The following is a 54,582-nucleotide window of genomic DNA, read 5'->3' as shown; positions in this document are numbered from 1 at the left end:
ATCGTGCGCGGTGTGCTCGACCTCGACCGCAGCTACGTCGCCGTGCAGGGCCCACCTGGCACGGGCAAGACGTACACCGGATCGCAGGTCATCGCCCGGCTCGTGCGCGAGCACGGGTTCACCGTCGGCGTCGTCGCGCAATCGCACGCCATCGTCGACAACCTGCTCGAACGCGTGGTCGCCGACGGGGTGCCGGCCGCCCAGGTGGCCAAGGCGCCGAAGAGCGGCGATGACAGCGCGCGGTCGTACACCGCTCTTCGCAAGGACGGCATGGCCGCCTTCCTCGCGGAGCACGCCGAGGAGGGCGCGGTCGTCGGCGGAACGGCGTGGGACTTCAGCAACACGCGGCGCGTCGACCGGCAGGGGCTCGACCTGCTGGTGATCGACGAGGCCGGTCAGTTCTCGCTCGCCTCCACCATCGCCGTCGCCGCCGGCGCCCAGCGGCTGCTGCTGCTCGGCGACCCGCAGCAGCTGCCGCAGGTCAGCCAGGGCACGCACCCGGAGCCGGTGGACACGTCCGCGCTCGGCTGGGTGATGGCGGGTGCGGCGGTGATCGATCCCGCCCACGGGTACTTCCTCGACCGGTCGTGGCGCATGCATCCGGCCGTCGCCGCCCCCGTCTCCGTGCTGTCGTATGCCGGGCGGCTGTCCTCCGAACCCTGCACCGAAGAGCGGATCGTCGAGGGTGTCGAACCGGGACTGCACGTGATCCCGATCAGGCACCGCGGCAACGCCACGCAGTCCGCGGAGGAGTCGGCCGAGGTCCTGCGCATCGTGCGTGAACTTGTCGGCCGCCCCTATCGCGACGGCGACGCCGCCCCGCGACCGCTCAGCCCCGACGACATCATCGTGGTCGCCCCGTACAACGCGCAGAAGCAGCTCATCCACGACGAGCTCACCGCTGCCGGTCTCGGGGGTGTCGCCGTCGGCACGGTCGACAACTTCCAGGGCAGGGAGGCCGTCGTGTCGATCACATCGCTCGCGGCGTCCAGCGGGAGAGACGCGCCCCGCGGCCCGGAGTTCCTGCTGCTGCAGAACCGATTGAACGTGGCGATCTCCCGGGCGAAGAGCATCGCCTATCTGATCCACTCTCCGGCGCTGCTCGACGACCTGCCGTGGACTCCCGAGGGGGTCGCCAGGCTCAGCGCGTTCGCACGTCTGGTCGGCGCCGATCGCGAGTGAGGGCGGGCGTCGACCGCGGATGCTAAGTTGCTAGCATGCATTCACTCGAGGACATCCTTCGAGCGTCGGCGGCCTGGGTGTGGGTGCCGCGCGGCGCAGAGCACGAGAAGACCGAACTGCAACTGGTCCGCCACCCGGCGCGCTTCGGCGGCGGCGTGCGGGCGTCGCAGGTCGAGTCCGTCCGGGATGCGGCCGCCGTGCTCGACCTTGCGATCGAGCGCACGCGCGCATGGGGCGAGACACAGCTGACGTTCTGGACCAATGCGTCCGACCGCCCCGACCTCGAGGACGAGCTTCGCCGTCACGGGGCCGAGCACGTCGACACGGTCGCCGTGCTCGCGCGCGCCGTCGGCGGTCTCCCCGTCGATGTTCCGAATGACGTCACTGCCGAGGTCGTGCGCACGCTTGCCCAGGTCCGTGAGGTCGACGCCGTCAACGTGCCGGTCTGGGACCAGCAGCCGCTCGATGCCGACGGTCTTCGCGAAGAACTCGAAGAGGTCACCGCCGCTCTGGTCTCGGGTGAGGGCGTGCGCGTGCTGACGCGCGTCGACGGTGCAGCGGTGAGCACCGGTGGCTGCACGGTCGTCGACGGTTTCGTGCGGCTGTGGGGTGCCGCCACGCTGCCGCACGCTCGCGGACGTGGCGCTTATCGTGCCGTGCTGGCCGAGCGGCTGCGCGTCGGCGCCGAGCTGGGGGCGACGACGGCACTCGTGAAGGGCCGGCTGTCGACCTCAGCGCCGATCCTGGCCCGAGCAGGCTTCGCGCATCTGGGTGACGAGCGCGGTTACGTGCTCACCGTCTGACACGCCGGTGCCGATCGGGCATCCGAAGCTTCAGACCGTGCCGTACAGGCGGTCACCGGCGTCACCCAGACCAGGAACGATGTAGCCCTTTTCGTTCAGCCGCTCGTCGAGAGCGCCGAGCACGAGCGTGACATCACGGTCGCCGACGAGCTTCTCGATCGCCGCGACACCCTCGGGCGTGCCCAGCAGGCAGATCGCCGTCACATCCTTGGCGCCGCGATCGAACAGGAACTGGATCGCCGCGCCGAGCGAACCGCCGGTGGCGAGCATCGGGTCGATCGCGAAGCACTGGCGGTCGCTGAGGTCGTCGGGAAGGCGCTCGGCGTAGGTGGTCGGTTCGAAGGTCTCCTCATCGCGCACCATGCCCAGAAAGCCCACTTCGGCGGTGGGCAGCAGCTTCACCATGCCCTCGAGCATGCCGAGCCCGGCGCGCAGGATCGGCACGACGATCGGCCGCGGTTCCGAGATCTTCACGCCCATGGTCGTCGTGACCGGCGTCCGGATCTCCACAGGCGTCACCTTCACACTGCGGGTCGCCTCGTAGGCGAGCAGGGTCACCAGTTCCTCGGTGAGCTGACGGAACACCGGCGACGGCGTGCTCTCATCGCGCAGCACCGTGAGCTTGTGGGTGATGAGAGGGTGGTCGGCCACATGAACGCGCATGGATACAGGCTACTTGGCTGCGGCCTCCGCTTGCGCGCGGGCCTCGCGGCGGGCACGCCACAGGGCGTTGGTCCGCTTCGCGTTCACGGAGGTGATGACGGCGACGAGAAGGGCGGGCAGAGTGACCATCATGATGACGAACGGTGCGGGATTCTCCATGCCCTCGACGCTACCCAGCCGGCACCCGCGCGGCATCCGCCGACCGCCGGATCTCCGATCTCCGCCCCAGGGGGGACGCGAGCCGATGAGAGGTCGGGCCACTAGGCTCGACCGACGGGAGGACCACCGATGAAGACGGCAGACGACCGGGGGATGAGCCGCGCACTGGCGCTCGCCGCCGAAGCCGAGGCGGCAGGCGACGTGCCGGTGGGTGCCGTCGTGCTCGACGCGGCCGGGCGCATCGTCGGGGAAGGGCGGAACCTGCGCGAGCAGACGCATGATCCCACCGGGCACGCCGAGATCGTGGCCCTGCGCGAGGCGGCGACATCACTCGCCTCGTGGAACCTCGAAGGCCACACCCTGGTGGTCACGCTCGAGCCGTGCGTGATGTGCGCGGGCGCGATCCTGCAGGCCCGGATCGGCAGGGTGGTGTTCGGCAGCTGGGACGACAAGGCCGGGGCGGCAGGGTCGATGTACGACGTGCTGCGCGACCGCCGTCTTCCGTACCGTGCGGAGGTCGTCGGCGGGGTGCAGGCGGATGCCGCCGCAGCACTGCTGCGCGACTTCTTCGAAGCCCGGCGCTGAGCGCCGCCGTCGGTCGAAGCCCGGCGCTGAGCGCCGCCGTCGCCACCAGCCGGGGCGCTGCGCGCCGCCGCGGTCACCGACCGAGACGCACGCGGATACCGGTGGATGCGGTCAGTCGGCCGACTTCAGCACGAAGACGTCGGTCGGCGGAGCCGGGTCGATGCCGGGGCGATAGACGTCCGGCTCGATGTAGATCGAGGCGGCCGCCGGCACGGCGGCTCGGATGCGGGTCCTGATCACATCGATCTGATCGGCTGCGGCGCGCACCGTGATGTCGTCCACGAGCGCCACCTTGGCGGCGATCAGCAGGTCGTCGGCGTCGACCTGGAGCGTGCGCAGCTGGATGATCTTCTGCACGCCGTCGCAGCCGAGGATGGCGTCGACGATCAGCCCGTAATCGTCTTCTGACGCTGAAGGTGTCTGCTTGCTGTCACCCGATCCGCTCATGCCCGCGAGTCTAGTCCGGCCCGCGCTCGGGACAGACGGCGACGCCCGGATGCCGAGCGACTTCCTAGGATGGATTCATGGCCGACCCGATCGCTTCCGCTCCGACCACCACGACGCTGCCCGCACTGGCCTTCCTGGGGGCCGGCTCCATGGGAGGCGCGATCCTGCAGGGCGTCGTCGCCTCCGGCATCCCGCACGGCGGAATCGTCGCGACGAATCGCTCGCGCGAGAAGGCGCAGACGCTCGCAGGGCTCGAGGGCGTGCGCAGCATCGCCCTCGCCGACAGCCCGGACGGCAACACGGACGCCGCCGCATCGGCGCGCATCGTGCTCGTCGGCGTGAAGCCGGCGATGGTGCCGGACCTGCTGCACGAGATCGCCCCTGCCCTGCGCGATGACGCGATCGTCGTCAGCCTGGCCGCCGGTGTCACCCTCGCGACCTTCGCCGACGCGCTGGGGGAGGGAGTCAGCACGATCCGCTCCATGCCGAACACCCCCGCGACGGTGGGCAAGGCCGTCACCGGCATCGCGGCCGGGCCTGCCGCATCCGCCGAGGATGTCGCGCTCGTGCGCGCGCTGTTCGACACGGTGGGTGCCGTGATCGAGCTGCCCGAGTCGCAGATCGACCCGTTGTCGGCGGTCTCCGGTTCCGGGCCCGCCTACGTGTTCCTGCTCATCGAGGAGCTCACCAAGGCCGCTGTGGGGATGGGTTTCTCGGAGGCCGACGCCCGGCTGATGGCCGAGCAGACCTTCATCGGGGCGTCCGCGCTGCTCGCCGCCTCCGGTGAGCACCCGGCAGAGCTGCGCCGTCGCGTGACGAGCCCCAAGGGCACCACCGAGCGTGCCGTGGCCGTGCTGCAGGAGGCGCGGCTGGACGACGTGTTCGCGCGGGCCACCGCCGCGGCGCTCGCCCGCGCGAAGGAGCTCGCGGCAGGCGCGTGACGCCGATCCGCGGATCGACAGAACCTCGCAGACTCTCGCCGATCCGGATGCGGAGTACGGTGAATCTGCGACGTCGCGCCGCGGACGACGTCAGCGGTCCAGGCCCGCGAAGCGCTCGATGTCGCTGTTCGTGCCCGACACGATGATCAGGTCGTGATTGGTCACGATGGTCGTCGCCTCGGCGTAGCGGAACGGCTTGCCGGGGCTCTTCACACCCACCACTGTGACGTTGTACTTGGTGCGCACGCCCGACTCGTTCAACCGGATGCCGCGGATGAACTTCGGCGGGTACATCTTGGCCAGCACGAAGTCGTCGTCGAAGCGGATGAAGTCGAGCATCCGCCCGCTGACGAGGTGCGCCACCCGCTCGCCGGCCTCGCGCTCGGGGTAGATGACGTGGTTGGCGCCGACGCGGGCGAGGATCTTGCCGTGCGACTGCGACACCGCCTTGGCCCAGATCTGCGGCACCTTCAGGTCGACGAGATTGGCGGTGATCAGCACGGATGCCTCGATGAGCGACCCGACGGCGACGACCGCGACCTGGAAGTCCTGAGCGCCGATCTGCCTCAGCGCGTCGATGTTGCGGGCATCCGCCTGCACCGTGTGCGTGACCCGTTCGGACCATTTCTGCACGAGGCCGAGGTCCTCATCGATCGCGAGCACTTCCCGATCGAGGCGGTCGAGCTCGCCCGCGCAGGCCGCGCCGAAGCGTCCGAGTCCGATGACGAGCACCGGGGCATCGCCCCGCACCATCTCAACCAACGATCGGCCTTTCCACGGGCAGCGAGTACAGCTGCGAACGGGATGTCGCGGCGACCGCCGCGGCGAGAGTCACTGTACCAACGCGCCCCATGAAGATGGTGGCTGCGAGCACGTATGAGGCGGAGTCGGGAAGCTCGGCGGTCAGACCCGACGTGAGCCCGACGGTGCCGAATGCGGAGATCACGTCGAACAGCACATCGATGATGTCCGCCTTCGTGATCTGCGCGATGATCACCGTCGACACCGCCACGATGGTCGCGCCCCACGCCACGACGGAGAGTGCGACGCGCTGCACATCCGAGGGGATGCGGCGCCCGAAGGCCTCGACGGACTGGCGCCCCTTCGCCTCCGACCAGACCGCGATGGCGAGCACGGCGAGGGTCGTCACCTTGATGCCGCCGGCGGTGGAGGCGGAACCGCCCCCGACGAACATGAGCATGCAGGCGACGAGCATCGACGAACCGTTCAGGTCGGCCATGTCGATCACGTTGAAGCCGCCCGAACGGGTCATCGCCGAGAGGAAAAGCGCATTCATCGTCGTCTCGCCGGCGTCCATGGAGCCGAACGTGACGGGATTGTCGAACTCGAGCAGGAGGAAGACCCCGGCGCCGGCCACGAACAGCAGAGCCGTCGTGATCAGCGTGAGTTTGGAGTGCAGCGACCAGCGCTTCACGTGCCAGACGTGCTTGGCGAGCGTGTAGATGACGGGGAAGCCGATGCTGCCCAGGAACACGCTGATCATCAGGATGGTCAGCACGAGGTAGTCATCGGCGAACACCGTCACACCGCCGGCATTCGGCGTGAATCCGGTGTTCGTGAACGACATCGCGGCGTAGTACGGGGCCTCCCACAGAGCGGCGAACGGGTCGATGCCGGTCCAGATGAGCGCGGGGTACAGCAGCACGGCGACCACGCCCTCGATCACCAGCGTCGACAGCGCGACGGTGGTCAGCAGCTGGCCGACCTCACCCAGCCGCACCGTCTGGCTCTCATTGACAGGGCCGCCGTGGGCGCGCATCGGGTTGGTGTCGCCCGCGGCGAGCAGCTTGGCCCGCAGGCCCAGCCGCTTGGAGATGACCAGGCCCATCAGCGAGGCGAGGGTCAGCACGCCCATACCGCCGATGTTCACGCCGATGAAGATCAGCACGTTGCCGAACGGCGACCAGTGGCTGCTCATGTCGACCGTGGAGAGTCCGGTGACGCAGATGGTCGACATCGCGGTGAACAGCGCGTCGCTGAGGGGAGTGACCGTGCCCGAAGCGGAGGAGATCGGCAGCGAGAGCAGCGCCGTGAACAGCAGGATCAGCGCGGCGAAGATGACGATCACGAAGCGCGACGGCGACGATGTCACCACGTGCCGGACGGAGTGCCCCAGCCGCTCCAGCCCGCGACCGGGAGAGGATGCCGACATCATGCCCGACATCGTCCTCCCTCAGGTCGCGGCCGACGACGTTCGCCGAACCTCCGTCATGGTACTCCGCTCGCGCGCCGACTACCCTGATGGCATGACGGACATCTTCGACGTGATCGCGGACGGCACGAGGCGGGACATCCTGCAGCTGCTGTTGAGCCGCTCGACGGAGAGTGCTGCGGGCACGAGCGTGACCGAGATCGTCAGCGAGCTCGGCATCAGCCAGCCGACGGTGTCGAAGCATCTCAAGGTCCTGCGCGACGCCGACCTGGTGACCGTGCGCGAAGACGGTCAGCGGCGCTTCTACAGCCTGTCGGTCACTCCGCTGGAGACGATCGACGACTGGCTGGTGCCGTTCCTGATCGACGCCTACGGCGATCAGGCGCCCGATATCGACATCCCGTTCGCGCCGCTGCCCGACGGAGCCGCGCACGCGGCCGAGGTGGTCGGCCGCGCCGCGGCATCCGCCAAGCACGCAGTGGCGAATGCGTTCAAACGGCGCTGAGCGTCAGCGCCTGCCCGCCTTGCGCCGGAACAGCCAGGCGCCCCACGCCACGGCGACCCCGAGGATCAGCACGCACCAGATGATGGCCCACACCGGCTGCGATCCGATCGGCGTGCCCATCAGCAGCGCGCGGATGGTCTCGACGATGGGAGTGATGGGCTGGTGCTCCGCGACCGGCTGCAGCCAGCCCGGCATGCTCGCGACCGGCACGAACGCGCTGGAGAGGTACGGCAGGAACAGCAGGACGAAGCCGTAGCCGTTCGCGCCCTCCGGCGATCCGGCGGCGAGCCCGATCGCGGCGAACAGATACGTGATCGCCAGGATGTACAGCGCGATGAGCGCGGCCATCAGTACCCATTCGCCGAACGTCGCCGTCGGCCGGAAGCCGACGAGCACGCCGACGCCGATCACGATCGCGGTGGCGACGAGATTGCGGATGAGGCTCGCCACGACGTGCCCGGTCAGCACGGCGCCCGCACGCAGCGGCATGGTGCGGAAGCGGTCGATGATGCCGGTGCGCATGTCGTTGGCGACGTAGACGGCGGTGGAGGCCGCGCCGAAGCCGGCGCAGGTGAGGATGATGCCGGGCACCACGTAGTCGACGTAAGCGCCGGACGGGTCGATCGCCCCGCCGAAGACCCAGGTGAACATGAGCATGAGCATCACGGGCAGCATGATCGCCATGAGCAGCGACTCGCCGTCGCGGATCGAATGCCGCATGCTGCGGCCGATGAAGACGAGCTCTGCCGTGGCGCCGCGCAGGCGCGGACGAGGGGAGGGGGTGGAGAGCGCCGTCGGCACGGCGGTCATGGTGGTCATGCGGACTCCTTCGTGGATGCGGCGCCGACGAGATCGTCGGTGTGCCGGCGGTCGGATGCGGTGAGCGCGAGGAAGACATCGTCGAGCGTGGGGCGGTGCAGTGTGACCGTTCCCTCGGCGCCCCGCTCGTCGAGCTGGTCGAGAGCGCGGCGCAGGCCGGAGACGGTGCCGTCGGTCGGGATGCGCTGCAGCAGCGCCCCCCGCTGGTCGTGCAACTGCACGGTGTCGCCGCCGACGTGGGACTTCAGCTCCGAGGCGGAGCCCATCGCGGCGATGCGGCCGTCGTGCAGCACGGCGATGCGATCGGCCAGCTGGTCGGCCTCCTCGAGGTACTGCGTGGTGAGGAAGACCGTCGTACCGGCATCCGCGATCGACCGGATGAGCTCCCACAGATCGCGGCGGCTGCGGGTGTCGAGGCCGGTCGTGGGTTCGTCGAGGTACAGCACCTCGGGTGTGACGACGAAGCTGAGCGCCAGATCGAGTCGCCGGCGCATCCCCCCGGAGTACGTGCGGACGATGCGCGACGCGGCGTCGGTGAGAGCGAATCGCTCGATGAGCTCGGATGCACGGTGCCGGGCAGCGCGGGGGCTGAGCCCGGAGAGCCGCGCGAACATGACCACGTTCTCGGTGGCGGTCAAGGCGTCGTCGACGGCGGCTGATTGGCCGGTGAGGCTGATCCGCTGCTGTACCTGGACGGGGTGAGTGCGCACGTCGAAGCCGGCCACGATCACCGTGCCGGCGTCGGCGCGCGTGAGCGTGGTGAGGATGTTGATGATCGTGGTCTTTCCCGCCCCGTTCGGGCCGAGCAGCGCGAACACCTCGCCGCGGGCGACACTGAGATCCACTCCGTCGATCACGGTGCGATCACCGAAGCGCTTGCGAAGGCCCCTGACGTCGATGGCGACTGCGGTCATGAGCGTGACTCCTTTCTGTGAAGGTCATAAACTGTGTACGTACGAAACTGCTGTGTATGACCATAACACACTGTTTAAGTAATAAACAGAAGTAGGATGGGCGCCATGGCTGACGAGGAACTTCCCGAGCTCCCCAGGGGCATCGCGCTGGCGTGGGGCGTCGCCGCGAATCCACAGCGCGGGCCGAAGCGCGAGATGAGCGTGGAGCGGATCGTCGACACCGCCGTCGAGCTCGCCGACGCGGAAGGGATCGGCGCGGTCTCGATGGCCGCTGTCGCGGCCAGGCTCGGCTTCACGCCGATGTCGCTGTACCGCTACGTCAGCGCGAAGGACGACCTTCTGCTGCTCATGCAGGAGCAGGCGACCGGTGTGCCGCCGGAGGAGCACCGCGAGCACGAGGGCTGGCGTGCCAGGCTTCGCGCGCTCTTCGAGGCGCAGGTGCTCATCTACCTGCGGCATCCGTGGATCCTGTCGCTGCCCATCACGGGGTCGCCGATCACGCCGAACAGCTCGGCGTGGATCGATGCCGGCCTCGAGGCGCTCGCCGCGACGCCGCTCAGCGAGACCGAGCGTCTGGCAGTCGCGCTCGCGATGACCGGGCATGCCCGTTGGTACGGGATGGTGCTGGCCGGCTACGACGAGCAGGCGCGAACGAACGACCTGACGGCGGACGAGGTGTCGGCTCGCGAGGCGGCCCTGTTCGACCGCGTGATCACGGCCGCGGAGTTCCCGCACCTGCGCGCGGCGGTCGACGCGGGGGTCTTCACCGCCCCGGACGACCCGTTCCGCTTCGCGATGGAGCGCCTGCTGGACGGCGTCGGCATGTACATCGAGGCGGTGGCGCAGGGCGCCGCGCACGCGACGGCGCAGGACTGGGTGTCCCTCGACCCGGCGGAGCTGACCGGAGACAAGAAGTACCGCGAGGCGCAGAAGGGCGTGCGAGAGGCGGAGAAGGCCCTGCGCGACGCGCGCAAGATCGAGCGGCAGGCGCGCAGAGACGCCCTGGAGCGGGCGGCGCGCGGCCGCCGCGATTCCTGACCGGTCGAACGGACGGCATTCGGCCGAGATCGCTCGCCGAAGTCACAGCACTCACACACGTCACAGCGGTTTACAGGCGTCGCACGTACCCCATAGAGTGTGCATCAGCAGAAAGGGGTACGGGGGATGCCCGATGTCCAAGATGTTCGATTCCTGACGGTGGCAGAGGTGGCCGAGCTGATGCGCGTGTCCAAGATGACCGTGTATCGACTCGTGCACTCCGGGGATCTGCCCGCCATCCGCTTCGGGCGCAGCTATCGCGTGCCCGAGTCCGCCGTGACCCAGGCGCTGCAGCGTCCGATCGCCGACGCCGGCTGACGCCGGCACCGCGGCCCGCTGGTCCGGGGACGCTCCGCGGGTTTGCTAGAATCATCCGAGGCATTTTCCGTGCCCGTACCCGGGTGTCCGATCGCGTGGCATCCAGCCCCTGACTTAGTGAGGTTTCCGTGGGTTCTGTCATCAAGAAGCGCCGCAAGCGCATGGCGAAGAAGAAGCACCGCAAGCTGCTTCGCAAGACTCGCCACCAGCGCCGCAACAAGAAGTAAGCGGCACGACACCGAGCGCCTGTCTCCGGACGGGCGCTTTGTGTCTGCGCGCGCCGAGAAAGCCGAGGAGGACATCATGAAGTCGATCACCGTCGAGCAGCTCGCCGGACGCTCCGGTGTGCCGCTCATCGACGTGCGCGAGCGCGACGAATTCGCGGCCGGACACGTGCCCGGCGCCGTCAACCTGCCGCTGTCCGAACTCGGCGACCGGCTGGGCGAGCTGCCCGCCGAGGCCTTCGACGTGATCTGCCAGGTCGGCGGTCGTTCCGCGCGCGCCGTGCAGGCGCTCGAGGCCCGCGGCTACGACGCCACGAACGTCGAAGGGGGCACGGGCGAGTGGGTCTCCCAGGGCCGCCCGGTGGCGCAGTGACCACCAGGCTCACCCTGATCGGCAAGCCCGACTGTCATCTCTGCGACGTGGCGTCCGAGGTGGTGGATGCGGTCATCGCCGAGCTTCCGGATGCGGCGGCCGAGAGCATCGAGGTCGTCGAGAAGTCCATCGCCGACGATCCCGCGCTGTACGCACTCTGGTGGGAGAAGATCCCGGTCGTGCTGATCGACGGAGAGCTTCACGCGCACTGGCGCGTCTCACCCGAGCGCCTGCGATCCGCCCTCGAGAAGGCGACCCGATGAGCATCCGTCACGTGGTGATGTGGAAGATGAACGGAGCGGATGCCGCCGAGCGCTCCGCTCAGGCCGATGAGGTCGCCGCCCGGCTGAACGCCCTCGACGGTGTGGTGCCCACACTCCGCTCGATCTCCGTCGGCGCCGAAGCCGTTTATCCCGGCGCGAACTGGGATGCCGTGCTCGTCGCCGAGTTCGACTCCGTCGCCGACCTCGAGGCCTACCAGGTGCACCCCGCGCACGAAGAGGTGGTGGCGTACGTGCGCTCGGTCGCCGCCGCTCGCGCCGCGGTCGACGTCGAGTTCTGACCCCGCGACTTGCAACCCAACCGTGACCCTGCAAGGGCCGGCGGTTCGTCGCATCCTGCCGCGTCGTGTCAAGATGATCTCCAACCCGTACCCGGCCGAAAGCCTCGTCCCACAGGAGTGACCATGAACAGCCGTCGTCCTCTTCTCTTCGGCGCCGCGATCGCGGCGACCGCCGTCCTCGCACTCACCGGATGCGCCAGTGGGGGCAACGATGCAGGTGGCGACGGCGGACAGGGCGGTGGCGACGCCGGACCCGACTACGGGCTGGTCACCGACGGTACGCTGACCATCTGCTCCGAGGTCCCCTACGTTCCCTTCGAGATGGAGGGAGGCGACAACGGCACCGGGTACACCGGATTCGACATCGAGCTGACCTTCGCGATCGCCGAGAAGCTCGGCCTCAAGCTCGCGGTGCAGGACGTCAGCTTCGACGGCCTGCAGTCCGGCACCACACTGATCGCGGGCACCTGCGACATGGGCGCCTCGGCCATGACGATCACCGAGGAGCGCAAGGCGAACATCGACTTCTCCGACCCGTACTACGACTCGCTGCAGTCGCTGCTGACCAGCGTCGACTCGGGCATCACGAGCATCGACGACCTCGCAGGCAAGAACGTCGGCGTGCAGCAGGGCACCACGGGCGAGAGCTATGCCACGGAGAACGCCGAAGGGGCGACGCTCGTGCAGTACCCCGGGGATGCGGAGCTGTGGCCGGCGCTGCAGGCCGGGCAGATCGACGCGATCCTTCAGGATCAGCCGGTCAACATCGAGCACGAGAAGGCCGACGAGAACTACAAGATCGTCGAGGAGTACGACACCGAGGAGTCCTATGGATTCGCCTTCGCCAAGGGTGAGAAGCAGGAGCTGCGTGAGGCCGTGAACAAGGCGCTCCAGGAACTGCGCGACAGCGGCGACTACGACACCATCTACGACACCTACTTCGCGGCGAAGTAAGGGTCGGAAGAAGACCGGGAGTCCGTGCCGATGGCATTGAAGCGGAGGACCAGGAGCAGGCTGTACCGGTACTCGATGTACGGGGCGTTCCTCGTGCTGGTGGTGCTGGTCGCGCTGCTGACGGACTGGGCGAAGATCGGAAAGCAGTTCTTCAACCTCGAGGTCGCGGCGAAGCTCTTCCCGGACATCATCCTCGTCGCGTTGCGGAACACGGTTCTCTTCACCCTGATCGCCTTCGCCGGCGGTCTGCTGCTCGGGATCGTGTTCGCGCTGATGAAGCTGTCGATCATCGCGCCGTTCCGCTGGTTCGCGACCGTGTGGATCGAGCTGTTCCGCGGTCTGCCGGCCCTGCTGACGATCTTCGCGATGGCCTTCATCCTGCCGATCGCGTTCGGCATCAAGCCGCCGGGAGGTCCGGTCGGCGCGGGGCTCATCGGACTCATCCTCGTCGCCTCCGCGTACATGGCGGAGGTGATCCGCTCCGGCATCCAGGCGGTGCCCAAGGGGCAGACCGAGGCATCGCGGTCGCTGGGCATGTCGCCGATGAAGACGATGTTCTGGATCGTGCTGCCGCAGGGCTTCCGCATCGTCATCCCCCCGCTGACCAACGAGTTCGTGCTGCTGCTGAAGGACACCTCGCTGCTCTTCATCGCGGGCACCTTCATCTGGTCGAAGGAGCTCACCAGCTTCGCGCGAGACGCCAACACGCTCTATGCGAACGCGACGCCGCTGATCATGGCGGCCCTGTTGTACCTGATCGTGACGATCCCGCTCACGCGCTTCACCGCGTGGCTGGAGCGACGGATGGCGAGGGAACGATGACCACCGAGATGATCGACGTGCACGCCCCGGCCATTGACGTGCAGGGGCTGGTCAAGAGCTTCGGCGACAACGAGGTGCTCAAGGGCATCGATCTCACGGTCTCGGCGGGAGAGGTGGTCTGCATCATCGGCCCGTCGGGCTCGGGGAAGTCGACGCTGCTGCGTTCGGTGAACCTCCTCGAGGAGCCCACCGGAGGGCGCATCCTCATCGAGGGCATCGACATCACCGATGAGGAGACCGACATCGACCGAGTGCGCCAGCGCATCGGCATGGTGTTCCAGAGCTTCAACCTGTTCCCGCACATGACGGCGCTGGGCAACCTCACCATCGCGCAGCGGCGGGTCAAGAAGCGCTCGCAGGACGAGGCGGAACGGGTCGCGCGCGAGATGCTCGACCGCGTGGGTCTGTCGGAGAAGGCGGACGCCTACCCGAGTCACCTGTCGGGCGGTCAGCAGCAGCGCGTGGCGATCGCACGCGCGCTGTGCATGAACCCCGACATGATGCTCTTCGACGAGCCGACCTCGGCGCTCGACCCCGAGCTCGTGGGCGAGGTGCTGCAGGTGATGCGTGAGCTGGCCGATGAGGGCATGACCATGCTCGTCGTCACGCACGAGATGGGCTTCGCCCGTGAGGTCGGGTCGCGCCTGATCTTCATGGACGGCGGGCACATCCTCGAACAGGGCGACCCGCGCGAGGTGCTCGCGAGCCCGCAGCATCCGCGCACGCAGGACTTCCTCTCGCGCGTGCTCTGATCACGGCCCCAGCCCTCGCCTGCGCCCACCCCGCCGATCGTGCGGGATGATGGAGACGATGGACATCGGAGCGATCGTCGGGCTGGAGCAGCTCACCTGGGGCACGCTCGTCCTCATCGTCGTCGCCGCCTTCGGCGCGGGCTGGATCGACGCGGTCGTCGGCGGCGGAGGACTGCTGCAACTGCCCGCCCTGCTCCTCATCCCGGGCATCGCGCCCGTGCAGGCACTGGCCACCAACAAGCTGGCGTCGGTGTTCGGCACGGCGACCAGCAGCGTCACGTACTACCGCCGCGCGAAGCCGGATCTTCGCACCGCCCTGCCGATGGCGCTCGTCGCACTCGCGGGCTCCTTCGCGGGCGCCGCCGTGGCGACACTGCTGCCCGCCGCCGTCTTCAAGCCGATCATCGTCATCGCGCTGATCGCCGTCGCGTTCTTCACCGTGTTCCGGCCGGCGATGGGAGCGGTGACGAGACTGCGGTTCGACGGACGCCGGCATCACATCGCCGCCGGATCGGCGGGCCTGATCATCGGGTTCTACGACGGTCTGATCGGACCCGGCACCGGCACCTTCCTGGTGATCACCCTGGTGGCGCTGCTGGGCTACGACTTCCTGCAGTCCAGCGCCAAGGCGAAGATCGTGAACTTCGCCACGAACGCCGGTGCGCTGCTGCTGTTCATCCCGCACGGTTCCGTGCTCTGGCTGCTGGGCGGCATCCTCGCCGTCGCCAACGTCGCCGGCAGCTACCTGGGCTCGCGCATGGCGATCTCCCGCGGCGCGGCGTTCATCCGCGTGGTGTTCCTCGTCGTCGTGGTCGTGCTCATCGGCAAGCTCGGCGTCGACGTGTGGAACGAGAACATCGTCCCCGCGCTGGCCGGCTGACATCACCGAGAACGTCCGCGTAGCATCCGGAGCGTCGAGGCCCCGCCGACCGTCGAGGCCCCCTCTGAGCTGCGCCCACCAGAGGGGCGCGGATGCTCACAGGGGGCCTCGGCGAGGGGATATCAGACTTCGACGACCTCGGGCTCGGCGTCGACGCCGGCCTCGGCGCGCTGCGCCGGGGTGATCGGCGCGGGCGCCTCGGTGAGCGGGTCGAAGCCACCGCCGGACTTCGGGAACGCGATCACCTCTCGGATCGACTCCGTCTTGGTCAGATGCTGCATGACGCGGTCCATGCCGAGCGCGATCCCGCCGTGCGGGGGAGCGCCGAACCTGAACGCGTCCAGCAGGAAGCCGAACTTCTCGTCCGCATCCTCATCGGTGATGCCCATCACGTTGAACACGCGCTTCTGCACCTCTTCGCGGTGGATGCGGATCGAACCGCCACCCAGCTCGGAGCCGTTGCAGACGATGTCGTACGCGTACGCGAGGGCGGATGCCGGGTCGGTGTCGAAGGTGTCCTCGAACTCGGGCTTCGGACCGGTGAAGGCGTGGTGCACGGCGGTCCAGGCGCCGGCGCCGACGGCCACGTCGCCCGACGCCACGGCATCGGATGCGGGTTCGAACATCGGGGCGTCGACGACCCAGGTGAACGCGAACACGTTCGGGTCGAGCAGGTCCAGGCGGCGGCCGATTTCGACGCGCGCGGCACCGAGCAGTGCCCGGCTGGCCTTGGTCTCGCCGGCGGCGAAGAAGGCGCAGTCGCCGGGCTTCGCACCCACGAGCTCGGCGAGGCCCGCCTGCTCCGCCTCGGACAGGTTCTTCGCAACGGGACCGCCCAGCGTGCCGTCCTCGTTGAAGAGCACGTACGCGAGGCCCCGTGCGCCGCGCTGCTTCGCCCAGTCCTGCCAGGCGTCCAGCGTCTTGCGCGGCTGCGAAGCGCCGCCGGGCATGAGCACCGCACCCACGTACTCCGACTGGAACACCCGGAACGGGGTGTCCGTGAAGTAGTCGGTCGCCTCGACGAGTTCCAGACCGAAGCGCAGATCCGGCTTGTCGGAGCCGTACTTGGCCATCGCGTCGGCGTAGGTCATCCGGGGCAGCGGAGTCTGCACCTCCACGTCGATCGTCTTCCACATCGCGACGACGAGCGACTCCATCATCTCGATGACGTCCTCCTGGTCGACGAAGCTCATCTCGATGTCGAGCTGCGTGAACTCCGGCTGACGGTCGGCACGGAAGTCCTCGTCGCGGTAGCAGCGCGCGATCTGGAAGTACTTCTCCACGCCGCCGACCATGAGCAGCTGCTTGAACAGCTGCGGCGACTGCGGCAGCGCGTACCAGCTGCCGGGGTGCAGGCGCGCCGGCACCAGGAAGTCGCGGGCGCCCTCGGGCGTCGACCGCGTCAGCGTCGGGGTCTCGACCTCGACGAAGTCACGGCGGTGCAGCTCGTCGCGGATCGCCTTGTACACGTCGGAGCGCAGGCGCATCGCCGCCGCGGGCGCGGGACGGCGCAGGTCGAGGTAGCGATGCTTCAGGCGCACCTCCTCGCCGATCGGGTCGCTCTCGGCCAGTCCGCTGGAGACCTGAAAGGGCAGCGGCGCCGACTCGTTCAGCACCACGACATCGGCCGCGATCAGCTCGATCTCGCCGGTCGGCAGGTTCGGGTTCTCGTTGCCGGCGGGGCGGCGTGAGACCTCACCGGTCACCTGCAGCACGAACTCGCTGCGCAGCGGATGGGCCACCTCTTCGTCGCGGATGACGACCTGGGCGATGCCCGACGCATCGCGAAGATCGATGAACGCGACGCCTCCGTGATCGCGGCGACGATCGACCCAGCCCGAGAGGGTGACGGTCTGACCGATGTGCTCGGCTCGCAGCGAGCCTGCCGTGTGTGTGCGAAGCACGGAGGATTCCTTCTGATCGGGAAACGGTGAACTCAGCCAGTCTACGGGCCGGGCTCGCACGCCGATCCGGGCGGGGACGGCCCGGTCGTCGCGCAACCGGGCCGTCGTATCGATGCGGATGCCGCCGGGCGGGCACGCGGCGCTCGATAGACTCGCTCGCATGCCCGCATCCCGCCTGCATCTCGTGCGCCATGGTGAAGTGCACAACCCGCATCGGGTGCTCTACGGTCGGCTGCCCGACTACCACCTCAGCGACGCCGGCCGAGAGATGGCGGCGGCCGCGGCACGGCACGTGCTCGCCCTCGACCGCCCGGTGACGGAGCTGCGCTGCTCGCCGCTGGAGCGCACGCAGGAGTCCGCGGAGCCGTTCACCGAGCTGTTCGGCCTCACCGCGATGCTCGACGAGCGCATCATCGAGCCGACCAACGTCTTCGAGGGCACCCGGATGCGGCGCGCACTGCGCGACCCGCGCAACTGGCGCCACCTGCGCCGCCCGTCACTGCCGAGCTGGGGCGAGCCGTACGTCTCGGTGGCGGAGCGCATGCGGTCTGCCATGGACGAGCGCTGGGACGCCGCGGATGACGGCGACATCGTCTTCGTCTCGCACCAGTCGCCGATCTGGATCACCCACCTGTCGGTCGCGGGTCTCCCGCTGCGGCACGATCCGCGCACCCGCCGCTGCTCGCTGTCGAGCGTGACGTCGTTCGAGCGCGCCGGTGACGTGTGGCGCGAGGTGGACTACGCCGAACCGGCCTCCGTGGGAATCGACCTCGGAGCGGTCTGAGCGGACTCAGCGCGACAGCTCCTGCACGACGGTCGCCGCAGCGACCATGCCGGCCGCGGCCGCGACGGCGACCGACGCCATGACGCCGGGCATGCTTGCGCGGTGCGCGAGGTCGCCCGCTGCCCAGACGCCCGACAGTGAGGTGCGCCCGAAGTCGTCGATCTCGATCGCGCCGCTGGGAAGCATGGCCAGCCCGAGCTGCTCGGCGAACGGCGCACGCTGACGGGCCGTTCCCGATGCGACGAACAGCCCGGCGACATCCACCGGCAACCCCGCGTCGACCCGGACGCCGTCGTCGGCGGCCGCCACTGAGGCGACGGGCGCGGAATGCATGTCCGCGCCGAGCGCCTCGAGCGTGGCGCGTTCGTCATCGTTCAGACGTCCCTCGTCGAACACGGTGATGCCGCTCACGATCGGCGTCAGCAGCCGCACCACGTGTTCGGCGCGTGCGCCGTCGGCGATGAGCCCGATGCGGCGCCCGGCGAACTCGTGGCCGTCGCAGAAGGGGCAGCTGAACGCGCGCAGCCCCCAGAGGTCGGCAAGGCCGGGGACGGCCGGCAGATCGTCTGCCATCCCGGTGGCCAGCAGCAGACGGGTGGATGCCTCGACGGACCCGTCCGCGAGATGGACCTCGAAGCCGTCGGCCGAGGGCGAGACGCGCACGACGGAACCCCGGCGGTACTCGACGGTGTCGTACGCGTCGAGCTGCCTTCGCGCCAGCTCGCGGAACGCCGACGGCGCCGTGCCGTCGTTGGCGATCACGTTGTGCATGTGCTGCACCGGGCCGTTGCGGTACTCGCCGGAGTCGATGAGGAGTGCACGGCGGTGCATCCGGCCGATGGTCAGGGCGGCCTGCAGTCCTGCGGGGCCGGCACCGATGATGATGAGGTCGGGCATTCTGTCCTCCTGGAGGCGTCGGGCTTGCGTTTCGCATCAGTCTGTGACTTCATGTCAACATGAAGTCAAGCCCTTCGAATCGCTGGTCCGTCGGAGACGTTGCGAGCCGCTTCGCGCTTGCCACCAACGTGCTGCGGCACTGGGAGTCCGTGGGACTGCTGTCACCGCAGCGCGACGCCGCTGGACGTCGCCGCTACGGGGAGGACGACGTGGTCAGGGTTGCGGTGATCCTGCGCAGCAAGGCATCGGGAATGAGCCTCGATCAGATCGCGCATCTGCTCGAGCGCGACATGGCCGGCCGGCACGAGGTGTTGCAGGCGCACCTCGACGATCTCGACCGGCGCATGGCGGAGATGCAGCACTCGAAGGCGATGACCGAGCACGCCCTGCGATGCTCCGCGCACGACATCTCGACCTGCCCGCGCTTCCGCGCCGAGGTGATCGACGTGCTCGACGGATTCCCCGCACCCGGCACCGAGCACTCGCACGGGCTCGCGCCGGCGCACGGGCTCGCGCCGGCGCACGGGCTCGCGCCGGCGAACGCGCTCCGCATGAACTGAGATGAGCCGAGGGAGAGGGCGCGCCCCGTCCGGCTCACCCATAGGAACCCGTGCATACACTGACATCGTGCCTCTCGCGTCGACGACTCGGTCTGTCCGCAGCGGGCGCCCTTCCCGCAGCAGCCGTTCCCGGCGCGTCGCCGGAGCAGCGCTCGCCGCGATGCTCGCCGTCGGTCTGAGCGCGTGCGCTCCCGATCCGGCGACCGAGGCGTTCCTGAACGGCGATGAGAAGGCCTACACGGCCGACGACTTCCGGGTCGTGGAGATCCCTGCGGCAAAGCGCGGTGAGCCCGTCGCCTTCGGCGGTGTCACCGAGAACGGCGAGCAGTTCTCCAGCGACGAGCTCAGCGGTCAGGTCGCGGTGGTCAACTTCTGGTACGCCGGCTGCGGGCCGTGCCGGGCCGAGGCGAAGGATCTCGAGGCGGTCTGGCAGAAGCATCAGCCCGATGACGTGCAGTTCATCGGCGTGAACATCTACGACCAGGCCGACACCGCCAAGGCGTTCGCCGACACGTACGGCATCACCTACCCGAGCCTCATGGACGCCGACACCGGCGAGGCGAAACTGGCCTTCGCCAAGGTCACCCCGATCCAGGCCCCGCCCACGACGCTCGTGCTCGACAAGCAGGGTCGCGTCGCGGCGCGCATCATCGGCCCGATCGACGGCACGTCGATCCTGTCGACCCTCATCCAGACCGCACTCGCGGAGAAGGCGTGAACCCCGAGGCGGTCATCGGCGCCGGGGCCCTGTGGGCCGCGATCCCGCTGGCCATGCTCGCGGGTCTGGTGTCGTTCCTCTCGCCGTGCATCCTGCCCCTCGTTCCCGGATACCTCGGATTCATCGGCGGAGCGGCGGGCGTGAATTCGTCGGCAGGTGCGGGCTCAGGGGCAGCAGCAGGGTCCGCGTTCGGCGCGACCGCCACGCGGGTCGCGACGAAGCGGCGGTTGCTGCTCGGCGTGCTGCTGTTCATCGCGGGCTTCACGGTGGTCTTCGTCGGCATCACCGCCCTCAGCGGCACGGTCGGCGTGTTCGTGCTGCAGTGGTCCGAGCTGATCACCCGCATCCTCGGGCTGGTCATCATCGCGATGGGCTTCGTCTTCCTCGGATTCTTCGGCTTCGCGCAGCGTGAGATGCGCCTGAACGTGAACTCCACCACCGGGCTGATCGGCGCCCCGCTGCTGGGCGTCGCGCTCGGTCTGGGCTGGGCGCCGTGCATGGGCCCCACGCTCACCGCGATCGTCGCGTTGTCGTTCAATGCGGGAGCTCCCGGCCGGGCGGCGCTGCTCGGTGTGGCGTACTCGCTGGGCCTCGGCATCCCCTTCCTGCTGGTCGCCCTCGGCTTCGGCTGGGCGACGCGGGCGGTCGGGTTCCTGCGACGCCACATCCGCGCGATCAACATCGCCGGCGGCATCCTGCTGATCGCACTCGGGGTGCTGATGGTGACCGGAATCTGGACCGAGATCATGTCGAGACTGACGGCGGTGATGAGCAGTGTCATCCTCCCGATCTGACCGGCCGACGACGCCCGAGGGCGGCTTCACGGCTGACGGCACGTCGACGGCATCCGACCCGCTGCGGCCCTCCGACCACATCGACTCGGTCGACGTGGGCGACGACGCGATCACCCAGCCCCGGCTGGGTCTCGTCGGCTGGCTGCGCTGGGGTTGGCGCCAGCTGACCTCCATGCGGGTCGCCCTGGTGCTGCTGCTGATCCTCGCGATCGCCGCCATCCCGGGTTCGATCTTCCCGCAGCGCACGGCGGATCCGAACGGCGTGGTGCAGTACAAGGCCGACAACCCCGAGCTGTTCCCGATCCTCGACAAGCTGAGCATGTTCGACGTCTACCTGTCGCCATGGTTCTCGGCCATCTACCTGCTGCTGTTCGTGTCGCTGATCGGCTGCATCATCCCGCGCATCAAGCACCACCTCAAGGCACTGCGCGCGCAGCCGCCGCGCACGCCGGCGCGGCTCGCGCGGCTCGAGGATCACCGGGAGGCGCTGCGCGAGGGATCGGATGCGGATGCCGCGCGGGCGGTCGACGTCGCCGAGAAGCAGCTCAGGGCGCTCGGCTACCGGGTGGCCCGTTACGACGGCGGCACCGGCCGCAACGCTCGCGTCTGGTCTGTCTCGGCCGAGCGCGGCTACGGGCGCGAGACCGGCAACCTGCTGTTCCACATCGCGCTGGTCGGCGTGCTCGTCGCCGTCGGCGTCGGAGGCGGCTTCGCCTACACCGGGCAGAAGGTCGTGGTCGAGGGCACGTCATTCGTCAACACGCTGCTCGACTACAACTCGATCAACCGCGGGCGCTTCGTGCCCGACGACGCCCTCCAGCCCTACGCGCTCACGCTCGACTCGTTCGACATCACCTACGAGGATTTCGGCACCCCGGGCGCGGGCCAGGCGGGCAACTTCAAGGCCAATCTCGACGTGCGCGAGGCCGACGGGTCGACGCGCAAGGGCTCGGTCGAGGTGAACCACCCGCTCAGCATCGGCGGCGACAAGGTCTATCTACTCGGCAACGGGTACGCCCCCACCATCACGGTGCGCAACGCCGAGGGCACCGTGCTGCTCAGCCAGCCGGTGGAGTTCCTGCCGCAGGACAGCAACATGAGCTCGCTCGGCGTCGTGAAGATCCCCGACGGCATGCCCGAGCAGCTGGGACTGATCGGCTTCTTCTACCCGACAGCCGTCAAGCTCGACACCGGCGCCTTCGCCTCGGCGCACGGCGCGGTCAACATCCCGCTGCTCAGCCTCGACGTGTACCAGGGCGACCTGGGCATCGACGACGGCACGCCCCGCTCGGTCTACACACTCGACACCGAGGACATGACCAAGCTGGCCGGCCGCGGCACCGACGTCGAATCGATCCAACTGCAGCCGGGTGAGACCGCCGACCTGCCGAACGGCTTGGGCACCGTGACCTTCGAGAACGAGTCGCCCGCGGGTGCCACCGACTTCACGCAGTCGGTGAAGCGGTACGTGTCGCTGCAGATCCACCACGACGACTCCGCGCCCTGGGTGCTCGCCTTCGCCCTGCTCGCCCTGACGGGCCTCGGCCTCGCCCTGTTCGTGCCCCGTCGTCGCCTGTGGGTCAAGGCCACCGCATCCGACGACGGCATCCGGCTGGAGTACGCCGGACTCGCCCGCGGCGAGGACCCGACCCTTGCCGCCGCCGTGGACGATCTCGTCCGCGGACACGAAAGACTGCTCGACGACGCCTCGCCGCGTCGCGAGTCCGCTGTGATGGGAGCCTGACATGACCTCGCTCGACGACCTGTCCATCCTGCTGCTGTGGACCGCGATCGCGATCTACGCGGGGGCGTTCGTCGTCTACGCCTTCGACCTGGCCCGCCGCTCGTCGGCGATGGAGGTGACCGCCGACGCCCGTGTTCTCGTGGCGGCCGGCTCCGCCGGAGGAGGGGATGCCGACGCATCATCCGCCTCGACGCCGCGGACGCCGGCGAAACCGCGCTTCGTGCTTGCCCGCGTCGGCACCGCGCTGACCGTGCTGGGCTGGCTGTTCCATCTCGGCGCCACCCTGACGCGCGGCATCGCCGCCGGGCGCGTGCCGTGGGCGAACCTGTACGAGTTCGCCATGATCGGCACGCTGCTGATCGTGCTGGTGTACCTGGTGGTGCTGACGCGGATCGATCTGCGCTACCTGGGCACGTTCATCACCGGACTCGTCGTGGTGCTGCTCGGCGCCGCCGCCGCGAACTTCTACGTGATCGTCACGCCGCTGGTCGACCCGCTGAAGTCGGTGTGGCTGATCATCCACGTGTTCGTCGCGTCGCTGTCGACAGCACTGCTCGCCCTGGCCTTCGCGCTGTCGGTGATGCAGCTGCTGCAGACGCGCCGGGAGCGTCGCATCGCCGAGGATGCCGCGAAGCCCGGCCCGCGGTTCCTCGCCACGCTGCCTGACGCGACCCGCCTCGAGAACCTCGCCTACCGGTTCGCCGTGGTCGGCTTCATCTTCTGGACCTTCACGCTCATCGCCGGCGCGATCTGGGCGCAGGACGCCTGGGGCCGCTACTGGGGCTTCGACGTGAAGGAGACCTGGACGTTCATCATCTGGGTGCTCTACGCCGGCTACATCCACGCTCGCGCGACCCGCGGCTGGCGCGGCACGCCCTCGGCGTGGCTGTCGATCACCGGCTTCACCGCCGTGATCTTCAACTTCGCCATCGTGAACGTCTTCTTCAAGGGCCTGCACGCGTATTCCGGGCTCAGCTGAGCGCGGCTGCGCGCCGGCCTAGCTGAGCGCGGCTGCGCTCCACGCGCACGCCGAGAGGTCAGAAAAGCGCGTCATCCGGCCTGAGAAGCAGCAGCTTTCGACTTCTCAGCGTCCGAAGGCGATGACCTCGCGGTGCTCGACGCCGTCGACGTACGTGACGAACTCGGCCTCGGCGATCGTCTCGGCCGGCGGAGCGCCGTCATCGCGGCGCGTCGCACGGGCGAGGTCTTCCCACGCGTCGGGTGCGAGCGTCTTGGCGTACACGGTCGAGAGGTGGAAGATCCAGTCGTCGAGCGGCAGCTCGCCGATGCGGCGCAGGTCGGTGCGGTCCAACGCCTCGGTCAGCGAGGCGTAGGCGTGCAGCAGTGATGGCGTGCGCCCCAGCCGGGCGATGACGATCTGCCACGGGGCGGGGAAGGAGTCGACCGCCTCGAACACGATGTCGATCGGATGCTGCGCCGCGGCCCACTCGTGTACCACGGCCCGCACCTCATCGACCCGCTGCGGCTCGTAGAGGCCTCGCAGCGTGACGTGGGCCGCGCCCGGGTAGCGCACACGGTCGCCGAGGCACTGCCGCGCGGCATCCTGCACCAGGTCGAACTCGCGCATCACCGCACCCGTCGGGCGCAGCACCAGGTACTGCTGCCCTTCGAGGTCTCGCAGCTGTCCGGGGTCGGTCATGAAGTCGCGCGGCATGCGACGACGCTACCCGGTTCGCACCCCGCGCCATTCCGTATGACACGGCATGGAAGAAGCCGGATGCCGGTCACGAGGCCAGCATGACCGGCATCCGGCTTCCTTCGCGGGCGGATGCTACGCGGCGGCGAGCACCGCCTTCGCGCTGGTCGTGCGGCGGGTGGCGACGGCGAGCGTCGCCGCGCCGAGTGACAGCACGCCCCACACGATCAGCCCGGCGACCGCCGCGCCGCTCGGCGCGATCAGGCCGCTGAGCGCGGGAGCGGTGGGCATCGCGGCGCCGAGGCCGGCGAGCCAGCCGGGAATCGTCGAGATGAGGCCGGTCGCGATGGCGACGACACCGACCAGGGCACTGATCCACCGGCCGATGCCGCCGCCGAGCACCGCCACCAAGGCCTGATTGACCGCGGCGAAAGCGACGCCCGCGAGCACCGCCAGACCGGCGAAGCCCCACCAGGTCTCGGCGTCGTAGCCGGCGACGATCTGCACGATGAGCGAGACCAGGACGCCCTGGCCCGCACCCAGGGCGGCAGCCGGCCAGAAGCCGCGCAGCACCATGCCGATCGACGAACGGCGCGAGGTGAGGGTGCTGCCGGGCACCGCCCGCAGGGCGATGAACGAGGCCAGCGCCCCGAGCCACAGCACGACCGCCGTGAGCAGCGGAATCGCCGTCGGCCCGAACATGTTCGAGCTCGCGCCCTCGGCCTTGACCGGGTCGGCGATGACCGACGCCAGCGAGGTGGACTGCTCGTCGTCGAACGAGGGCAGTGAGGTGGCAGCGGTCTCGAGCCCGTCGGCGAGGTCGCCCGTTCCGTCGGCGAGCGTGTCGAGCCCATCGGCGAGCTCACCGGCACCGTCGCCGAGAGCGGTGACGCCGTCGTCGAGCTGGGTGGCTCCGGTCGCGAGGCCTCGGGCTCCCGTGGCCGACTGCGTGACGCCGTCCGCGAGCTGGCCGAGTCCGTCGCCGAGCTGCGACGCCGCCGAGCCGGCGGTGCGCAGCTGGCTGGCGATCGCCTTCGGCGCTGCAGTGCTCAGCTGACGGAGGCCGTCCGCGGTGCCGGCAGCAGCCTGAGCGGCCGGCGCCGCGTACTGCGCTGCGGAGGCTGCCGCCTGCGCGGCCTGCGCCGACGGTTCGACGAGACCGTTCGCCGTCGCCGCCGCCTGGCCGAGCTGGGTGCAGAGATCGGGCGTGACCGCCGGGTCGCACTGCGCGTTCAGTGCGGAAAGCTGCTGCGCCAATCCGCCGACGCCCTGCTGCACGCCGGCGGTGGCCAGCTTGGCTCCGTCAGCGGCCTGCTGCACCCCGGCGGTCGCCTGCTCGGCGCCGCCCGCCGCCTCGAGCAGCGGCGCGGGAACGATTCCCTCGCGTTCGAGAGCAGCGGCCCCCGAGGTGAGTCCCTGACCGAGTCGAGTGGCGCCAGTACCGGCGTCCCCCGTTCCTGCTGCAATGGTGTCGAGGCCTCCGGCGAGCTGCCCGGCGCCGCGGGAAAGCTCTCCCGCACCGTCCGCGAGCTTGGTGGCGCCGTCGGGGATGGCAGCGGCCCCGTCGGCGGCATCCTGCGCGCCGTCGGCCAGCTGGGACGCCCCGTCGGCGGCGTCGCCGATCTGATCGCCGATCGTGGCGAAGCCGACGAGCACGTTGCCCACGGTCGCCTCGCTGAGCATGGTGCCCATGGTCGATGCCGCCACCGAGGCGATCTGCTGGGTGATGAGATCGTCCGCTACGCGCCCGTCGGGCGGCGTGGTGACGGTGATCTCGGCCTGCTGGGCGGTGGCATCGCCGTCCTGCAGCGCGGTGCCCGATGAGGTCGCGTCGGCCGAGAACGACGTCGGGATGGTGACGACGGCCTGGTACGTGCCGTCGGCCAGCCCCTCGGCGGCGTCGTCCTCGTTCGAGATGACCCAGGTGAGGTTGGAGTCGAACTCGTCGGAGCCCTCGACCAGGCCCGCGGCGAGCTGACGACCGAGCGGCGTGTACTGGTCGTCGATGGTCACGGGCTTGTCGAGGTTGACGACCGCCGCCGTCATCGCGTCCAGTCGCTCGGTGGGGTTCTGCAGCGCCGCGACGAGGATGCCGCCGATCACCGCCGGCAGCAACAGGACGCCGAGGATCGTCAGCCACGTGACGGGCCGGCGGGAGCGCGCGCGTTCGATGTGAAGGGTCATGCGTTCACCTCGGTCGTGTCGGAGGGAAGGTCGGTGTGCCGAGACCCCGCGTTGTCGTCGATACCCCGCGCTGCGGACGTCGACACGTGGGGGTCTGGGCGGTAGGTGGGGGTGTCGGCGGAGGCCGGGGGCTCGCGGAGGTCGACGACGGATGCCGCCGGCCGGCCGGTGTCGGCCAGCAGGGTGCGGGCGGATGCGGCATCCACGGCGGTGGCGAGCACCGCGACCTGTGGTGCGGCATCGCGCAGCCGGGCCGTGAGCTGGTCGCGCTCGGCGGCGGTGAGCCGGTCGACGCCGTCGAGCACGATCAGGCTGGGGCGCCCGCGCAGCGCCTCGGCCAGCTGTGCCGCGATGTCCGGCTCGGCGAGCAGGACGACGCCGACGTGCGCGCGCACCCAGGCCGCTCGTCCTGGGAGCAGGTGGCCTGCGACGCGGAGCCTCCCGGCATCCGGCTGCACTCGGCCTCCGACAACGAGCGCGAGTGCGCGGAGAGCATGCGACGGGGCGCCGGTGACGATGACGGTGCCGCCGGGCGCCAGTCGCAGGTGCGCGCCGGTGATGCCGGCGGCCTCCAGGGTCAGATCGTCGGCCGCGACCACGCTGTCATCACCCGGCCACGCGGCCAGGGCGCGTTCCCGCTCGACGGCCTCGCCCTCGATGTCGACGTGGGGCAGGATGCGCTCGAGCCAGCGCGGGATGCGCCAGGCGCGGTCGCCGAGGATGGCCATCACCGCCGGGATCAGCGTCATCCGCACCAGGAACGCATCGATCGCGATGCCGGCCGCGAGACCGAGCGCGATCGGCTTGAGCGACGAGTCGCCCTCGGGCACGAACGCCACGAACACGGCGAACATGATGAGCGCCGCGGCGGTGACGACTCGCGCGGTGCCGGAGAAGCCGGTGCGCACGGCACGGATCGCGGCCTCACGGCGCGTCGCCGGGTCGCGCCGCTCCGGGTCGTGCACGAAGTCCTCGCGCATGCGCGACACCAGGAAGACCTGGTAGTCCATGGCGAGTCCGAACAGCACGCCCATCAGCACGATCGGCATGAAGCTGATGATCGGGCCGGTGCGCGCGACGTGCAGCGCATCGGCGAACCAGCCCCACTCGAACACCGCCGCCACGACGCCGAAGGCGGCCACGATCGACAGCAGATATCCGGCGGCGGCGGTGATCGGCACCCAGATCGAACGGAACACGACGGCGAGCAGAATCAGCGACAGGCCGATGACGAACACGCCGAAGGGCAGCAGCGCGGCTCCGAGCTGGTCGGAGATGTCGATCGCGACGGCGGTGAAGCCGGTGACCTTCAGATCGATGCCGTACTCGTCGAGCCACTCGTCGTGATGCTCGCGCAGCTCGCGCACGAGATCGGAGGTGGCCGGGTCGTCGGGGGCGGTCTCGGGGATGATCTGCACGATCCCCGTGTCGGCGGTCTCATTGGGGACGGCGAGGGCGACCTCGCGCACGCCGGGCAGCTGCTCGACCTCGTCGCCGAGGTCCTGCATGAGGTTCAGCGGATCGGTGGAGGTGACGATGGTGCCGGTGAGGATGAGGGGACCGTTGAAGCCGGGCCCGAACTCCTCAGCGGTGAGGTCGTAGCTGTGCCGCGCCTCGGAGTCCTCGGGCAGCACACCCGCGTTGGGCAGAGCCAGGTTGAGGCTGAGCGCGGGCACGGCGACGATGCCGAGGCCCAGCACGATCGCGACGGTGACGAGCACGGGGCGCCGGGTGACGCCGGTGACCCACCGCACCGCGAAGCCGCGCCGGGGTGCCGCATCCGCCTTCGTGCTCTGCTTGCGCGGCTTGCCCGCCACGCGTCCCTTCATGAAGCCGAGGAACGCCGGGGTGAGCGTCACGGCGATCGCCACGGCGATCGCGACGGCCACGGAGGCGGCGATGCCCATGGTGGTGAGGAACGGGATGCCGGCGAAACCGAGCCCGATCAGTGCGATCAGCACCGTGACACCCGCGAACACCACGGCCGAGCCGGCGGTTCCCACCGAGCGCGCGGCCGACTCCTCGGGATCGACGCCCGCGCGCACCTGATCCTGGTGCCGGGCGACGATGAACAGGGCGTAGTCGATGCCGACCGCGAGACCGAGCATGAGCGCGAGCAGCGGCGTCGTCGACGACACCGTGGCGAAGGCGGTGGCGGCGAAGATGCCGGCCATCGAGATGCCGACGCCGAGGACGGCCGTGAGCAGGGGAAGGCCCGCGACGACGAAGGAGCGGAAGGTGACGATCAGCACGAGCAGCGCGACGACCAGGCCGACAGCCTCGGTGAGGGTGACGGTCGGGATCGACGTCGCGAACAGGTCGCCGCCCAGAGCGACCTGCGAACCGGAGGGCAGCGCGCCGGTCAGCGCGTCGACGACGCTCTGCAGCTCGTCCTTCGCCTCATCCGAGACATCGGTGGACTGTCCCTCGAACTGCAGCCGTGCGATCGCCGCCGTGTGCTCGTCGTTGATCATGCCGTCGATGTTCTCGTCGTACGGCGAGGTCGCGGCGAGCACGCCATCGGTGCGCGCCAGCTCGTCGACGGCATCCTCGATCTCGTCGCGGTAGGCGGCGTCGGTGATGTCGTCGCCCTCGGCCGCGACGACGATGAACTGCGCGTTCGTGCCGCTCACCTGCGGGAAGGTGCGCTCGAGCTGTTCGAGTCCCGCCTGCGACTCGGTGCCGGGGATCGAGAACGTGTTGTCCGTTCCGGAGCCCAGAACCAGGGCGCCCGTCCCGGCGATGCCGAGCACGATCAGCCAGCTGACGAGCACGCGCCAGGGGTGCCGGAACGACCAGCGTCCGAGTGACGACAGGAAAGTGGACACAGGATCCTCCGAGACGACAGACGGGAGAATGGATACAGATATGTATCCGATACACCTGTGTATCCTACGGTGAGTCGGCGACACGAAACTGTGCGCCGCGTGTGAAGGTGAGCCCATGACGATCCCCACGACGAAGCGACGCGAGAACACCCGCGCTCGCCTTCTCGACGCCGCCGCTCAGCTGTTCGCCGAGATCGGGCTCGAGGGGGCCAGCGTCGAGGCGATCTGCGAGCGAGCAGGGTTCACCCGGGGTGCGTTCTACTCCAACTTCGAGAGCAAGGATGAGCTGTTCCTGCAGCTCGCGTCGGCCGTCGCCGAGCAGCGGCTGGCGACGGTGCGCAGCCGCATCGACGACTTCGTCGCCTCGGGTGTGCTGGCCGGCGACGCCGACCCGATCGAACTCGTGCAGCGGATCATGGACTCGGGCATCGACGATCGCGTCGGGGTGCTGATGATGAGCGAGATCCGCATCCATGCGCTGCGGGATGAGAGCTTCGGCGCCGCGTACCGGGCACAGGACGAGGCGATGATCGCCAGCATCGAGGAGATCATCCAGGGCATCGTCGATTCCGGGCTGTTCACCCTGCGCATCGGGGTACCGCAGGCCGCCCAGATGCTCATGGTGCAGTGGGAGGGCTGCATGGCGCGGGCCGCGGTCTCGGGTTATGACGGCGAGCGGCTGCACCGTGCCGGCGCCGAGGCTCTGGGGCAGCTGGTCGAACTCATCATCGCGCCCGCAGGGCGCTGATCGGCGCGAGACGGCGAAAGACGTCTCAGCTCACGGATGCCGCCAGCAGCGCGTGGCAGCGCTCCAGCCGCGCCAGCCACCAGTCGCGACGCTCGGCAGGCGCGGCGAGCCGGTCGAGCGCCGCGGCATCCGGCGTCACTCGTGCCGTCGAGACCGAGCCGCCCACCGGGCGGGCATCGGCCACGTCATCGGCGAAGAGCGACGCGGTACCGAGGCCGCAGTCGTAGTCGAGCGCGGGCAGGGATGCGGCGAGCGCGGCGCCCTGCGCGAGCCCGACCGCGGTGTCGAGCGCACTCGAGACGACCGCGGGGAGTCCGGCGTCGGCGACGATCGTCAGTGCGTGACGGATGCCGCCCAGCGGCTGTGCCTTGATGACCAGCAGGTCCGCCGCCCCGGCACGGGCCACCGCCAGCGGATCGGCGGCCTTGCGCACGCTCTCGTCGGCGGCCACCGGAATGCCCATGTGCTTCACGCGCCTGCGCAGCTCGGCGAGCTCCGGCACGCTCGTGCAGGGCTGCTCGACGTACTCGAGATCGAATTCGGCGAGCGCATGCACGGCGTGCTCGGCCTCGTCGACGTTCCAGCCGCCGTTGGCGTCGATGCGGATGCGGCCCTCCGGCCCCATCGCCTCGCGCACCGCGCGCACGCGGGCCACGTCGTCGGCCAGCACCTGGCCGCGCTCGGCGACCTTGACCTTGGCGGTGCGGCATCCGTCATACCGCGCGAGCAGCGCGGGAACGTCTCGGTCGGCGATCGCCGGAACGGTGGCGTTCACCGGGATGCGATCCCGCAGCGGCGCGGGCTGCGCGCTCCAGGCGAAGTCGATCGCGGCGACCAGCCAGGTCGCGGCCTCGTCGTCGTCGTACTCGGTGAAGGGCGAGAACTCCGCCCACCCGTGCGGACCTTCGAACAGCAGCGCTTCGCGCACGTCCACACCGCGGAAGCGGGTGCGCAGCGGCAGTGCGACCACACGGGCCGTCGCGAGCAGATCGGCGAGAACGGGGGTCATGCGTCCATCATGCCCCGGTGTCGTCGCTGCCGCGGAAGAATGCAGGACGGATGCCGTTCTGAAGGATGACTCCGGCAGGATCATCCTTCAGAAGTGCGATCGTCCTTCACCGTGACGGTGTGCGCTTCTGCAGCTCGCCGAGCCGGCCCGTCGTCTCGAATCCCAGGCGGACGTTGACGGCGAGCATGTGCGTGTTGGACTCGGCGTTGTAGGTGTAGATCCGGGGCGTCTCGGGGGAGTGCCGCTGCAGCATCCGCAGGTTCTCGAGCTTCACGCGCAGGCCGAGCCGGTGGCCGCGGTCCTCACGGCGCACGAGCGTTCCCCACTGGTAGGCGTTCCCGTCGTCGCCGGACACCACGATCTGCGTGTAGGCGGCGATGCGTCCGTCGGGTGCCAGCGCGACCGTGCCGTACGACGTGCGGCCCTGTCGCGCTTGGAGCGCCTCGTCCGCCCGGTAGTCGGCGACGTCCGCCGAGGACGCCTCGATGTCGAGGTCGCCGGTGGGTGCCTCGGTGTCGAGCAGTGCATCCAGCGCCGCCCACTCGGCGACGAACTGCTGCGGAACCGCCCCGACCCAACTGCGGATCCGGTACCCGTCCGCCGGCGCCTCGGCGAGCATCGTGTCGATGAGCAACTGGTCCACGGGCAGCGTCAGCCGGTTCTGCAGGTCGCCGACCGCGAGTTCGTACCCGTGGCGGCGGGCGAACTCGCGGCCCGGCTCGCCCGCTCCGTCGGCCGGCGCCGACGCCGGCCACGCCGTCTCGGCGCGCAGGGTGCGGCGCCCGGCGGCGAGGGCTTCGGCCTCGATGTGCGCGAGAAGCGCTGATCCGACCCCGCGGCGGCGGTGTTCGACGGGTACCGTGACGCCGACCATGCCGGAGTGCCGGTTGTCCTTCAGGGGAAGGGCCAGTGAGCCCGAGCCGAGCACCGCGCCGTCGTGGGAGGCCACGTAGGCGCGCCGCTCGGTGACCGCCGAAGCCTGCTGCAGCTCGGCGCGCGCCTCCCCGCGTGACCAGATGAGGGCGTTCTCGCCCATATCGGCGCGCTTCGCCGCGGCGTAGGCGTCCCACCAGGCATCGACCGCCCGGTCATCGGAGGGGTCGACGCGGAGGATCTCGATCGGCATGCTCTCATCCTGCCCTCTGATCGGGTTTCTCCACCTCCTTGCGCGACCCGACAATGTGTCATTGACAATGGTGTGCGACACACATTATGCTGATGAACATGGACGGCACCGAGTGGGACAGCACCGAGTTCGACGGACACCTGCAGGAGCTCAGGCGCGGCACCATCGTGCTCGCCAGCCTGCAGCTGCTGCGCACCCCCGGCTACGGGTACGGCCTGCTCGAGCAGCTGGCCGCGGCAGGTTTTCCAACCGACGCCAACACGCTGTACCCCCTGCTGCGCCGGCTCGAGAAGCAGGGATACCTCGACAGCGAGTGGAACACCGACGAAGCGCGCCCGCGCAAGTTCTACCGCACCTCCGAGGCGGGCATCCGCCTCGCGACGACCTTGACCCAGGAGGTCGCAGCGATCGCCGCCGCGACCGCCGCTCTCCGTGAACAGGAGCAGTGAGATGACCGCCACGCTGACCGACCGTTACATCGCCGCGACGGTGAAGAGCCTGCCGCCGCAGCTGCAGGCCGAGGTGCGCGACGAGCTGCAGGGCTCGATCGCGGATGCCGTCGAGGCGCGCACCGACCAGGGCGAGGCGCTCGACGCCGCCGAACGGGCCGTGCTCACCGACCTCGGCGACCCCGGCGTGCTCGCCGCCGGCTATGCGGATCGTCCGCTGCACCTCATCGGCCCCCGGTACTACCTGACCTGGTGGCGACTGCTCAAGCTGCTGCTGGCGATCGTCCCCGCTGTCGCGTTCGGCGGGGTCGCGATCGGTCAGGCCGTCGCCGGCGCCGGGATCGGGCAGATCATCGCCGAGAGCATCTCGGTCGCCATGACCGTCGCCGTGCACATCGCCTTCTGGACGACGCTGGTGTTCTTCGTGCTCGAGCGCACCGGCGCCGACACCGGCGTGCGATGGAGCGTCGACCAGCTGCCCGAGGAGCCGCAGCCCGGCACCGGCCGCACCGATCTGATCGGCTCGCTCGTGATGGTCGCGTTCTTCGCGGGCGCCCTGCTCTGGGACCGCTTCCGCGGGTTCGTGCCCACCGAAAGTGAGCCGCTGTCGATCATCCACCCCGGGCTCTGGCCATGGGGGATCGGTGTGCTGTTCCTGCTGATGGCCGCCGAGGCGGCACTCGCGATCGCGGTGTACGCACGCGGCACCTGGACGACGGCGTTCGCCTGGATCAACACCGCCATCGCGGTGTCCGTGCTCAGCCTCGGCATCACCGCACTCGGACGCGGCGTGCTGTTCAACCCCGAGTTCGTCGACTTCGCTATCGACAACGGGGTCGATGCAGACGCCAGGGCCGTGCTCGTCGTGCTCACCGGCATCGTCATCGCCGGGGTGTCCGTCTGGGATGCGACCGCCGGCTGGCTCAAAGCCCGCGCGGCTCGTCGCGCCCGCTGATCAGACCGATCGCGCTAACGGGGACGGCGGTACGGTGGTGCGATGAGCACCGCGGCCGCCGTCCTCGCCGATCTGCGTGCGGCGGCGGATCCCGCCGCACATCCGAATCGGCACTACGGCGGGACAGGGGAGGTGCTCGGGGTGCGGATGGGAACGCTCTTCGACATCGCCAAGACGCACAGCCGGATGCCGCTCGACGAGGTGGAGCGGCTGCTCGACGAACCCGCGTACGAGCCGCGTCTGGCGGCGTTCTGCGTGCTCGACTTCCAGGTGCGTCGTCCGCGGGTCACGGATGCGGAGCGCGAGGAGCGCTACGAGTTGTATCTGCGACGACACGACAGCATCGACTCCTGGGACATGGTCGACCGCTCGGCGCCGCGGGTGGTCGGCGCGTTCCTGCGGAATCGCTCCCGGCAGCCGCTGTTCGAACTCGCCGCCGCATCCGATCCGCTGCGCCGGCGCACCGCGATGACCGCACCGCTGGCGTACACCCGCCCGCCGCACGCCGACGGCATCGCCGACCTGCTGCGGCTGGCCGAGTTGCTCGCAGCCGACCGCGACCCTCTCGTCGCGAGGCCCGTCGGCATCGCTCTCAAGCACGCCGGAGCAGTGGCACCCGACGACGTGCGCGACTTTCTGGAGCGGATGGGCGAGCGGCTGGCCGCATCCGTCCGGCGTGAGGCGAGGGCGAAGCTGCCGGAATAGGCTGGGTGGCGTGACCGACGACTTCGTCTCCGACCTCTTCGACGCTGCGGAGTGGACGCTCGCGCCCGGCGCCGAGTCCTACACCGACATCACCGCGCACGTCTCGCGCGACGGCGGCGTCGCGCGCATCGCCTTCGACCGGCCCGAGGTGCGCAACGCGTTCCGGCCGCACACGGTCGACGAGCTGTACCGGGCGCTCGACGTCGCACGTCAGGACCCACGGGTCGGCGCCGTGCTGCTCACCGGCAACGGCCCGAGCCCGAAGGACGGTGGCTGGGCGTTCTGCTCCGGCGGCGATCAGCGCATCCGCGGCCGCGACGGCTACAAGTACTCCGACGATGCGGCATCCGTGCAGGACCCGGCGCGCGCCGGCCGCCTGCACATCCTCGAGGTGCAGCGCCTCATCCGGTTCATGCCCAAGGTCGTCATCGCCGTCGTCCCCGGATGGGCGGCCGGCGGCGGGCACTCCCTGCACGTCGTCTGCGACCTCACGATCGCCAGCGCCGAGCACGGCCGCTTCAAGCAGACGGATGCCGACGTGGGCAGCTTCGACGCCGGATACGGGTCGGCGTACATGGCGCGCCAGACCGGTCAGAAGTTCGCTCGCGAAGTGTTCTTCCTCGCCGAGGAGTACTCGGCGCAGCGGGCGTACGAGATGGGCGCGGTCAACCGGGTCGTGCCGCACGCCGAGCTCGAGCGCGAGGCTCTGCGCATGGCGCGCACGGTGCTGACGAAGTCGCCGACCGCGATCCGGATGCTGAAGTTCGCCTTCAACGCCGTCGACGACGGCATGGTCGGCCAGCAGGTGTTCGCCGGTGAGGCGACCCGCCTGGCGTACGGCACGGACGAAGCGGTGGAGGGCCGCGACTCCTTCCTCGAGAAGCGCGCTCCCGACTGGTCGCCGTTCCCGTACCACTTCTGATCGACGCAGCGGGAAGGAGCGTCATGCGCCTGCATCCGGTCGACGGCGACGACCCGCGCGCCGTCCGCGACGCCCTGCCGGGGGCACTCGGCGGTGCCCGACCGCTCGCGCTCGGGTTCGCCCCGACGGCCGACGACGTGGTGCCGGACGGGACGGCTGTGGTCATCGCCACCTCCGGATCCAGCGGGGTGCCGAAGCGGGTCGTGCTGAGTGCGGCGGCCCTGCGCGCGAGCGCCGAGGCGACGGCTGCGCGAATCGGCGCGGGACGCTGGACGCTGGCGCTGCCGGCCGGCTACGTGGCGGGTCTGCAGGTACTCGTGCGCTCGCTCGTGGCAGGCACCGAGCCGATCCTGCTCGAGGGACGGTTCCGTGCCGACGCGTTCGTCGAGGCGACGCGGCGTGCCGGCGTCGACGACCTGTACATCTCGCTCGTGCCCGCGCAGTTCGCGACGCTGATCGATGCGGCGGACGATCCGCAGGTGCTCTCGGCGCTGCGGGCGCACCGTGCGATCCTCGTGGGTGGGCAGGCGCTCTCCGACAGCATCCGGATGCGTGCCGCCGAGCTGCGGATCCCGCTGGTGCACACCTACGGATCCAGCGAGACGAGCGGCGGCTGCGTCTACGACGGTGTCCCGCTGGACGGCGTGCGGATCGGGCAGGTCGACGACGAGCTGCGGATCAGCGGACCCATGCTCGCCGACGGCTACCTCGGCGACCCGGCGCTGACCGCGCGCGTCTTCGAGACCGACGCGCGCGGCGCGCGCTGGTATCGCACCGGCGACCGGGGGTTCATCTTCGACGGCGTCGTCGAGGTGCACGGCCGGCTCGACAACGTCATCGTGTCGGGCGGCATCAACATCTCGCTCGATCGTGTGGAGCGCATCGTGCGCACCGTGCCCGGCCTCGAGCAGGCCGTCGTGCTCGGGATGCCGGACGAGCGCTGGGGGGAGGCGTCGATCATCTTTGTCGCCAGCGGTACCGGTGACGGGGAGGACATGTTCGAGGATGCGCGCGCCCGCGTCGCCGCCGGGATCGGCCGTCACGCGCGTCCGGTGCAGCTGGAGGTCGTCCCCGAGCTGCCGATGCTGGCGTCCGGGAAACCGGATCGAGAGCTGCTGCGCCGGATGATCCACGAGGTGCCGCCTCCCGCCGGACCCTGACCGGCCGTCCCTGCTGAGATACTGGCGCGATGGCCGTCTACACCCACGGGCACCACGATTCGGTGCTCCGCTCGCACAGCACCCGCAGCGTCTCCGACTCGGCCGCCTATCTCGCCGGGCACCTCACCCCGGACATGCATCTGCTCGACGTCGGTGCCGGCCCCGGGACGATCACCGTCGACTTCGCCGCCCGCGTCGCACGGGTCACCGCGACCGAGATCGACGACGCGGCGCTGAGCCTGTCGCGTGCACTCGCCGCCGAACGCGCGGCCGAGAACGTCGACTTCTCGGTGGAAGACGTGCACGCGCTGAGCTTCGCGGATGACAGCTTCGACGTGGTGCACGCGCATCAGGTGCTGCAGCATGTCGGCGACCCGGTGCAGGCGCTGCGCGAGATGCGCCGCGTCGCGAGACCCGGCGGCATCGTCGCCGCGCGCGACGCCGATTACGCCGGATTCGTCTGGTTTCCGCTGCTGCCCGAGCTCGACGAGTGGCTGGGACTGTATCGTGCCGCGGCGCGCGCGAACGGCGGAGAGCCGGATGCCGGGCGGCGGCTGCTGTCGTGGGCGAGGGCGGCGGGCTTCACCGACATCACGGCGACGGCGTCGACGTGGTGCTATGCGACCGCTGAGGACCGCGCCTGGTGGGGCGGGATGTGGGCCGACCGCATCCTCGAATCGGCGCTCGCCGGCCAGCTCGTGCGCGACGGCTTCGCGACGCGCGAGCAGCTGCACCGCATCAGCGACGCCTGGCGCGCGTGGGCGGCGGACGGCGACGGCTGGTACCTGATCCCGCACGGCGAGATCGTCTGCCGGGTGTGAGGCCCGAGGGCTCGCGTCCCATGACCGCTCGGCGAGCGCGCGCATACATCTCTCGACGGACGCGACCGGCCCGGCTCGTCCCGTAGCGTGAGAGGGTGATCCGCCCCGTCTCCCGCCCCTGGCTCGCGCTCGACATCGTCGGCAGCCTCGTCGGGCTGCTGATCACGATGCCGCTGTCGTTCGCGTTCGCGGCCGGGCCGGTGAGCGCGTGGCTGCAACCCGAGCCGCTGGCCGACGCCGTGCTCGTGCTCGTCGGCACGGTGATGTGGGCTGCCGCGGCCATCAGCCGGCTCTCACCCGCCCTCGCCCTGATCATCGCCTGGGCTGCGGCGATCGCGCAGATGGCGTGCGGGTTCGCGCCGGTGGCCTTCGACATCGCCGTGTTCTCGGTGCTGTTCGCCACGAGCGCGTGGGGCTCGCGCCGACTGCTGTGGATCGGCGGGGCTTCGACTGCCGTCGGCGGCATCGTCGCGGGCCTGTACATCTCGGCGCTGCAGGTGGGCAGCCAGATCGGCGACCCGGCCGCTCCGGCCCCCGACGCGTTGCGCATGGTGCTGATCGCCCTGCTCATGGGCACGACCGTCGGCTTCGCGCTGATCATCGCCTGGGGTGCCGGCCTGCTGTGGCGGGTCGTGCGACGCGGCAGGGAGACCCGCGAGGCGCAGCTGCGTGCCGAGGCCGTCGCGGCCGAGGAGCAGGAGCGGGTGCGCATCGCCCGCGACATGCATGACATCGTGGCGCATTCCCTCGCGGTGGTGATCGCCCAGTCCGACGGCGCCCGCTATGCCGCGGCGGCGAAACCGGAACTCGCCCAGGAGGCGCTCGGCACGATCGCGCAGACCGCGCGCGCCGCGCTGTCCGACGTGCGGATGCTGCTCACGCAGCTGCGGCACCGGCAGGGCGACGGGCCCCAGCCCACCCTCGCCGACCTGGAGACCCTGTTCGCGCAGGTGCGTCAGGCCGGAATCGAGCCGCGCGTCACCGTCGACCCGATGCCGCCGGGGGAGCCGCCGGGCGCGATCCAGCTGGCGGTGTACCGCATCCTGCAGGAAGCGCTCACGAACGCGCTGCGGCACGGTGACGGCGACGTGGACGTCCGTCTGGCGTGGTGGCCCGACCGCGTGGACATCGACGTGCGCAACCGCATCCGCTCGCCGCAGCAGACGGGGGCGGGCAGCGGACACGGCGTGGTCGGCATGCGCGAACGCGCACAGCTGGTGGGCGGTACGCTCGAAGCGGCGCGCGGCACGGGACGAGAGGACGGCTGGTTCATCGTCAGGGCCGCCCTGCCGATCGGCTCCCCGTCTCACCCCGGCTCCGCCGGTGCTCGCTCAGGAACGGGAGATGCAGGATGATCCGCGTGGTGCTCGTCGACGACCAGGCGCTGTTCCGCGCCGGGGTGCGGATGCTCGTCGCCTCGCAGCCCGACATGGACGTCGTCGGCGAGGCGGGTGACGGTCGCGAGGCGCTCGACGTCATCGCGAAGACCCGCCCCGATGTCGTGCTGATGGACATCCGGATGCCGGTGATGGACGGGCTGACGGCGACCGCCGAAATCCTCACGCGCCCGGATGCTCCCCGCATCGTGATGCTCACCACCTTCGACCTCGACGAGTCGGCCGCCAGGGCGATCCAGCAGGGCGCGAGCGGGTTCCTGCTCAAGGACGCCGACCCGGAGTTCCTGCTCGCCGCGATCCGCACGGTGCACGCCGGATCGAGCGTCATCGCGGCATCCGCCACCCGTGAGCTGTTCGCGCACTTCACCTCCGAGACGAAGCCGGTGCCGCCGCAGTACGCCGACCTCACCGACCGCGAGCGCGAGATCTTCGCTCTCGCCGCGCGCGGGCTGTCGAACTCCGAGATCGCCGCCCGCGAATACCTCAGCGAGGCGACGGTGAAGACGCACATCAGCCGCATCCTCACCAAACTGGCCCTGCGCGACCGCGTGCAGCTGGTGGTGTTCGCGTTCGAGCACGGCCTCGCCTGAGCGGGTCATCCTCGGGGTGTACGAGGATGCATCGCCGGAGCGATGTGCGGGTGTACGAGCCCGACATAGCGTCGAAGGCATGGAGATCACGACTTCGGACCTCGGGCTCGCCGCCCGCGTCCAGCACCTCACCAAGAGCTACGGCGCGGGCGACGCCGGTGTGCGCGCCCTCGACGACGTCAGCGTCGGCATCCGGCGCGGACAGTTCACCGCGATCATGGGCCCTTCCGGCTCGGGCAAGTCCACGCTGATGCACATCATGGCGGGACTCGACGCCCCGACCGAAGGACGCGTCTGGATCGGCGACACCGAGATCACCGGCCTCGGCGACGTCGAGATGACCGTGCTGCGCCGCCGGCGCGTCGGCTTCATCTTCCAGGCGTTCAACCTCGTGCCCACCCTCGACGTGGTCGGCAACATCCTGCTGCCGTTCGAGCTCGACGGGCGCCGTCCCTCGGCGATGGAGCGGGCCCGCATCGACGGGCTCATCGACACGCTCGGGCTCGGCGCCCGCCTGCGCCATCGTCCGCACCAGCTGTCCGGAGGCCAGCAGCAGCGCGTCGCCATCGCACGCGCGCTCGCGACCGCCCCCGACCTGGTGTTCGCCGACGAGCCCACCGGCAACCTCGACTCCGCCACCGGACGCGAGGTGCTGCAGCTGCTCGCCACGGCCAGCCGCGAGCACGGTCAATCCATCGCCATGGTGACGCACGACGCGGTCGCCGCGAGCCACGCCGACCGCGTGCTGTTCCTCGGCGACGGCCGCATCACCGCCGACCACCCGCGACAGAGCGCCGAGGAGATCTCGTCGTACATGCTCGCCGCCGAGGTGGCGGCATGAGCGCCGTGCCGACGCTGACGGCGGCGCCCGCGGCGGTCGCGACCGCGGCAATCGACCGGCCTCGCAGCCCGCGGCTGGGCTGGCTGCGCGAGAGGGGCATGGGCGCCAGCATCCTGGTCTCGGCGCTCGCCGCCGCGTTCGGGGTGATCCTCGTCGAGGTGACCGTGTACATCGGCGCGGTGTTGAAGGCCGACCCGTTCATCGGCGACAGCGAGACGCTGGCGATCGTCGTCGCCATCCTGTCGGTGCTGCTCACCGGCGTCGCGATGTACGTCGCCGCCATCGTCACCGCCAACACCTTCTCGACGATCATCGCCGGGCGCACCCGGCGCATCGCGCTGCTGCGGCTGATCGGCGCTTCCGCCCGATCGCAGCGTGCCGAGGTCACCGGTCAGGGATTCGTCGTCGGCCTCATCGGCGCGCTGATCGGCCTGCTGGCGGGTCTCGGGCTGTCGGCGGCGGGGATGCTGGCCGGCGAGCGGCTGCTGGGATCCACGCCGGACACGTTCACCCTGGTGCAGCCCGCCGTCGCTCTGCCGGTCGCCGGTGTGATGCTGACGACGTGGCTGGCCGCCTGGATCGGGTCGCGGCGGGTGCTGTCCGTCACGCCGCTGCAGGCTCTGGGCGGTTCGGTCGAACGCAACCGCGATGACACCGTCTCGCGCCCAGGGCGTCACATCGGCGCGCTCGTGCTGCTCGTCGCGGGTGTCGCCCTGCTCGTGGCAGGCATCGTCCTCGGCCTGATCACGCCTCTCGGCGTCGTCGTCGCGTTCTTCGGCGGGGTGCTGTCGTTCACCGGTCTCACGACCGGCGCGGTGCTGGTCATGCCCCCGATCCTGCGGCTCGTCGGGCGCCTGTTCGGCAACGGCGCGACCGCGCGCCTGGCGGCCGAGAACGCGCTGCGGCATCCCGAGCGCTCGAGCCGCATGGCGATCGGCGTGGTGATGGGCGTGACGCTGGTGACGATGTTCGCCGTCGCTCTCGAATCGACCAAGGCGCTGATGAGCAGGCAGACGGATGAGGAGATCCTGCAGGAGTCCTTCGCCGTGCTCGACACGTTCGCGTCGGTGATGATGGTGCTCGTCGCGGTCTCGGCCGTGATCGCCGCGGTCGGCCTGGTGAACCTGCTCACGATCGGCGTCGTGCAGCGCACCCGCGAGCTGGGTCTGCTGCGCGCGATCGGCCTGACCGGGCCGCAGGTGCGTCGCATGGTGCTGCTCGAGGCCGTGCACATCACGGTCGCCGCCACCCTGACGGGCCTGGTGCTCGGCGTCGCCTACGGGTGGGCTGCGGCGCAGTCGCTGCTCGGCTCGGTGCCGGTGCTGCCCGACTTCGAACCCGCGGGCATGGTCTACCCGGCGGTGCCGTGGGCGCCCGTCGTCATCATCGTCGTCGCGACCGCGCTGCTCACCGTGATCGCGGCGGTGACCCCGACGCGTCTGGCCACCCGGGTGGCTCCCGTCGAGGCGCTCGCCGCCGACTGACGCTCCTCGGTTCCCTCCCACAGGCCCCCCGCCCCCGCGCCTGTCACACTTTTCAGCATCCGGCACACAGATCGGCGTGCCATTCGCTGAAAAGTGTGACAGTCGTGTGGGCGGGGGCGAGGAGGCGGCACCGTAGCCCGGATTAGGCTGGACGGATGCCGTCGCCCTTCGATCAGTCGTCGTATCAGGTCCGTCACGAGTGGGGAGCGGACGGGCTCGCCCGGCTCGCCCCGGCCGACATCGTGGTGGTGGTCGACACGCTGCGGTTCTCATCGACGGTGGCGGATGCTGTCGCCGCAGGCGGCACCGTGGCGATCGACGACGCGCGGGACTGGTCACTCAACGGCGCCGCCGTCGCGAGCGCGGCGGCCGCCACCGGCAGCAGCGTGCTGCTCGGCGGCATCCGGAACGCGGCGGCGACAGCGCGCGCCGTGATGACGCTCCAGGAGCGCCGCGCTGCACGGACCTCGGTGACCGTGCTCGCCGCCGGGGAGCTCACCCCGGAGGGGCGACTGCGTTTCGCGGTCGAGGACCAGCTCGGCGCCGGCGCGGTGATCGCCGCGCTGACCGATCTCGGCATCGATCACTCCTCGCCCGAGGCCGCGGCGGCCGCGGAGTCCTTCCGGGCACTGCGCCGCGCGCTGCGCCACCTGCTCGCGGCGAGCGGATCGGGGCGCGAGCTCGCCGACGGGGTGGCGTCCACTGCCCGGATGGAGTCGGCCGGGGTGCGTGCGACGTCGGTCGCGGAAGCCGCGGAGCTGGACGCGGTCGATGCCGTGCCGGTGCTGCGCGCGGGGACATTCACGGCCTTCGCGTGAACGGAGCCGCGCGCCGCGGGGGCGCCTGCCGCTGATCGCCGTATGGTCAGGGCTATGAGGTTCCTGCCCGCCTTTGTCGTCGATGCCGTCCTCGTGCTGGTCTTCGCGGTGATCGGCCGTGCGTCGCATCAGGAGGATCCCGCGGGTTTCCTGCTCACGGCCTGGTCGTTCCTCGTCGCCCTGGTCGCCGGTCATCTGCTGGCTGCGCTGGTGCCCATGCGCCCGCGCAGGCCGTGGTCGCTCGGCTGGGGAGTGGTGGCGTGGCTGATCACGGTCGCCGGCGGGATGCTGCTGCGCGTCGTGGCCGGCGGCACCGCCGAGACGCCGTTCATCGTCGTCGCCTCCGTCGTTCTGGCGGCGTTCCTGATCGGCTGGCGGCTGATCGCGCTGCTGGTTCGCCGGTATCGCGCCCCGCGCGAGGCGTCCTGATCTCGACGACGAGGCGCGTCGCCGGAGGCAGAGCGTCGGAAGCAGAGCGTCGGAAGCAGAGCGTCGGAGGATGCTCAGCGAGGAGCGAGGGCGGCCAGCCGGTCGGCGGCCGTGATGTCGCGACGCGTCCACTCGAAGAGGAAGCGCTGATCGAAGCGGCGCGAGCACTTCGCGCACGACGTCGCCCTGGCCGGTCTGCGGTGCCGGTAGGCGACGTGTCCGGCGGGGCAGCGGCCGATCCAGGGTGCCAGCTCGATCGCCGTCTCACCGGTGTGCGTCGTGCCGCCGACATAGCCCAGTTCACGGGCGGCGTGCTTCCACTCCGGACCGTGCGCGGCAGCGTGGCCGGCGAGAGCGTGCGCCACCTCGTGCAGCAGCGTCTGATGGATCTCGTCGTCGTCGAAGCGCGCGGCCAGATACCGCGAGACGGTGATGCGCTTGCGCCGGAAATCGCACAGCCCCGCCCGACGCTTCGCGTTGTCGAAGTCGAAGCTCCACGAGTCGTCGAGGTGCAGCCTGATCAGCGCCTCGCCCCAGACGCGCACCCGGTTCAGATCCGCCATGAGAACAGCGTAGAACCGACGGCCGACATCGGGGCTGTCGAGGGTCAGATCACGAGTGCGGGCTGCCGGCTGGTGCGCCGTTCCGCGGCCTCGATCGCCAGCAGCGGCACCTCGAGGTCCTTGTCGCCGGCACCCGCCTGGCGACGCAGGAACAACGACTTCTTGAAGCTCTCCCGCGCCTGCTCGTAGTCGCCGGCGTCGTAGGCGTTCTTGCCGTGATGCTGGTGCGCGAAGGCGGCGATCCCGGCCCAGCCGTGGCCCTCGGCCTCGCTCGCACAGGTGGCGAGCTCCTGGGCGGCGGCATCGTACGCGCCACGGTTCTGCAGCACCGTGGCGTGCAGCACGCGCGCGCGCAGCAGATCCTTGCGCGTGCCGGCCATGCGCGCCTGGCGCACCGTCTCCTCTGCGAGCCCGAGCGCCTCGTCGAGACGCTCGAGCACCTTCAGCAGCCACACCCGCTCCAGCAGCACCGGAAGGCTGCGCTGGTGCTCGATGTCGGCCAGTCGCCGGCCGCATTCGCCCTGGTCCACCAGTTCACGAAGGGTGTCGGGGTCGTATCCCTGAATCAAACTCACGACGTCTGGCTCCTCTCCGTGATGGTTCCAGTCTGCCTGCCCGATCCGGGAACCAGCCGAGGCACGCCCTGCGGCATCCGCATCCGTGCCCGCGGCAATGCGCGAGGGGCCTCGAACCGGCGCGGGCGCCGCCGGGTCGACGTCAGCGCAGGAAGATCGACGCGTCGGGTCGAGGGGACGCCACGGCGTCCGCATCCGTGACGACGGCGGCTCCGCGGGCGAACGCGACGACCTCGTCGCCCTGCGCGATCTTCGCCGGATGCGGCCCTGCGGCGAGCATCCGGGGCAGCCACTCGGTGGGCAGGGGCGTGGGGGATGCCGCCAGCACGAGGTTGCCGAACCGTCGGCCCTTCAGCACCTGCGTGTCCGCCAGCACCGCGACATGGGGGAACACCGCCGACACGGTCGCGACCTGCCGGCGGGCGAAGGCGAGACCCGGCCCGTCGGCGACGTTCACGAGCAGCACCCCCTCCGGTGCGAGCAGGCCCGCCAATTCGCGGTAGAACTCCGCGCTCGTCAGGTGCGCCGGGGTCTGGGCGCCCGCGAACACGTCCGAGACGACGAGATCGCAGTGTCCGGACAGTGCGGGCGGCAGCCTGCGCACGCCGTCGCGGGCGTCGCCGAGCCGCATCCGGATCGCCGCGCCGCGCGGCAGCGGCAGGTGTTCGCGCACGAGCCGCACGAGCAGTGCCTCGAGCTCGATCACCTGCTGACGCGAGCCAGGCCGGGTCGCCTCGATGTAGCGCGGGATCGTGAGCGCGCCGGCGCCCAGATGCACGGCGCTGAGCGGAGCGCCCGGCTGGCCGAGCTGGTCGATCACAGCGCCCATCCGCGCGACGTACTCGAAGTGCAGATGCGTCGGGTCATCGAGGTCGACATGTGACTGCGGCGTGCCGTCGACGATCAGCTCGAAGCCGTTGGTGAACTCCGACGGCGCGATCTGCGCGGTTCCGCCGTGCTCGAGTCGCGCCTGCGGATGCTCGGTGTCGCGCCCGCGTGCTCGTCCCATGGATCGAGCGTACTGCCGCGCCCGTCAGCGCCGGCGACCGGTGCAGGTCTGCTGATTCAGGTCGATGCCGCTGATCTCGGGCGAGAGGGTCTCCCGATCCGTCGGCGCGGGCGAGGTGGACGACGGCGAGGGTGCGGGTGCCGGAGCGGGCGTTCCCCCGACCGCACCGCCGTGGTTGCTGGCCTCACCGGTGATCTCCAGCGACCTGCCCTCCTGCAGCGCCCGCCACAGCGGCTCGGCAGCGGTGCGGTTGGGCACCACCCGGTCGGCGTCGGCGGGATCCTCGAGTGTCGGGTACTGCAGGAACACGAAGTCGTCGAAGGGCACGTCCTTCAGTGCGAGGGCGAGCTGCGTCATGCGCAGCGGGTCGGCGAGCTCCTCGCTCGGCTGGACGTTGCTCGCGATCGTGTCGGCCAGCCTGAGCACCGTCGGCACGTCGCTCAGCGTTTCGCTGCTGAGCACCTTGCGCGCCAACCGCGACATGTACTGCTGCTGGTTCGAGATGCGGGCGAGGTCGCTGCCGTCGCCGACGCCGTTGCGCGTGCGCAGGAACTGCAGCGCCCAGTAGCCCTCGATCGTGCGCGGCCCCGGTTCCCAGTCGATGCCGGTCTTCGGGTCGTGCAGGCCGGTCTCGCCGATGCAGACCTCGACCCCTCCGACCGCTTCGGTGATCTCCATCACGCCGTCGAAGCTGAGCTTCGCGGCGAAGCCGATCGGCACGTCGCTCAGCGCCGTGACGGTCTTCGCGACGCACGACAGCCCGGCATGCCCGAAGACGCCGTTGATCTGCGCCTTGCTCATGGCGGATGCGGTCGAGCCGTCCTCTTTGGTGCACTCGGGCACCTCGGTCATCAGGTCGCGCGGGAACGACACCACCGTCACCTTGCGCGGCGGCGCCGAGACGTGCACCAGCAGGTTCACGTCGTTGAGGATGCCCTCCTCGCGACGACAGCGTTCGCCGAGCAGCTTCGTCGACACCGGCCCGCATTCATCCGTGCCGACCAGCAGGATCGCGAACGCGCCGGGGAAGGCCCCCAGCTGCGGCGGTGCCATCGACGGCGCATCCTCGAGGTGCACCGCGTCGTCACCGACGCGCGACGCCAGGTCCGCGACGACGAACCCGACGACCGCGAGCGCCGACACCGTGACCACGGCGAGGCCGATGCCCAGCATGCGCAGCAGCGAACCGGCCGCCGTCGGCGCACGATGCGGGGCGTGCTGCGCCACCGGCCGTCGCTTCATAGCCCCGACCCTACCGGCCGTTCCCGTCGGCGCCGACCGCCGACCGCACCGTGCGCCGATACCGGATCGCGGCCAAGCCGATACCCGATCGCAACCCAGGGTGAGTTGGCATAGCGGCTCTCGATGAGTAGCGTCGGATCATCACGTGAGCGGATGCGCCGAAGCATCCGTACGCGCAATGAAGCGTCACAGAGAGGCAGACCATGCTCAACAAACCCATGCGCAGGCGGCCGATCGCCGCCGTCGCCGGCGCCGCGGTCGCGGCGATGCTCCTCGCCGGCTGCGTCGCCAGCCAGCGCGACGACGACACGGGAGACGAAGGCGCCGCAGAGGTCGACAGCACCTTCATCTTCGCCGCGTCGTCCGACCCCGCCAGCCTCGACCCGGCGATCGCGCAGGACGGTGAGACGTTCCGCGTCTCGCGCCAGATCTTCGAGGGTCTGGTGGGCACCAAGCCCGGCACCGCCGACCCCGCCCCGCTGCTCGCCGAGGAGTGGGAGTCGTCCGAGGACGGCATGAGCCACACCTTCACTCTGAAGCAGGACGTCACGTTCCACGACGGCACCCCGTTCAACGCCGAGGCCGTCTGCTTCAACTTCGACCGCTGGTACAACTGGACCGGCTCCATGGCGTCCGAAGCCCTGGGGTACTACTACAACAAGCTCTTCAAGGGATACGCCTCGAACCCCGAGGACGCGGTCTACAAGTCCTGCACGCCCGACGGCGACGACAAGGTCACGATCGAGCTGAACAAGCCGTTCGCCGGATTCATCGCCTCGCTCTCACTGCCCGCGTTCGGCATGCAGAGCCCCTCGGCGCTCGAGGAGTTCAAGGCCGACGAGGTCGGCGGCACCGCCGAGGCTCCCGTGCTGTCGGAGTACGCCAAGGCGCACCCGGTCGGCACCGGCCCGTTCATGTTCGAGTCGTGGGATGTGGGCGAGAACGTCACCCTGACCGCATACGACGACTACTGGGGTGAGCAGGGCCAGATCGAGGAGGTCATCTTCCAGATCATCGGCGACCCGACCGCCCGCCGCCAGGCGCTGGAGGCCGGCACGATCGACGGCTACGACCTCGTCGGCCCGGCGGACACCCAGGCCCTCGAGGACAAGGGCATGTTCATGGTGTCGCGCCCGCCGTTCACCATCCTCTACCTGGCGTTCAACCAGGCGGTGCCCGAGCTGCAGGACATCAAGGTGCGCCAGGCCCTGTCGTACGCGGTCGACAAGGACGCGCTGATCAAGCAGGTGCTCCCCGAGGGCACCGAGAAGGCGACGCAGTTCGTGCCGCCGGTGGTCAACGGCTACAACGACGGCGTCACCACGTACGACTACGACCCCGAGAAGGCGAAGTCGCTGCTCGAGGAGGCCGGCTACACGGCTGACAACCCGCTGGCGCTGACCTTCAACTACCCGGTCAACGTGTCGCGGCCGTACATGCCGAACCCCGAGCAGATCTTCACCGTGCTGTCGAAGCAGCTCGAGGAGGTCGGCGTGCAGATCACCCCGAAGACCGACGCCTGGAACCCGGACTACCTCGAGCGCATCACGGCGGGAGCCGACCACGGCATCCACCTGCTCGGCTGGACCGGTGACTACAACGACACCGACAACTTCGTCGGCGTCTTCTTCGGCCAGAAGAGCGCGGAGTGGGGCTTCGACAACCCGGAGCTGTTCCAGAAGCTGACCGAGGCGCGAGGCATCTCCAGCCTCGACGAGCAGACACCGCTGTACGAGGAGATCAACGAGGATGTCGCGCAGTTCATCCCCGGCGTTCCGCTCGCGCACCCGGCTCCGACGCTCGCGTTCGACCCGCGAGTGAAGAGCTACCCGGCCAGCCCGGTGAACGACGAGGTCTTCACCGACATCGAGCTGACCGAGTAAGGCGCCCGGTGGGTGACCGCCCATCCGGGTCCGTGACGGACCCGGATGGGCGGTCACCACGACCTTCGGAGATCTTCTTTGCTGCGCACCATCGGCAGGCGACTGCTGTTCCTCATCCCCACCCTGTTCGGCCTGAGCCTGCTGCTGTTCGCCTGGGTCCGCGCGCTTCCCGGCGGACCCGCCATCGCCCTGCTGGGTGAGAAGGCGACGCCCGAGGCGATCGAGCGCGTCAACGAGCTCTACGGCTTCAACCGGCCGCTGTACGAGCAGTACTTCACCTGGGTCGGCCGCCTTCTGCAGGGCGACTTCGGGTCGTCGATCGTCACCTCGCGTCCGGTGGTCGAGGAGTTCTTCCGCCGGTTCCCCGCGACGATCGAGCTGAGCATCCTGGCCCTCATCTTCGCGGTCGGCGTCGGCATCCCGCTCGGCTACTGGGCCGCCCGCCGGCACGGCAGGCTGAGCGACCACTCCGCCGTCGTGCTCAGCCTGGTGGGCATCACCATCCCGGTCTTCTTCCTGGCGTTCATCCTGAAGTACTTCTTCGCCGTGCAGCTGGGCTGGCTGCCGTCCGACGGGCGTCAGGATCCGCGCATCGACGCGACGCACGTGACCGGGTTCTACGTGTGGGACGGCCTCATCACCGGCGAGTTCGATGCAGCGTGGGACACCGTGCTGCACCTCGTCCTGCCCGCGCTGGCGCTGGGCACCATCCCCCTCGCCATCATCGTGCGCATCACCAGGGCGAGCGTGCTCGAGGTGCAGAACGCCGACTACGTGCGCACCGGCAAAGCCAAGGGCGTGACCAGCAGCACGCTGCGCAGCCGGTTCATCCTGCGCAACGCCATGCTGCCGGTGATCACGACCATCGGCCTGCAGACCGGGCTGCTCATCTCGGGCGCGGTGCTCACCGAGACGGTGTTCGCCTTCCCCGGGATCGGCTCGTTCCTCGCCAGGGCGATCTTCGCCCGCGACTTCCCGGTGCTGCAGGGTTTCATCATCTTCATCGCGATCGCCTACGCGTTGATCAACCTGGCCGTCGACGTGTCGTACAGCCTGATCGATCCGAGAGTGAGGGTCCAGTGATGAGCGCGACGCTCCCACCCGCACAGGGGTCAGGCGAGGTGCTCGACACCGTCGCCGTGGCTCAGACCGAGATGAAGGGCGGTGGCGGCTTCTGGCACGACGTCCTCCGCCGCCTGCGACGCAATCCCACCGCATGGATCGGCGCGGTCATCGTGGTGCTGTTCCTGCTCGTCGCGGCGCTGGCGCCGATCCTCGCCCCGTACCCCGAGACGGCGCTGCCCGGCGCGAGGGACATCACCCCGACGCACATCCCCGGACCGCGTGAGATCGACGGGTTCCCGCTCGGCCTCGACCGTTTCGGCGGCGATGTGCTCTCGAAGCTGATCTGGGGCGCGCAGGCGTCGCTCCTGGTCGGCGTCGTGTCGACGGCGCTCGGCCTCGTCGGCGGGATGCTGCTCGGCCTGCTCGCCGGCACGTTCGGCGGCTGGGTCGACACCGTGATCATGCGCATCGTCGACATCATCCTGTCGGTGCCGAACCTGCTGCTCGCCGTGTCGATCGCCGCGATCCTGGGGCAGACGCCGTCGGCGGTGATGATCGCGATCGGAGCGTCGCAGGTGCCGATCTTCGCCCGCCTGCTGCGCGCCTCGATGCTGCAGCAGCGTTCCAGTGAGTACGTGCTCTCGGCGCAGACGCTCGGCCTGGGGCGTGGCCGCATCACCATGTCGCATGTGCTGCCCAACGCGATCGGCCCGGTGATCGTGCAGGGCACGCTCACGCTCGCCACCGCGGTGATCGACGCCGCCGCACTGTCGTTCCTCGGCCTCGGCGGCGGCCGCCCCGAGACGGCGGAGTGGGGGCGGATGCTGACCTACGCGCAGAACGAGCTGGCGATCGCGCCGTGGCTGGCGTTCCTGCCCGGCATCTGCATCGCCGTCACCGCGCTCGGCTTCACGCTGTTCGGCGAGGCGCTGCGCGAGGCGATGGATCCGAGGACGAGGGCGCGATGAGAGACGAAGCGATGAACGACGACAGCATCCGCACCCCGCGCGACAGCGCCGTGACGCAGCCGCTGCTGCAGGTCTCCGGCCTGGCCGTCGACTTCGGCACCATGGACGGCGTCGTGCACGCCGTCGAAGACGTCGACCTCGAGATCGCCCCCGGCGAGACGGTCGCGATCGTGGGGGAGTCCGGCTCGGGCAAGTCCACCACGGCGATGGCCGTGATCGGGCTGCTCGCCTCGGGCGGTCGTGTCGCCCGCGGCAGCATCCTGCTCGACGGACGCGAACTGGTCGGGATCTCCGAGAGCGCACTGCGCGACATCCGCGGACGCGACATCGGCATGGTCCCGCAGGACCCGATGTCGAACCTCAACCCGGTCGCGAAGATCGGCACCCAGGTGGCGGAGACGCTGCTCGCGCACGGGCTGGCCACGCGCAAGGACGTCGACGCGAAGGTCATCGCCGCGCTCTCGGCCGCGGGACTTCCCGATCCCGAGCGCCGGGCCAAGCAGTACCCGCACGAGCTGTCGGGCGGGTTGCGCCAGCGCGCGCTGATCGCCATCGGACTGGCCTGCCGGCCGCGGCTGCTCATCGCCGACGAGCCCACCAGCGCGCTCGACGTCACCGTGCAGCGGACCATCCTCGACCAGCTCGACGAGATGACCCGCGAGCTCGGCACCGCCGTGCTGCTCATCACCCACGATCTGGGGCTGGCCGCCGAGCGCGCGCAGCGCGTCGTGGTGATGCATCGCGGTCGTGTGGTCGAGCAGGGGCCGGCGCGACGGATCCTCGAGGCTCCGCAGCATCCGTACACGCAGAGCCTGGTGAAGGCGGCACCGTCGATCGCCGCCGCCCGGCTGCGGCCCGAGGCCTTCCACGCCGAGGAGCGCCGAAGCGAGGGGACCGAGGCGGATGCCGCGGCATCCGACAACATCGTCGAGATCGAGGGGCTGCGCAAGGTGTATCCGATGCGCGGCCGCGGCGAGGACTTCGTCGCCGTGGACGACGTCTCACTGGCGATCCCGCGCGGCGAGACGGTCGCGATCGTGGGGGAGTCCGGATCGGGCAAGACCACGACGGCGCGGATGCTGCTGAAGCTCATCGAGCCGACGGCGGGGACCATCCGCTTCGAGGGCCGTGATGTGTCGACTCTCGACCGGGCGCAGGCGCGGGAGTTCCGCCAGCGCGTGCAGCCGGTGTTCCAGGACCCGTACTCGAGCCTGAACCCGATGTTCACCATCGAGCGCCTGATCGCCGAGCCGCTGGAGTTCTACAAGCGCGGCAGCCGGGCCGAACGGCGCGCGCGCGTGCGGAAGCTGCTCGATGATGTCGCCCTGCCGCACTCGATGCTGCAGCGCTACCCGTCGGAGCTCTCCGGCGGTCAGCGCCAGCGTGTCGCCATCGCTCGTGCGCTCGCGCTGTCGCCCGACCTGGTGGTGTGCGATGAGCCGGTGTCGGCGCTCGACGTGCTGGTGCAGGACCAGGTGCTGACGCTGCTGCGCGACCTGCAGCAGGAGTACGGGCTGAGCTACCTGTTCATCTCGCACGACCTCGCCGTGGTCCGGCTGATCAGCGACTACGTGTGCGTGATGAAGGACGGCGCGCTCGTCGAGGCCGCCAGCTCGGAGGAGATCTTCACCAACCCGCGCGACCCGTACACCCGTCGGCTGCTGGCGTCGATCCCCGGCAACGAACTGGGCATCGCGTCCTGAGCAGCACAGGGTCTTCCCGGCGGCGACGAGAACCTGCGCGGGATGGTCTTGTGCCGTCGTCCGCGCGGGTTTAGAACAGTGCTGTGCGGCGACGACGCCGCGCCCGGTCGCCGGCGCGGCGCTCGGAGCTTCCACTGGGGTTGGGAATGCACATGAAGAAGATGACGATCGGTGCTGCGCTCGCGCTCATGCTCGTTCTGGGCGGCGGCAGTGCGGCGATGGCGGGCGAGTACACCGGCAACGGCGGTGACACCCCTGGTGGTGACCGTGCGCAGTCGGCCTGTCACTATTCGGGACGCGATCTGCCCGATGACGTGGAGATGAATCCGGTGCCGGCGGCGGACGACGACATGATCACGGGCGGGCACGTGCAGAGTTACGGCCAATACGTGCGAGCGGGTCTGAAGGGCATGGTACCCAGTCCTGGCGAGGCGTGCCGGGGCAATGTGACCTTCGAGGAGTGACCACGCGGCCTCCGGGACGGGTCGACGGCAGCGGTCGGCCCCGGGGGCCGGATGCCCAATACCGCAGCATCCGGAAATGGTCAAGGACTCCGCTTGCCATGTCGCGAAATCGTGCGTATAGTTGGTAGTTGCGCTCGCTTCTCCGTGCCCTCATATGGTGGTCGGCATCGTCGAGCTCTCGCGTGCGCACTCCACCGACGACAAGGAATCGACTAGCCCTGCCCGGGCTCACGGAGGTTATTCCCTTGGCTGCTGCTCGCAACGCATCCACTCCCACCACCACCAACAAGAACGGACGCGGAGCATCCCGCCTCTCGTTCGCCAAGATCTCCGACACGCTCACGGTCCCTGACCTGCTCGCGCTGCAGACCGAGTCCTTCGGCTGGCTCGTCGGCAACGACGCATGGAAGGCCCGCGTCGCCGAGGCCAAGAAGGCCGGCCGCAACGATGTCGCGGAGATCTCGGGTCTGGGTGAGATCTTCGAGGAGATCTCCCCGATCGAGGACCTCGGCGAGACCATGCAGCTCTCGTTCACGAACCCGTACCTCGAGCCCGAGAAGTACTCGATCGAGGAGTGCAAGGAGCGCGGCAAGACGTACGCCGCCCCGCTGTACGTCGAGGCCGAGTTCATGAACCACCAGACCGGTGAGATCAAGACCCAGACGGTCTTCATGGGCGACTTCCCGCTGCAGACCGACAAGGGCACGTTCATCATCAACGGCTCCGAGCGCGTCGTCGTCTCGCAGCTGGTGCGCTCGCCCGGCGTGTACTTCGACAAGACGCCCGACAAGACGAGCGACAAGGACATCGTCACCGCCCGCGTCATCCCCAGCCGCGGCGCCTGGCTCGAGTTCGAGGTCGACAAGCGCGACCAGGTCGGCGTGCGCATCGACCGCAAGCGCAAGCAGTCGGTCACCGTCTTCCTCAAGGCGCTGGGCATGACCAGCGAGGAGATCCTCGCCGAGTTCGCCGGCTTCCCCTCCATCGAGGAGACGCTGTCCAAGGACACGATCCTCACCCAGGAAGACGCGCTGCGCGACATCTACCGCAAGCTGCGTCCGGGTGAGCAGGTGGCCGCCGAGGCCGCGCGCTCGCTGCTCGACAACTTCTACTTCAACCCGAAGCGCTACGACCTGGCCAAGGTGGGTCGCTACAAGATCAACCACAAGCTCGGCCTCGCCGCTGCGCTGACCGACTCGGTGCTGACGCGCGACGACATCGTCGCGACCATCAAGTACCTCGTGCGCCTGCACCGCGGCGACGAGTCGTTCGAGGGCGTCCGCTCGGGCAAGAACGCCGAGATCCGCATCGCGGCCGACGACATCGACAACTTCGGCAACCGTCGCATCCGCGCGGTGGGCGAGCTGATCCAGAACCAGGTCCGCACCGGTCTGTCCCGCATGGAGCGCGTCGTCCGCGAGCGCATGACCACGCAGGACATCGAGGCGATCACCCCGCAGACCCTGATCAACGTGCGTCCCGTCGTGGCCGCGATCAAGGAGTTCTTCGGCACCTCGCAGCTGTCGCAGTTCATGGACCAGAACAACCCGCTCGCGGGCCTGACCAACAAGCGCCGTCTGTCGGCGCTCGGCCCCGGTGGTCTGTCGCGTGACCGCGCCGGCGTCGAGGTCCGTGACGTGCACCCGTCGCACTACGGCCGCATGTGCCCGATCGAGACGCCGGAAGGCCCGAACATCGGTCTGATCGGTGCGCTCGCGACCTTCGCGCGCATCAACTCGTTCGGTTTCATCGAGACCCCGTACCGCAAGGTCGAGGGCGGCAAGGTCACCGACCACATCGACTACCTCACGGCAGCCGAGGAGGTCGACTTCAACATCGCCCAGGCGAACGCGCCGCTCGACAAGGACGGCCGCTTCACCGAGAGCCACGTGCTCGCCCGCCCGCGCGGCGGCAGCGGTGAGGTCGACCTGTTCCTGCCCGAGGAGATCGGCTACATCGACGTCTCGCCGCGCCAGATGGTGTCGGTCGCGACCTCGCTCGTGCCGTTCCTCGAGCACGACGACGCGCAGCGCGCGCTCATGGGCGCGAACATGCAGCGTCAGGCCGTGCCGCTGCTGCGCTCGGACTCGCCGCTGGTCGGCACCGGCATGGAGGGCTACACCGCCATCGACGCCGGTGACGTGGTCACCGCCGAGAAGGCCGGTGTGGTCTCCGAGGTCTCGGCCGACAAGGTCGTCGTCATGCTCGACGAGGGCGGCACGCAGGAGTACCACCTGCGCAAGTTCGACCGCTCGAACCAGGGCACCTCCTACAACCAGCGCGTGATCGTCGGCGCCGGTGAGCGCGTGGAGGTCGGCGAGGTCATCGCCGACGGCCCCGCCACCGACAACGGCGAGCTCGCGCTCGGCAAGAACCTGCTCGTCGCGTTCATGCCGTGGGAGGGTCACAACTTCGAGGACGCGATCATCCTCAGCCAGGAGCTGGTGAAGGACGACACCCTCTCGTCGATCC

The 54,582-nt window shown here is 69.9% G+C and carries 58 protein-coding genes (2 of these 58 running past the window's edge); 40 read left to right on the top strand and 18 right to left on the bottom strand.

Annotated features, from left to right (window positions below):
* Both ACFWH5_RS02770 and ACFWH5_RS02765 read left to right on the top strand, forming a co-directional pair.
* On the top strand, window positions 1–1,182 hold the 3' portion of the coding sequence (locus ACFWH5_RS02770; protein ID WP_378831495.1) for a TM0106 family RecB-like putative nuclease. It extends 2,334 nt beyond the left edge of the window; 1,182 of the gene's 3,516 nt are visible here — the last part of the coding sequence; its start codon lies beyond the left edge, outside the window; the stop codon is at window positions 1,180–1,182.
* 35 nt (window positions 1,183–1,217) lie between these two features.
* A complete protein-coding gene (locus ACFWH5_RS02765; protein ID WP_378831490.1) occupies window positions 1,218–1,985 on the top strand; it encodes a hypothetical protein in 768 nt (255 codons plus the stop codon).
* A gap of 30 nt (window positions 1,986–2,015) precedes the next feature.
* Here ACFWH5_RS02765 and upp read toward each other — a convergent pair whose 3' ends face one another.
* Window positions 2,016–2,648: a uracil phosphoribosyltransferase gene (upp, locus tag ACFWH5_RS02760; RefSeq protein ID WP_378831487.1), complete on the bottom strand. Its 633-nt coding sequence runs from the start codon at window positions 2,646–2,648 to the stop codon at window positions 2,016–2,018.
* A gap of 9 nt (window positions 2,649–2,657) precedes the next feature.
* Window positions 2,658–2,807, bottom strand: a complete 150-nt coding sequence (locus ACFWH5_RS02755) for a hypothetical protein (RefSeq protein ID WP_378831485.1) — start codon at window positions 2,805–2,807, stop codon at window positions 2,658–2,660.
* A gap of 129 nt (window positions 2,808–2,936) precedes the next feature.
* Between ACFWH5_RS02755 and tadA the strand changes: the two genes are divergently transcribed.
* Window positions 2,937–3,392 carry a tRNA adenosine(34) deaminase TadA gene (gene tadA / locus ACFWH5_RS02750; RefSeq protein WP_378831483.1) on the top strand — a complete coding sequence of 152 codons (456 nt, stop codon included), beginning with the start codon at window positions 2,937–2,939 and terminating at the stop codon, window positions 3,390–3,392.
* Window positions 3,393–3,503: 111 nt separating this feature from the next.
* On the opposite strand, the gene ACFWH5_RS02745 is transcribed toward tadA, so the two are convergent.
* Window positions 3,504–3,839 carry a cation transporter dimerization domain-containing protein gene (locus tag ACFWH5_RS02745; protein ID WP_378831480.1) on the bottom strand — a complete coding sequence of 112 codons (336 nt, stop codon included), beginning with the start codon at window positions 3,837–3,839 and terminating at the stop codon, window positions 3,504–3,506.
* A 77-nt stretch (window positions 3,840–3,916) separates the two neighbouring features.
* Here ACFWH5_RS02745 and proC point away from each other — a divergent pair, with 77 nt between their 5' ends.
* A complete protein-coding gene (gene proC, locus ACFWH5_RS02740; protein ID WP_378831478.1) occupies window positions 3,917–4,780 on the top strand; it encodes a pyrroline-5-carboxylate reductase in 864 nt (287 codons plus the stop codon).
* Window positions 4,781–4,870: 90 nt separating this feature from the next.
* On the opposite strand, the gene ACFWH5_RS02735 is transcribed toward proC, so the two are convergent.
* On the bottom strand, window positions 4,871–5,533 hold the full coding sequence (locus ACFWH5_RS02735) for a potassium channel family protein (RefSeq protein WP_378831475.1): 663 nt from the start codon (window positions 5,531–5,533) through the stop codon (window positions 4,871–4,873).
* Window position 5,534: 1 nt separating this feature from the next.
* A complete protein-coding gene (locus ACFWH5_RS02730) occupies window positions 5,535–6,953 on the bottom strand; it encodes a TrkH family potassium uptake protein (RefSeq protein WP_378833512.1) in 1,419 nt (472 codons plus the stop codon).
* 94 nt (window positions 6,954–7,047) lie between these two features.
* Between ACFWH5_RS02730 and ACFWH5_RS02725 the strand changes: the two genes are divergently transcribed.
* Window positions 7,048–7,458 carry an ArsR/SmtB family transcription factor gene (locus ACFWH5_RS02725; RefSeq protein WP_378831473.1) on the top strand — a complete coding sequence of 137 codons (411 nt, stop codon included), beginning with the start codon at window positions 7,048–7,050 and terminating at the stop codon, window positions 7,456–7,458.
* Window positions 7,459–7,461: 3 nt separating this feature from the next.
* Here ACFWH5_RS02725 and ACFWH5_RS02720 read toward each other — a convergent pair whose 3' ends face one another.
* Together ACFWH5_RS02720 and ACFWH5_RS02715 are read right to left on the bottom strand one after the other, a co-directional pair.
* Entirely contained in the window at window positions 7,462–8,277 is an 816-nt protein-coding gene (locus ACFWH5_RS02720) for an ABC transporter permease (RefSeq protein ID WP_378831471.1), read from the bottom strand.
* On the bottom strand, window positions 8,274–9,191 hold the full coding sequence (locus ACFWH5_RS02715; protein ID WP_378831468.1) for an ATP-binding cassette domain-containing protein: 918 nt from the start codon (window positions 9,189–9,191) through the stop codon (window positions 8,274–8,276). Before ACFWH5_RS02715 ends, ACFWH5_RS02720 begins: the two co-directional genes overlap by 4 nt.
* A 105-nt stretch (window positions 9,192–9,296) precedes the next feature.
* Here ACFWH5_RS02715 and ACFWH5_RS02710 point away from each other — a divergent pair, with 105 nt between their 5' ends.
* The 10 genes from ACFWH5_RS02710 to ACFWH5_RS02665 all read left to right on the top strand — a co-directional run bounded on the left by ACFWH5_RS02710 (window position 9,297) and on the right by ACFWH5_RS02665 (window position 15,114).
* A complete protein-coding gene (locus ACFWH5_RS02710) occupies window positions 9,297–10,229 on the top strand; it encodes a TetR/AcrR family transcriptional regulator (RefSeq protein WP_378831466.1) in 933 nt (310 codons plus the stop codon).
* Between the two features lie 126 nt (window positions 10,230–10,355).
* Complete coding sequence (locus tag ACFWH5_RS02705) at window positions 10,356–10,547, top strand: helix-turn-helix domain-containing protein (protein WP_378831464.1); 192 nt, start codon at window positions 10,356–10,358, stop codon at window positions 10,545–10,547.
* Between the two features lie 128 nt (window positions 10,548–10,675).
* Window positions 10,676–10,774, top strand: coding sequence for a 30S ribosomal protein bS22 (locus ACFWH5_RS02700; RefSeq protein WP_003792170.1), 99 nt, complete (start codon window positions 10,676–10,678; stop codon window positions 10,772–10,774).
* A gap of 76 nt (window positions 10,775–10,850) precedes the next feature.
* A complete protein-coding gene (locus ACFWH5_RS02695) occupies window positions 10,851–11,144 on the top strand; it encodes a rhodanese-like domain-containing protein (RefSeq protein ID WP_378831462.1) in 294 nt (97 codons plus the stop codon).
* Window positions 11,141–11,407: a glutaredoxin family protein gene (locus ACFWH5_RS02690; protein WP_378831460.1), complete on the top strand. Its 267-nt coding sequence runs from the start codon at window positions 11,141–11,143 to the stop codon at window positions 11,405–11,407. The genes ACFWH5_RS02695 and ACFWH5_RS02690 overlap by 4 nt, the downstream gene beginning before the upstream one ends.
* Complete coding sequence (locus tag ACFWH5_RS02685; RefSeq protein WP_378831457.1) at window positions 11,404–11,706, top strand: Dabb family protein; 303 nt, start codon at window positions 11,404–11,406, stop codon at window positions 11,704–11,706. The genes ACFWH5_RS02690 and ACFWH5_RS02685 overlap by 4 nt, the downstream gene beginning before the upstream one ends.
* A gap of 123 nt (window positions 11,707–11,829) precedes the next feature.
* Entirely contained in the window at window positions 11,830–12,660 is an 831-nt protein-coding gene (locus ACFWH5_RS02680; protein ID WP_378831455.1) for an ABC transporter substrate-binding protein, read from the top strand.
* A 30-nt stretch (window positions 12,661–12,690) separates the two neighbouring features.
* Window positions 12,691–13,482: an amino acid ABC transporter permease gene (locus ACFWH5_RS02675; protein WP_378831453.1), complete on the top strand. Its 792-nt coding sequence runs from the start codon at window positions 12,691–12,693 to the stop codon at window positions 13,480–13,482.
* Entirely contained in the window at window positions 13,479–14,234 is a 756-nt protein-coding gene (locus ACFWH5_RS02670; RefSeq protein WP_378831451.1) for an amino acid ABC transporter ATP-binding protein, read from the top strand. Before ACFWH5_RS02675 ends, ACFWH5_RS02670 begins: the two co-directional genes overlap by 4 nt.
* Window positions 14,235–14,292: 58 nt before the next feature.
* On the top strand, window positions 14,293–15,114 hold the full coding sequence (locus ACFWH5_RS02665; RefSeq protein ID WP_378831449.1) for a sulfite exporter TauE/SafE family protein: 822 nt from the start codon (window positions 14,293–14,295) through the stop codon (window positions 15,112–15,114).
* A 122-nt stretch (window positions 15,115–15,236) separates the two neighbouring features.
* On the opposite strand, the gene aspS is transcribed toward ACFWH5_RS02665, so the two are convergent.
* Window positions 15,237–17,018, bottom strand: coding sequence for an aspartate--tRNA ligase (aspS, locus tag ACFWH5_RS02660; RefSeq protein WP_378831447.1), 1,782 nt, complete (start codon window positions 17,016–17,018; stop codon window positions 15,237–15,239).
* 160 nt (window positions 17,019–17,178) lie between these two features.
* On the opposite strand from aspS, the gene ACFWH5_RS02655 reads away from it, so the two are divergent.
* Window positions 17,179–17,802 carry a histidine phosphatase family protein gene (locus tag ACFWH5_RS02655; RefSeq protein WP_378831444.1) on the top strand — a complete coding sequence of 208 codons (624 nt, stop codon included), beginning with the start codon at window positions 17,179–17,181 and terminating at the stop codon, window positions 17,800–17,802.
* A 6-nt stretch (window positions 17,803–17,808) separates the two neighbouring features.
* Here ACFWH5_RS02655 and ACFWH5_RS02650 read toward each other — a convergent pair whose 3' ends face one another.
* Window positions 17,809–18,699, bottom strand: coding sequence for an NAD(P)/FAD-dependent oxidoreductase (locus ACFWH5_RS02650; protein ID WP_378831442.1), 891 nt, complete (start codon window positions 18,697–18,699; stop codon window positions 17,809–17,811).
* Window positions 18,700–18,758: 59 nt separating this feature from the next.
* Here ACFWH5_RS02650 and ACFWH5_RS02645 point away from each other — a divergent pair, with 59 nt between their 5' ends.
* The 5 genes from ACFWH5_RS02645 to ccsB all read left to right on the top strand — a co-directional run bounded on the left by ACFWH5_RS02645 (window position 18,759) and on the right by ccsB (window position 23,494).
* On the top strand, window positions 18,759–19,259 hold the full coding sequence (locus ACFWH5_RS02645) for a MerR family transcriptional regulator (RefSeq protein WP_378831439.1): 501 nt from the start codon (window positions 18,759–18,761) through the stop codon (window positions 19,257–19,259).
* 67 nt (window positions 19,260–19,326) lie between these two features.
* On the top strand, window positions 19,327–19,977 hold the full coding sequence (locus tag ACFWH5_RS02640; protein ID WP_378831437.1) for a TlpA family protein disulfide reductase: 651 nt from the start codon (window positions 19,327–19,329) through the stop codon (window positions 19,975–19,977).
* Window positions 19,974–20,771 carry a cytochrome c biogenesis CcdA family protein gene (locus tag ACFWH5_RS02635; protein ID WP_378831434.1) on the top strand — a complete coding sequence of 266 codons (798 nt, stop codon included), beginning with the start codon at window positions 19,974–19,976 and terminating at the stop codon, window positions 20,769–20,771. Before ACFWH5_RS02640 ends, ACFWH5_RS02635 begins: the two co-directional genes overlap by 4 nt.
* A complete protein-coding gene (locus ACFWH5_RS02630; RefSeq protein ID WP_378831432.1) occupies window positions 20,752–22,515 on the top strand; it encodes a cytochrome c biogenesis protein ResB in 1,764 nt (587 codons plus the stop codon). Before ACFWH5_RS02635 ends, ACFWH5_RS02630 begins: the two co-directional genes overlap by 20 nt.
* 1 nt (window position 22,516) lies before the next feature.
* On the top strand, window positions 22,517–23,494 hold the full coding sequence (ccsB, locus tag ACFWH5_RS02625) for a c-type cytochrome biogenesis protein CcsB (RefSeq protein WP_378831429.1): 978 nt from the start codon (window positions 22,517–22,519) through the stop codon (window positions 23,492–23,494).
* A gap of 105 nt (window positions 23,495–23,599) precedes the next feature.
* Here the strand turns inward: ccsB and ACFWH5_RS02620 are convergent, their stop codons facing one another.
* The 3 genes from ACFWH5_RS02620 to ACFWH5_RS02610 all read right to left on the bottom strand — a co-directional run bounded on the left by ACFWH5_RS02620 (window position 23,600) and on the right by ACFWH5_RS02610 (window position 29,184).
* Window positions 23,600–24,190 (bottom strand): 2'-5' RNA ligase family protein, encoded by a 591-nt coding sequence (locus ACFWH5_RS02620; RefSeq protein WP_378831427.1) that lies wholly within the window; start codon window positions 24,188–24,190, stop codon window positions 23,600–23,602.
* 117 nt (window positions 24,191–24,307) lie between these two features.
* Window positions 24,308–26,356 (bottom strand): YhgE/Pip domain-containing protein, encoded by a 2,049-nt coding sequence (locus tag ACFWH5_RS02615; RefSeq protein WP_378831425.1) that lies wholly within the window; start codon window positions 26,354–26,356, stop codon window positions 24,308–24,310.
* A complete protein-coding gene (locus ACFWH5_RS02610) occupies window positions 26,353–29,184 on the bottom strand; it encodes an efflux RND transporter permease subunit (RefSeq protein WP_378831423.1) in 2,832 nt (943 codons plus the stop codon). The genes ACFWH5_RS02615 and ACFWH5_RS02610 overlap by 4 nt, the downstream gene beginning before the upstream one ends.
* 115 nt (window positions 29,185–29,299) lie before the next feature.
* Here ACFWH5_RS02610 and ACFWH5_RS02605 point away from each other — a divergent pair, with 115 nt between their 5' ends.
* On the top strand, window positions 29,300–29,932 hold the full coding sequence (locus tag ACFWH5_RS02605) for a TetR/AcrR family transcriptional regulator (RefSeq protein WP_378831421.1): 633 nt from the start codon (window positions 29,300–29,302) through the stop codon (window positions 29,930–29,932).
* 25 nt (window positions 29,933–29,957) lie between these two features.
* Here the strand turns inward: ACFWH5_RS02605 and ACFWH5_RS02600 are convergent, their stop codons facing one another.
* Together ACFWH5_RS02600 and ACFWH5_RS02595 are read right to left on the bottom strand one after the other, a co-directional pair.
* Window positions 29,958–30,941: an o-succinylbenzoate synthase gene (locus ACFWH5_RS02600; RefSeq protein WP_378831419.1), complete on the bottom strand. Its 984-nt coding sequence runs from the start codon at window positions 30,939–30,941 to the stop codon at window positions 29,958–29,960.
* 106 nt (window positions 30,942–31,047) lie between these two features.
* Window positions 31,048–32,067 carry a GNAT family N-acetyltransferase gene (locus ACFWH5_RS02595; RefSeq protein ID WP_378831417.1) on the bottom strand — a complete coding sequence of 340 codons (1,020 nt, stop codon included), beginning with the start codon at window positions 32,065–32,067 and terminating at the stop codon, window positions 31,048–31,050.
* A gap of 98 nt (window positions 32,068–32,165) precedes the next feature.
* On the opposite strand from ACFWH5_RS02595, the gene ACFWH5_RS02590 reads away from it, so the two are divergent.
* From ACFWH5_RS02590 to ACFWH5_RS02535, 12 genes are all read left to right on the top strand, one after another.
* Window positions 32,166–32,516 (top strand): PadR family transcriptional regulator, encoded by a 351-nt coding sequence (locus ACFWH5_RS02590; RefSeq protein ID WP_378831414.1) that lies wholly within the window; start codon window positions 32,166–32,168, stop codon window positions 32,514–32,516.
* 1 nt (window position 32,517) lies between these two features.
* Entirely contained in the window at window positions 32,518–33,471 is a 954-nt protein-coding gene (locus ACFWH5_RS02585; RefSeq protein WP_378831412.1) for a permease prefix domain 1-containing protein, read from the top strand.
* 42 nt (window positions 33,472–33,513) lie between these two features.
* Window positions 33,514–34,176, top strand: coding sequence for a DNA alkylation repair protein (locus tag ACFWH5_RS02580; protein ID WP_378831410.1), 663 nt, complete (start codon window positions 33,514–33,516; stop codon window positions 34,174–34,176).
* 10 nt (window positions 34,177–34,186) lie between these two features.
* The gene (locus ACFWH5_RS02575) at window positions 34,187–35,098 is read left to right on the top strand and encodes a 1,4-dihydroxy-2-naphthoyl-CoA synthase (RefSeq protein ID WP_378831409.1); all 912 of its coding nucleotides are present in this window, start codon (window positions 34,187–34,189) and stop codon (window positions 35,096–35,098) included.
* Between the two features lie 23 nt (window positions 35,099–35,121).
* Entirely contained in the window at window positions 35,122–36,258 is a 1,137-nt protein-coding gene (locus ACFWH5_RS02570) for an AMP-binding protein (protein ID WP_378831407.1), read from the top strand.
* 29 nt (window positions 36,259–36,287) lie between these two features.
* A complete protein-coding gene (locus ACFWH5_RS02565) occupies window positions 36,288–37,079 on the top strand; it encodes a class I SAM-dependent methyltransferase (RefSeq protein ID WP_378831405.1) in 792 nt (263 codons plus the stop codon).
* 95 nt (window positions 37,080–37,174) lie between these two features.
* Window positions 37,175–38,434 carry a sensor histidine kinase gene (locus ACFWH5_RS02560; protein ID WP_378831403.1) on the top strand — a complete coding sequence of 420 codons (1,260 nt, stop codon included), beginning with the start codon at window positions 37,175–37,177 and terminating at the stop codon, window positions 38,432–38,434.
* Window positions 38,431–39,066, top strand: a complete 636-nt coding sequence (locus ACFWH5_RS02555; RefSeq protein WP_378831401.1) for a response regulator — start codon at window positions 38,431–38,433, stop codon at window positions 39,064–39,066. The genes ACFWH5_RS02560 and ACFWH5_RS02555 overlap by 4 nt, the downstream gene beginning before the upstream one ends.
* A 79-nt stretch (window positions 39,067–39,145) precedes the next feature.
* A complete protein-coding gene (locus ACFWH5_RS02550; RefSeq protein ID WP_378831398.1) occupies window positions 39,146–39,907 on the top strand; it encodes an ABC transporter ATP-binding protein in 762 nt (253 codons plus the stop codon).
* Window positions 39,904–41,391, top strand: a complete 1,488-nt coding sequence (locus ACFWH5_RS02545) for an FtsX-like permease family protein (protein ID WP_378831396.1) — start codon at window positions 39,904–39,906, stop codon at window positions 41,389–41,391. The genes ACFWH5_RS02550 and ACFWH5_RS02545 overlap by 4 nt, the downstream gene beginning before the upstream one ends.
* 155 nt (window positions 41,392–41,546) lie before the next feature.
* Window positions 41,547–42,209 (top strand): 2-phosphosulfolactate phosphatase, encoded by a 663-nt coding sequence (locus ACFWH5_RS02540; RefSeq protein WP_378831394.1) that lies wholly within the window; start codon window positions 41,547–41,549, stop codon window positions 42,207–42,209.
* 54 nt (window positions 42,210–42,263) lie between these two features.
* Window positions 42,264–42,638, top strand: a complete 375-nt coding sequence (locus ACFWH5_RS02535; RefSeq protein ID WP_378831393.1) for a DUF3054 domain-containing protein — start codon at window positions 42,264–42,266, stop codon at window positions 42,636–42,638.
* Window positions 42,639–42,712: 74 nt separating this feature from the next.
* Here ACFWH5_RS02535 and ACFWH5_RS02530 read toward each other — a convergent pair whose 3' ends face one another.
* The 4 genes from ACFWH5_RS02530 to ACFWH5_RS02515 form a co-directional block, all read right to left on the bottom strand.
* The gene (locus ACFWH5_RS02530) at window positions 42,713–43,201 is read right to left on the bottom strand and encodes a SprT-like domain-containing protein (protein WP_378831390.1); all 489 of its coding nucleotides are present in this window, start codon (window positions 43,199–43,201) and stop codon (window positions 42,713–42,715) included.
* A 44-nt stretch (window positions 43,202–43,245) separates the two neighbouring features.
* A complete protein-coding gene (locus ACFWH5_RS02525; protein WP_378831388.1) occupies window positions 43,246–43,776 on the bottom strand; it encodes a hypothetical protein in 531 nt (176 codons plus the stop codon).
* Window positions 43,777–43,918: 142 nt separating this feature from the next.
* Complete coding sequence (locus ACFWH5_RS02520; protein ID WP_378831386.1) at window positions 43,919–44,785, bottom strand: spermidine synthase; 867 nt, start codon at window positions 44,783–44,785, stop codon at window positions 43,919–43,921.
* A 24-nt stretch (window positions 44,786–44,809) separates the two neighbouring features.
* A complete protein-coding gene (locus ACFWH5_RS02515; RefSeq protein WP_378831384.1) occupies window positions 44,810–46,027 on the bottom strand; it encodes an LCP family protein in 1,218 nt (405 codons plus the stop codon).
* A gap of 203 nt (window positions 46,028–46,230) precedes the next feature.
* On the opposite strand from ACFWH5_RS02515, the gene ACFWH5_RS02510 reads away from it, so the two are divergent.
* The 6 genes from ACFWH5_RS02510 to ACFWH5_RS02485 form a co-directional block, all read left to right on the top strand.
* Window positions 46,231–47,910 carry an ABC transporter substrate-binding protein gene (locus tag ACFWH5_RS02510; protein ID WP_378831382.1) on the top strand — a complete coding sequence of 560 codons (1,680 nt, stop codon included), beginning with the start codon at window positions 46,231–46,233 and terminating at the stop codon, window positions 47,908–47,910.
* A gap of 78 nt (window positions 47,911–47,988) precedes the next feature.
* A complete protein-coding gene (locus ACFWH5_RS02505; RefSeq protein WP_378831380.1) occupies window positions 47,989–48,993 on the top strand; it encodes an ABC transporter permease in 1,005 nt (334 codons plus the stop codon).
* Window positions 48,993–49,943 carry an ABC transporter permease gene (locus tag ACFWH5_RS02500; protein WP_378831377.1) on the top strand — a complete coding sequence of 317 codons (951 nt, stop codon included), beginning with the start codon at window positions 48,993–48,995 and terminating at the stop codon, window positions 49,941–49,943. The genes ACFWH5_RS02505 and ACFWH5_RS02500 overlap by 1 nt, the downstream gene beginning before the upstream one ends.
* Window positions 49,940–51,646, top strand: coding sequence for an ABC transporter ATP-binding protein (locus ACFWH5_RS02495; RefSeq protein WP_378831375.1), 1,707 nt, complete (start codon window positions 49,940–49,942; stop codon window positions 51,644–51,646). Before ACFWH5_RS02500 ends, ACFWH5_RS02495 begins: the two co-directional genes overlap by 4 nt.
* 152 nt (window positions 51,647–51,798) lie before the next feature.
* The gene (locus ACFWH5_RS02490; RefSeq protein WP_378831373.1) at window positions 51,799–52,110 is read left to right on the top strand and encodes a hypothetical protein; all 312 of its coding nucleotides are present in this window, start codon (window positions 51,799–51,801) and stop codon (window positions 52,108–52,110) included.
* A gap of 245 nt (window positions 52,111–52,355) precedes the next feature.
* Window positions 52,356–54,582: the 5' portion of a DNA-directed RNA polymerase subunit beta gene (locus ACFWH5_RS02485; RefSeq protein WP_378831370.1), read on the top strand. It continues 1,277 nt past the right edge of the window; the window shows 2,227 of its 3,504 coding nt (coding positions 1–2,227); its start codon is at window positions 52,356–52,358; its stop codon lies off the right edge, out of view.

Origin of the sequence: Microbacterium sp. NPDC058345 (assembly GCF_042723855.1) — a bacterium.
In the GTDB taxonomy this organism is placed as follows: Bacteria; Actinomycetota; Actinomycetes; order Actinomycetales; family Microbacteriaceae; genus Microbacterium.
This window is presented reverse-complemented; position numbering and strand designations above follow the sequence as displayed.

Excerpts from the sequence above, each read along its gene's own strand:
- ACFWH5_RS02675 (WP_378831453.1), top strand. The coding sequence starts at position 12,691 with ATGGCATTGAAGCGGAGGACCAGGAGCAGGCTGTACCGGTACTCGATG.
- ACFWH5_RS02530 (WP_378831390.1), bottom strand. The coding sequence starts at position 43,201 with ATGGCGGATCTGAACCGGGTGCGCGTCTGGGGCGAGGCGCTGATCAGG.
- ACFWH5_RS02745 (WP_378831480.1), bottom strand. The coding sequence starts at position 3,839 with ATGAGCGGATCGGGTGACAGCAAGCAGACACCTTCAGCGTCAGAAGAC.
- ACFWH5_RS02620 (WP_378831427.1), bottom strand. The coding sequence starts at position 24,190 with ATGCCGCGCGACTTCATGACCGACCCCGGACAGCTGCGAGACCTCGAA.
- ACFWH5_RS02715 (WP_378831468.1), bottom strand. The coding sequence starts at position 9,191 with ATGACCGCAGTCGCCATCGACGTCAGGGGCCTTCGCAAGCGCTTCGGT.
- ACFWH5_RS02680 (WP_378831455.1), top strand. The coding sequence starts at position 11,830 with ATGAACAGCCGTCGTCCTCTTCTCTTCGGCGCCGCGATCGCGGCGACC.
- ACFWH5_RS02600 (WP_378831419.1), bottom strand. The coding sequence starts at position 30,941 with ATGACCCCCGTTCTCGCCGATCTGCTCGCGACGGCCCGTGTGGTCGCA.
- ACFWH5_RS02605 (WP_378831421.1), top strand. The coding sequence starts at position 29,300 with ATGACGATCCCCACGACGAAGCGACGCGAGAACACCCGCGCTCGCCTT.
- ACFWH5_RS02655 (WP_378831444.1), top strand. The coding sequence starts at position 17,179 with ATGCCCGCATCCCGCCTGCATCTCGTGCGCCATGGTGAAGTGCACAAC.
- ACFWH5_RS02590 (WP_378831414.1), top strand. The coding sequence starts at position 32,166 with ATGGACGGCACCGAGTGGGACAGCACCGAGTTCGACGGACACCTGCAG.
- ACFWH5_RS02685 (WP_378831457.1), top strand. The coding sequence starts at position 11,404 with ATGAGCATCCGTCACGTGGTGATGTGGAAGATGAACGGAGCGGATGCC.
- ACFWH5_RS02580 (WP_378831410.1), top strand. The coding sequence starts at position 33,514 with ATGAGCACCGCGGCCGCCGTCCTCGCCGATCTGCGTGCGGCGGCGGAT.
- ACFWH5_RS02540 (WP_378831394.1), top strand. The coding sequence starts at position 41,547 with ATGCCGTCGCCCTTCGATCAGTCGTCGTATCAGGTCCGTCACGAGTGG.
- ACFWH5_RS02650 (WP_378831442.1), bottom strand. The coding sequence starts at position 18,699 with ATGCCCGACCTCATCATCATCGGTGCCGGCCCCGCAGGACTGCAGGCC.
- ACFWH5_RS02615 (WP_378831425.1), bottom strand. The coding sequence starts at position 26,356 with ATGACCCTTCACATCGAACGCGCGCGCTCCCGCCGGCCCGTCACGTGG.
- ACFWH5_RS02595 (WP_378831417.1), bottom strand. The coding sequence starts at position 32,067 with ATGCCGATCGAGATCCTCCGCGTCGACCCCTCCGATGACCGGGCGGTC.
- ACFWH5_RS02500 (WP_378831377.1), top strand. The coding sequence starts at position 48,993 with ATGAGCGCGACGCTCCCACCCGCACAGGGGTCAGGCGAGGTGCTCGAC.
- ACFWH5_RS02510 (WP_378831382.1), top strand. The coding sequence starts at position 46,231 with ATGCTCAACAAACCCATGCGCAGGCGGCCGATCGCCGCCGTCGCCGGC.
- ACFWH5_RS02645 (WP_378831439.1), top strand. The coding sequence starts at position 18,759 with ATGAAGTCAAGCCCTTCGAATCGCTGGTCCGTCGGAGACGTTGCGAGC.
- ccsB (WP_378831429.1), top strand. The coding sequence starts at position 22,517 with ATGACCTCGCTCGACGACCTGTCCATCCTGCTGCTGTGGACCGCGATC.
- ACFWH5_RS02670 (WP_378831451.1), top strand. The coding sequence starts at position 13,479 with ATGACCACCGAGATGATCGACGTGCACGCCCCGGCCATTGACGTGCAG.
- ACFWH5_RS02515 (WP_378831384.1), bottom strand. The coding sequence starts at position 46,027 with ATGAAGCGACGGCCGGTGGCGCAGCACGCCCCGCATCGTGCGCCGACG.
- ACFWH5_RS02490 (WP_378831373.1), top strand. The coding sequence starts at position 51,799 with ATGAAGAAGATGACGATCGGTGCTGCGCTCGCGCTCATGCTCGTTCTG.
- ACFWH5_RS02555 (WP_378831401.1), top strand. The coding sequence starts at position 38,431 with ATGATCCGCGTGGTGCTCGTCGACGACCAGGCGCTGTTCCGCGCCGGG.
- ACFWH5_RS02725 (WP_378831473.1), top strand. The coding sequence starts at position 7,048 with ATGACGGACATCTTCGACGTGATCGCGGACGGCACGAGGCGGGACATC.
- ACFWH5_RS02765 (WP_378831490.1), top strand. The coding sequence starts at position 1,218 with ATGCATTCACTCGAGGACATCCTTCGAGCGTCGGCGGCCTGGGTGTGG.
- ACFWH5_RS02545 (WP_378831396.1), top strand. The coding sequence starts at position 39,904 with ATGAGCGCCGTGCCGACGCTGACGGCGGCGCCCGCGGCGGTCGCGACC.
- ACFWH5_RS02755 (WP_378831485.1), bottom strand. The coding sequence starts at position 2,807 with ATGGAGAATCCCGCACCGTTCGTCATCATGATGGTCACTCTGCCCGCC.
- upp (WP_378831487.1), bottom strand. The coding sequence starts at position 2,648 with ATGCGCGTTCATGTGGCCGACCACCCTCTCATCACCCACAAGCTCACG.
- ACFWH5_RS02735 (WP_378831475.1), bottom strand. The coding sequence starts at position 5,533 with ATGGTGCGGGGCGATGCCCCGGTGCTCGTCATCGGACTCGGACGCTTC.
- ACFWH5_RS02710 (WP_378831466.1), top strand. The coding sequence starts at position 9,297 with ATGGCTGACGAGGAACTTCCCGAGCTCCCCAGGGGCATCGCGCTGGCG.
- ACFWH5_RS02585 (WP_378831412.1), top strand. The coding sequence starts at position 32,518 with ATGACCGCCACGCTGACCGACCGTTACATCGCCGCGACGGTGAAGAGC.
- ACFWH5_RS02665 (WP_378831449.1), top strand. The coding sequence starts at position 14,293 with ATGGACATCGGAGCGATCGTCGGGCTGGAGCAGCTCACCTGGGGCACG.
- ACFWH5_RS02705 (WP_378831464.1), top strand. The coding sequence starts at position 10,356 with ATGCCCGATGTCCAAGATGTTCGATTCCTGACGGTGGCAGAGGTGGCC.
- ACFWH5_RS02535 (WP_378831393.1), top strand. The coding sequence starts at position 42,264 with ATGAGGTTCCTGCCCGCCTTTGTCGTCGATGCCGTCCTCGTGCTGGTC.
- ACFWH5_RS02720 (WP_378831471.1), bottom strand. The coding sequence starts at position 8,277 with ATGACCACCATGACCGCCGTGCCGACGGCGCTCTCCACCCCCTCCCCT.
- ACFWH5_RS02565 (WP_378831405.1), top strand. The coding sequence starts at position 36,288 with ATGGCCGTCTACACCCACGGGCACCACGATTCGGTGCTCCGCTCGCAC.
- ACFWH5_RS02520 (WP_378831386.1), bottom strand. The coding sequence starts at position 44,785 with ATGGGACGAGCACGCGGGCGCGACACCGAGCATCCGCAGGCGCGACTC.
- tadA (WP_378831483.1), top strand. The coding sequence starts at position 2,937 with ATGAAGACGGCAGACGACCGGGGGATGAGCCGCGCACTGGCGCTCGCC.
- ACFWH5_RS02695 (WP_378831462.1), top strand. The coding sequence starts at position 10,851 with ATGAAGTCGATCACCGTCGAGCAGCTCGCCGGACGCTCCGGTGTGCCG.
- proC (WP_378831478.1), top strand. The coding sequence starts at position 3,917 with ATGGCCGACCCGATCGCTTCCGCTCCGACCACCACGACGCTGCCCGCA.
- ACFWH5_RS02570 (WP_378831407.1), top strand. The coding sequence starts at position 35,122 with ATGCGCCTGCATCCGGTCGACGGCGACGACCCGCGCGCCGTCCGCGAC.
- ACFWH5_RS02730 (WP_378833512.1), bottom strand. The coding sequence starts at position 6,953 with ATGTCGGCATCCTCTCCCGGTCGCGGGCTGGAGCGGCTGGGGCACTCC.
- ACFWH5_RS02495 (WP_378831375.1), top strand. The coding sequence starts at position 49,940 with ATGAGAGACGAAGCGATGAACGACGACAGCATCCGCACCCCGCGCGAC.
- ACFWH5_RS02550 (WP_378831398.1), top strand. The coding sequence starts at position 39,146 with ATGGAGATCACGACTTCGGACCTCGGGCTCGCCGCCCGCGTCCAGCAC.